Raw genomic sequence first — 57671 nt, forward strand, 5'->3', positions numbered from 1 at the left:
TCGTGAAGCAGTACACCGAGCAGCAGAACCGTCCCGGTTAAGGCACTGCTCGGGCCTGGCGGCCCTCCCAGCGCGGGCCTTCACCCCCGGCCTGAAGGCCGGAGCACTGGCCCGCATCCCGGTAGCAGCACACCGGCGAGTCCGGCGCTCTTGATCCTCATAGCGGTCAATCATCGCTGATCGGTGCAGTGAACTTCGAATTCAAAGCATGTACGATCGTGCGGTGAGTGACCCGGAAGCCGGCCTGAGTGCGGAACAACTCGGTGCGTACTTCGCTCTGGTGGAGGTGGGCAGCCTTCTCCAGTACGCGGTGGACGAGCACCTGAGGGCCGACGGCGACCTCAGCTACGTGCAGTTCCAGATCCTGGCCCGCCTGACCGACGCGCCCGACGGCCGGCTGCGGATGACCGATCTGGCGGACGGTGTCGTGTACAGCCGCAGCGGGCTCACCTATCAGGCGGGACTGCTGGTCAACCGTGGCCTGATCACCCGTGCGCCGTCGCCGGACGACGAGCGCAGCGTCATCGTGACCGTCACCGACGCCGGCCGTGCGCTGGTCGCCCATGTTCTCCCCGGGCACGTCGAGCGGGTCCAGCAGTTGTTGTTCGCGCCCCTGTCCGGCGACGACGTCACCGCGTTCGGTGCCGTCCTGGGGCGGATCCGGGAGCACATGCGCGCGGTGCCGCCCCGCTCCGCCAAGCCCCGGGCGGCACGTAGGAAGGCCGGCTGACGGGTGGCGAAATCGGTGGACCGCGCCCTGCTGGCGGATTTCCTCCGGGCCCGCCGGGCGGAGCTGCAGCCGGAGGAGGTCGGACTGCCGCGGGGCTCCCGGCGGCGTACCGGTGGGCTGCGGCGTGAGGAGGTCGCGGTGCTGGCCGGCATGTCGGCCGACTACTACACCCGGCTGGAGCAGAAGCGTGGGCCGATGCCGTCCGAGCAGATGCTGGCCGCGGTGGCCCGCGCGCTGCGGTTGAGCCCGGGGGAGGCGGGGCACCTGTTCGCCCTGGCCGGGCATGCCGCCCCGCGGCGTGCCACGACGGACGACCTGGTCAGCCCGGCCATCCTGCACATCGCCGAACAGCTGACCGACACGCCCGCCATCGTCTTCTCCCGGTTCGGCGAGGCGTTGCTGCAGACCCCGGCGGCGAAGGCGCTGTTCGGCGACTACACCCGGTTCACCGGCATGGACCGCTATCTGGTCTACCGCTGGTTCACCGAGCCGTCCCAGCGGGACATCTACCCCGTCGAAGACCATGGGGTACGCGGCAGAGTCTTCACCGTGGACCTGCGGGCGGCGTACACGGCTGATCCGGTGGGCGTAGCGGGCGAGATCGTCGACGCGCTGCTGGCGGTCAGCCCCGAGTTCGCCGAGGTCTGGCGGTTGCACGAGGTCGACGTGACCCATCATCTGGACCGCAAGCGCTACCTGCATCCGGCGCTGGGGGAGCTGGAGTTGTACAGCCGGCGGCTGGTGGACCCCGACGAGGGGCAGGAGCTGCTGGTCTTCATGGCCGATCCGGGTTCACCGAGCGAGGCGAAGCTCCGTCGGCTGATCTGACGTCAGCCATGGTCCGTCATGCCATGGATGACGGCGACATTCCTTCGCGTCGCGGCTCGCGCCAGGCTGACGTGGTGAATCGGGAACAGCAGAACCGGGTCGGTCCGGTCATGAGGCTCGTCGTCGAGCGTCTGCCGCACTGTCCCGCGACGGTGTTCTCCCGTGGCGGCGAGGTGCTGCTGCGGAACCGTCTGGCGATCGTCCTGTTCGGCCGGCACGGGGTGACCGTCTGGCGGTACCGGCACGTTCTGCTGGGCGAGCTGGTTCTGCATCGTCAGGCCCTGGTGGATCCGGTGGACCGCCAGCTGCTGGTGGTCCTCGCGGCCGTCCCAGGCTCGCCCACCGACGTCACGCTCCGTTCGCTGTAACCCGGCTCACAACACATCAACATTGCTTCGAACTCGAAGCATGCTACGTTTTACGAGTGCTTCGAGTTCGAAGCAACTTACGAGAAGAGGCAGTCATGAAGGCAGTGCGTTTCCACGAGTACGGCACCCCGGACGTCCTGCGTTACGAGGACGTCGAGCTGCCCGTCCCGGCCGCCGGTGAGGTGCGGATCCGGGTGGCGGCGACGTCGTTCAACCCGGTCGAGGGCAACATCCGGGCCGGCCGCATGCAGGGCCCGATCCCGGTGGTCCTGCCGCACACCCCGGGCATCGACATCGCCGGCACGGTCGACGCGCTCGGCGACGGCGTCGAGGGCCTCACGGTCGGCGACCAGGTCATCGGCGCCCTGCCGCTGACCAGCCCCGGAGCTGCCGCCGAGTTCGTCATCGCCCCGGCCGCGATCCTGACCGCCGCGCCCACCGGCATCCCGCTGACCGACGCCGCCGCACTCCCGGTCGTCGGCCTCACCGCCTGGCAGGCGCTGTTCGACCACGCCGGGCTGACCGCGGGGCAGCGCATCCTCATCAACGGCGCGGGCGGCGTCGTCGGCGGCTACGCCGTCCAGCTCGCCAAGAACACCGGCGCGTACGTGATCGCCACCGCCGGCCCGCGCAGCGCCGACCAGGCCAAGGCCGCCGGCGCCGACGAGGTGCACGCCCCCGGCCTGCCCACCCTGGACGAGCCGGTCGACGTGGTCCTCAACCTCGCGCCGGTCGACCCGGAGCAACTGGCCGCCACCGCCGCCCTGATCCGCGACGGCGGTGTCTCGGTCAACACCACGGTCTGGATGCCCGCCCCGGCCGACGAGGCCCGTGGTGTCCGCGGCATCAACCTCTTCTTCCGCCCCGACTCCGAGCAACTCGCCCGCCTGGTCGCCCTGATCGACGCCGGTGACCTGCGGGTCGACGTCGCCCGCCGGGTCCCGCTCGCCGACCTGGCCTCGGTGCACGCCGAAACCCTCCACGGCGCGATCGCCGGCAAGATCGTCGTCCTTCCCTGACCTTCTGTCTCACAAGAAAGCGAACTCCGATGACTCTCTGGACCCCCACCACCGTCGGCGCGATCGACCTGCCGCACCGGCTCGCGATGGCACCGATGACCCGCGACCGCTCCCGCGCCGACGGTGTGCCCACCGACCTCAACCGTGAGTACTACGCCCAGCGTGCGTCGATGGCGCTGATCGTCACCGAGGGCACCCAGCCCTCCGCGGACGGCCAGGGCTACCTGCTCACCCCCGGCATCCACACCGCCGACCAGATCGACGGGTGGCGGGAGGTCACCGACGCGGTGCACGCCGCCGGCGGCCGGATCGTCGTGCAGCTCATGCACACCGGGCGGATCGCCCACCCGGACAACACCCCGCATCACCGGCAGCCGGTCGCCCCTTCGGCGGTACGCCCCGCGGGTGTCATGTTCACCGCGACCGGACCGCAGGAGATGCCCGTCCCGCGGGCCCTGGAGTCCGGCGAGATCGCGGGCGTGGTCGACGAGTTCCGGCACGCGGCCGCGTCCGCCGTCGCGGCCGGGTTCGACGGCGTCGAGATCCACGGCGCCAACGGCTACCTGATCCACCAGTTCCTCGCGGCCAACGCCAACCGGCGCACCGACGCGTACGGCGGAAGCGTCGCCAACCGCATCCGCTTCGCGGTCGAGGTCGCCACCGCGGTGGCCGGGGAGATCGGGGCCGACCGCACCGGGCTGCGGCTCTCGCCCGGCAACCCGTACAACGACATCACCGAGACCGACACCCACGAGCTGTACCCGGCACTGATCGACGCGGTGGCGCCGCTGAACCTCGCCTACCTGCACCTGATCCACGCCGGTGACGACGAACTGCTCGGGAGACTGCGATCGGGCTGGCCGACCGCGCTGCTGCTCAACCGGGCCGGCACACCCCTGGAAACCCGGATCGCCGACCTCGACGCGGGCCTGGCCGACGTCATCACCGTCGGCGCGGCCGCCCTGGCCAACCCGGACCTGCCCGCCCGGATCCGGGCCGGTGCCCCGCTCAACGACCCCGACCCGGGCACTTTCTACGGCGGCGACCACCGCGGCTACACCGACTATCCGGTCCTGGCCACCGCGGCGTCGTGAACCACCGCCGGCGTTCTCCGGGCGGGACGAGACCCACCCGGAGAACGTGGCGGCACGCAGGTCAGGGGTAGTTCACCACGTTGCGCGGGACGGTGTTGCCGGCCGGGTTCGGGACGGCGCCGCCGGTGTCGTTGACGACGTTGGCGATCGTGCCGACGTCACCGAGGGACACGGTGAGGATGCTGTGCAGCCGCACGCCGGACCGGACCGGCACCTCGAACGCCCGGTCCACCCGGACACTCGGGTTGACGTTGAAGAAGCTGTACGAGCCGCCGCCCCACAGTTCGTGGTCGGTGACGCTGTCGGCGACCTTGTAGGCGGCGTAGCCGTTCCCCCGCGGACCGATCCAGGCAGCCTGGTTCGGCACGTCGTACGGCTTCTCGTTCTGGAAGAAGATCGTCCGGCCGCGGTTGCCGTTCCAGATCACCTCGTACTTCTGGTAGTGCTCGACGAACAGGCCGGTGGCGAGCACGTCGTCACCGTTGACCACCAGGCCGGTGTCGCCGGTGTTGACCGTCCAGCCGGTCGGCGCGCCACCGTGGTCGGCCCGCCAGGCCCAGATGTGGTCGATCAGGGTGTCGTCGGCGTGCACGGCGAGGGTGGTGGTCGCCTTGCCCTGGACGCTGCTGCCGATCCGGAAGAAGACGTCCTGCAGGCTGATCGGGTTCGCGGCGTGGTCGGTGTGCACACCGGCCTGGCCGACGCTCATCAGGGTCGGGCTGTTGGTGGTGCCCGCGTCGAAGGTCAGGCCGCTCACCTTGACACCGTCGACGTCGGCGACGTTCAGGGCCTCGACCCCGTTGTTCGGGATCAGAGTCGGGAACCCGATGCCGGTGACCACCGTGTTCGCCCGGGTGACCCGAATCGTCTGGTCGAGCGAGTACGTGCCGGGGGTGAAGAACAGGTTCAGCCCCTGGGCGAGCGCCGAGTTGATCCGGGCGGCGCTGTCACCGGGCTTGGCGACGTAGAACTCCCGCATCGGGATCGAGGTGCCGGCCGCGTTGGGCCAGCTCGCGCCCGCGGAGTTGCGGCGCACGGCGGGCACGAAGACGCGGTAGAGGCCGGCGCTGTCCACGTACAGATAGGGCTTCTCCCGCGTGACGGGCGTGGTGGCGAGGGTGGTGTGCGGCGGGTTGGGGAACGCGTTCGCCGGGGCGCCCTGCACTCCGGAGTAGACCATGTTCCAGACGCCACCCTCCCAGCTGCCGATCCTGCTGTCCCGGGTGTACCACTGCTGCTGCGAACCGGACGAGACCACGCCGTCGACCACCGAGTCGGCCAGGTAGCCGCCGCTGGAGTAGCCCTGCCCGTTGTCCTGGTTCGACGGCGCCAGCGTCAGGTTGCCGCGGATGTGCACCCGGCGCATCGGGGCGGCCTGCGAGACGGCCCACCGGTTGACGCCGCCCTCCGGCACGATCGACAGGTTCTCCATGCTGCGCCAGAAGTTCTGGGTCGCGTTCGCCTCGTCGCCGTAGTTCCACCCGGAGTCGACGTTGACCGCACCGTTGATCGTCACGTCGTCGGGGTTCAGTCCGAGACCGGCCAGGGTGGTGTAGAAGCCGACGTTGGCCCACACCCGCCCGTAGGTGCCGGGCTTGAACAGGAACACCTGACGCTGGGTGCCGAACTGCGCGGTCGGGCTGCGCAGCTGGGCGTTGAAGGTGTTGTCCACCGCGGTCTGGATGGTCGACGCCGGGGTGGACGGGTCGAAGATCCGCACGTTCGGCCCGAAGTCCGGGGTGTCCGAGGTGGGCAGTGTCGTCCCGCCGTTGGTGGTGAAGACCTGGAATTCCCAGAGCGAGTAGCCGTACGGGGTGGCGCGGGTGGTGCCGCTCATCCGCACATAACGGCCGTTGCCGGAGACGTTCAGATTCTGTACGCCGACCTGCCCGGCCGTCACCGGAGTGATGTTCGTCCAGGTGGCGGCGTCGGTGGAGGTCTGGATGGTGAAGGCCGACGCGTACGCGGCCTCCCAGTTCAGCACCACCTGGTTGATCGACTGGGTGCTGCCCAGGTCGACCTGCAGCCACTGCGGGTCGGCGAACGTGCTGGACCAGCGGGTGCCGGCGTCCCCGTCGACCGCGGCGGCCGCGGTGAAGCCGGCTTCGACGGAGGAGGCGGTGGCGGGCCTACCTTGCGACGCCGGGATGTCCGCGGCGGCGGCCGGGCCGGGGACCGACGCGACGGCGGTGATGCCGAGGGTCGCGGCGAGGACGGCGGCCCTCCCGCGTCGGCTGCGCTCAAACAACGATGGGGATGTCATAAGTCCTGCCTGTCAGAGGGGGGACGGGCTGACAGCGCCTTAGAGAGCGCTCTCCCAGCGATTCTCAACGCGTACTTGTGCATACGTCAATATCCCGGCAGGCGACTCTCACGGTGCCGGGGTCAGTCGAAACACCGGCCAGCCGATCTCGGTACGCCACGCCTGAGGCTCCGCGGTGTCCCGCGGACCGACCGCGTACGTCTCGTGCACCGGGCCGGCGACGCCGAGAGCGTGCGAAGCGACCCACGCGCCGAGCAGTCCATAGGTGACGTCGATGTCGTCGTGCGGGCCCACATGGACGGCCACCGCCAGATCGACCGCGGGGGACTCCAGCACCTCGATCCGGCCCTCCGCCCGAGGATGACGGACCGGCCGGAAGACGGTCATCGCACCACGTCCCCCGGTGAGCAGTTCGTTGGCGTAGACCCCGCCCGGCGCCCCGATGCGTTCCGCGGGCGGGAAAGCCGCGTCCAACTCGTCCATCGCGGTGTCGAACCAGTCCAGCGACTCGTCCAACCGGACGGCCGGTGCGCTGATCGCCGCCACCGTGCGGGCGGGCAGCGTACCCAAGTAGGCCTTGATCGGTGTGGGGCCGGGACGCAGAAGCCGGCGCAGCGACGTGATCGCGGCCTGCGTCCGGTCGAGTTCCTCCTCCAACCGCCGCAGGTGACCGGCGACCAGGTCGGCACGCTGGTGCGGATCCTCGGCGGCGAGGATCGACCGGACCTCCGCCAACGGCACGTCCAGCTGCCGGAGCCGATGGATGACCTGCGCGGTGCCGATCTGCGCGGACTGGTAGTAGCGGTAATTCGTGAACGGGTCCACCGTTGCCGGTTCCAGCAGCCCGGACTCGTGATAGCGGCGCAGGGTCCGCACGCTGAGGCGGCTGAGCGCCGCGAATTCCCCGATGGTCAAGCCGTCTCGCATCCGGACAGTGTCGCGTTTGACCCTCCCCCGAGGGGAGGGCCTCCACTGAAGCAATGGAGATCAAAACCTGGTTCATCACCGGCGGCACACCCGGCGGTTTCGGCATGGCGTACGCCGAGGCGGCGCTGGCGAACGGCGACCGGGTGGCGCTGACCGCCCGGCGGCCCGGCCAACTCGACGCGTGGGCCCGCCCCTTCGGCGACCGCGTCCTGGTCCTGCGGTTGGACGTCACCGACCCGAAATGCGTCGACGAGGCGGTACACGCCGCCGAGCAGCACTTCGGCGGTATCGACGTCCTGGTCAACAACGCGGGCCGCGGCTGGTTCGGGTCGGTCGAGGCAATGGCGGACGACGACGTACGCAACCTCTTCGAGTTGAACTTCTTCGCCGTTCTGACGGTGCTGCGCGCGGTGCTGCCCGGCATGCGGGCCCGGCGAAGCGGCTGGATCATCAACATGTCGTCGGTGGCCGGACTCCGTGGCATCGAGGGATTCGGCTATTACAGCGCCGCCAAGCACGCCCTCGAAGCCGTCACCGCCGTGCTGCGCGACGAGGTGGCCCCCTGCGGCATTCAGGTGCTGGCGGTCGAGCCGGGCGCTTTCCGCACCCGCGCCTACGCCGGTTTCGCCACCGAAACCGTCGACGAGAGCATTCCGGAATACCGGCCGGCCCTGGAGAGGATCCGCACCGCCATGATCGCCCAGAACGGCAACCAACCGGGAGACCCCGACCGAGGGGTACGCGCGGTGCTCGCCGCCATGGCCGCCGAGACCCCACCCCACCGCCTGGTCCTCGGAAGCGGCGGCTACGACGCGGTAGTGACCACCCTGAACGCCACACTTCGCGACCTCCAGGCGTCCGAGGCGCTCTCCCGCGGAGCCGACTTCCCCTCCTGATCGTCGCCGGGTCAGCCGGCCGTCCCCGGCGGTCGACCGCAAGATCGCCGGCCGGTCGCGCCGAGGTTCTCCGGTGACGTTCAGCGGCGGCGGGGGAAGATAGCGGGTCGACGTCTGAAGGAGGTGGCCTGATGCGGGTTCTCGTCGTGGACGACGAACAGCGGCTGGCCCGGTCGTTGCGGCTCGGGCTCGAGGCCCAGGGGTTCGCCGTCGACGTGGCCCACAACGGTGTGGACGGGTTGTGGCTGGCCCGGGAGAACAGGTACGACGCGATCCTGCTCGACCTCATGCTGCCAGGCCTCAACGGCTATCAGGTCTGTGCCACGCTGCGCAAGGAAGAGGACTGGACGCCGATCCTCATGCTCACCGCCAAGGACGGTGAGTGGGATCAGGTGGAGGGGCTCGACACCGGCGCCGACGACTACCTGACCAAGCCGTGCCCGTTCCCGGTGCTGGTGGCGCGGCTGCGGGCGGTGACCCGGCGCGGCGCCCGGGAACGGCCGACCGAACTGGCCGTGGGGGAGCTGCGGCTCGACCCGGCGGCCCGGCGGGTGTGGCGCGACGGGAGCGAGGTGGAGCTGACCGCCCGCGAGTTCTCGATGCTGTACTTCCTGGCCCGGCACCCGGGTGACGTGCTCTCCAAACGGCAGATCCTGGACGGCGTGTGGGACGGCGACTTCGAGGGTGATCCCAACATCGTCGAGGTCTACATCGGCCATCTCCGGAACAAGATCGGACGAAATGCCATCGAGACGGTACGCGGCGCGGGCTACCGACTGGCGCATGACGGTGGCTGACGTCCGGTTGCGGACGACCGCCGCCGCCGTCCTCGTGGTGGCGGCTGCCCTGGTCGTCGGCTCGGTCGCCCTCGTCGTGCTGATGCGGGCCTCGCTGCGGGACGGCCTGGAGGCCACCGCGGAGCAGCGCGCGGCCGCCCTGCTGCAACAGGCGGATACGGTACGGGCGCCGGACGACGACGATGAGGACGACGACATCCGGTGGCAGCTGACCGCCCCGGACGGCACGGTCGTCCGGTCCGGTGAGCCCCCGTCCGGCGATGCCGGCGACGAACTCGTCGTCACCGACGAGAGCGACGGCTATCAGGTGTCGGTCGCGATCTCGCTCGACGACGTCGACGACTCGACCGAAGCGCTGATGACGCCACTGCTTTTCGGCGTACCCCTGCTGGTGTTGCTTGTCGGCGGAACCACCTGGACGGTGGTGTCGCGGGCGCTGGCCCCGGTCGAACGGATCCGGCGCGAGGTGGAGGTGATCACCGGGGACCGGCTGGACCGCCGCGTGCCCGAGCCGGCGACACGTGACGAGATCGGCCGGCTGGCCCGCACCATGAACCGGATGCTCGACCGTCTGCAGGACTCCCGCGACCGGCAGCGCGAGTTCGTAGCCGACGCCTCACACGAACTGCGGTCCCCGGTCGCGAGCATCCGTCAGGTGGCCGAGGTCGCGCAGAGCCATCCGGGCGCGCTGCCCGACGGCGAACTGGCCACCACCGTCCTCGAGGAGTCGGCCCGCCTGCAACGCCTGGTCGAGCAGCTGCTCCTGCTCACCCGGGCCGACGACGGCGGTGCCGGGCGCGCCTTCCGCGACGTCGACCTCGACGATCTGGCCCTCGCAGAAGCCCACCGCATCGCGCGTACGGGGCTGACGGTCGACACGAGCAGCGTCGGCGCGGGCCGGATCCGCGGCGACGCCACCGCGCTCGCCCAGGTCCTGCGGAACCTGACCGACAACGCGGCCCGGCACGCCGCGGCCCGGATCACGATCGGTGTCCGCGAGAACCCGTCAGCCGTCGAGATCACGATCGACGACGACGGCCCCGGCATCCCACCCGACCAGCACGAACGGGTCTTCGAACGGTTCGTGCGCCTGGACGAGGCCCGGGCCCGCGACGACGGCGGCAGCGGCCTCGGCCTGGCGATCGTCCGCACTCTCGTGGCCGGTCACGGCGGGACGGTCGCGGTCTCCCCGTCGGCGCTGGGCGGCGCCTGTTTCGTCGTGCGGTTTCCGCGTTCAGGTGAGATTCAGGAACGATCCCGCATGGTGTGAGTACCTAGTTGACCAACGGGAAAGGCCAGGCACTCATGAACACCGCCAAGCTCCGCAGCAAGCGCGTCATCGTCACCTCCGCGGCCGTCGCCGCCCTCGCCGTCGGCGGCGGGGTGTGGGCCACCGCCGCGAACGCCGGCACCGACGTGACCGGCGCCGACCGGGACCGCGTCGGCAACGCCGCGGTACAGGCGGTGGGCGGCGGCACCGTCGTCGACGTGGAGAGCAGCGACGACCCGGGCGAGGCGTACGAGGTCGAGGTCCGCAAGGCCGACGGCTCCGAGGTGGACGTCGTACTCGACAAGGATCTGAAGGTTCTGAGCCAGCAGGCCGAGACGCCGGACACCGACGGCGCCGCCGAACCGGCCCTGACCGACGTCCAGCGCGGCGACGCCGAGAAGGCCGTGCTCGCGGCGTTCCCGGGCGGCACGGTCCTCGACGTCGAGGCGGGCGACGACCAGGGTGTCGCCTACGAGGCCGAGGTGCGCGACGCCGCCGGCAAGGAGTGGGACGTCGACCTCGACGCCGCCTTCACGGTCCTCACCAAGACCGAGGACGACTGATCGTTCCGTTCAGAGGGACACCGACTTCCGGAACCGGGCCGGTGGCAGGTGCCGCTCGCGGCGGAAGGCGCGGCTGAACGCGTACACCGAGGTGTATCCGACCTTCTCCGCGACGGCCTCGAGCGTCGCGTCGGTGTCGCGCAGGTGTTTGGCCGCGAGCGTCATGCGCCACCGTGTGAGGTACGCGCCCGGGGTCTCACCGGTGGCCGCGAGGAACCGCCGGTTCAAGGTGCTGGCGGACACGGCGGCCTCGCGGGCCAGGGAAGCGGTGGTCCAGTCCCGGGCGGGTTCCTCGTGGATGCGGGTGACCGCCTGGTGCAGCAGCGGATCGCGCAGGACTCCCCACCAGGAGATGTCGGGGCTGGTGCCGGAGTCGAGCCAGGCGCGCAGGACCTGGATGAGCAGGACGTCGACGAGCCGGTCCAGCAGGACCGCCGTCGCGGCGCGGGGCCGGGCCAGCTCGCGGCCCAGCAGCCGGACCGTGTCGGCGAGGTCCGGGTCGGCGGCGCTGGCCCGGATGTGGATGACGTCCGGCAGCAGGGTCAGCACCGGGACCGACGTCACCGCGTCGTGCGAGTAGCCGGCCCCCAGGATCTGGGTGTGCGCCTCGCCGTCACCGAACCGCAGCAGGCCTCCGTCGCGGCGGGCCTGCAGCGCCGCCCGGGTGTCACAGGCGTGCACCTCGACGCCCGGCTCACTGGAGAGCACGTGCGGGACGCCGGTGGGCAGCAGCACGACATCGCCGGGGGTGAGCAGCCGCTCCGGCTCACCGTCGGGGGTCAGGTAGGCGGTGCCGGCGGTCACCGCGTACAACGCGGCGTCCTGGTCGGCGGACCAGGCGACACCCCAGCTGCCGCAGGCGCCGATGCGGGCGCCGGCTGAACCGCGCACCCCGGAGATGGCGAGCACGTCCGAGAGAACATCCATGGGCGCAGCGTACGTGAACGTTTTGGATATTTTCTTGGCTCTTTCTGTCATGGAACCTCTCTCCGGTGGCTCATAGGGTTCTCGTTGACGGCCGGCGCACCACGTCCGGCCCGGCGAAAGGAACACCACAATGAGCACCACCGAAGACACCGTTCCCGACGGCCTGCTGCCCGCCGACGTGCTGGCCTCGACCACCCCGGTCGCCGTCTACGGATACGCCCGGGCCACACCCGGCCGCGAGCAGGACCTGGCAGACCTGATCTCATCGATCATCCCGCTGGTCCGTCAGGAGCAGGGCTACGAGCAGTACTCGGTGCACACGACCGCCGCGGAGCCGGGCGCGTTCGCGTTCTACGAGCGCTGGTCCACCGGCGCGGACCTGCTGCGCCACGTCCAGCAGCCGTTCATGCAGGACTACTTCGGGAAGCTGCCCGAACTGGTCAGCGGCGACCTCGAGGCCACCTGGCTCAAGCCGCTGGAGGCCTGACATCCTGGCGCCGAGCTGCGCGAGTCGGTCCACTCCCTGATGTCGATCGCCTCTCCTGCGGCTCGGCGACTCGTCAGGGTATGTCCGCGGCCCGTCGTCCTCCGGAGGACGACTTCGGTGACCTGGTCCTCGCGGCGGAGCATCGATCGGCGTTCACGTTCTCTCCAGCCGTACGGGTGATGAGCAGCGCGACGCCGATCAGCCAGGCCACGGCGATCAGGAGCACCAGGCGTTCCACGACGGCGCCGACCGGTGCTCGCCCCACGATCAGCATGGTCCCCGCCAGCAGGGCCCCGAGCGGCACCATCAGCAGGACCGCGGTGCCCGCGAGCCACCGGACGGCCCGGTCCGCGGCCGACAGCCACATCGTCGCCATCGCGGCGGCCAGCACCACCATGCCGACGACACTCGCCGCCGCGTGGACGACATCGGCGACGGTCGTCGGTTCGTAGGGTGGCAGCGGGCACTCGTGGCTGCACGGCACCGCTCCCGACACCGCGGCGAGGACGGCGGCGACGGCGAGGGCCCACACCGTCGCCGTGCCGTCGAGCAGCCACTTTCGGGCGTACGGAATCCTCGTGAGCCGGAGCCGCATCTCGGCAGGCGGCGCGGAACGGCCCGGTGCCGCAGCCCAGGTCGCGCTCAGTGACGCGACGCCGAGGGCCAGCGTGATCAGTCCCCAGCGATAGGGGAGCGCGTAGGGCTGACCGGCGGTGCCGGATTCGCTGACATAGCCCTGCCACCAGGGTTCGGGCCCGGCGGCCAGCGTGAACATCATCGTGCCGGCGCCGCCCGCCACCGCGCACGCGGCGGCGACGGCCGTGAGCCGGATCCGCGTCGTCATGTCTGTTCCGCGGTGCGGCCCCGGTGGGACGCGCCGTCGAGTGCGTTGTCGACGAGGGCGATCGCGTAGTCCTCGGTCAGCGGGGCGTCCGGGATGAGCAGGCGGTTGTAGCAGGCCCCCCAGAGCTGGTCGACGAGGATGCCGAGGTCGATGTCGTCGCGGAGTTGCCCACGGTCGCGGGCCTTCTCGAACGCGGCCAGGGCGAGCGCGCGCCGTGGGGCGGAGTAGCGCTCGGAGAACGCCGCGGACAGTTCCGGATCGGTCTGGGCCATGCCGATCAGCCCGGCGATGGCCGGACCGGTGTTCGCGTGGTTGAGCAGGCGGACGAACGCGCACAACTGCGCGACGAGGTCCCTGCGGATGTCGCCGGTGTCGGGGAACTCGAGCTGGTGCTCGCTGTGGGCGAAGTACGCCTCGGCGGCGAGTGCGCCCGTCGACGGCCACCACTTGTAGAGGGTCATCTTGCTGGATCCGGCCGCGGCGGCCACCCGGTCGAAGGTGACGGCCCTGATCCCCTCCTGGAGCAGCAGGTCGGCGGCGGCGCGCAGGACTCCCGCTCGTACCTCGTCGGCTGGTCGCCGGCCACGTCCGCGCCGCGGGGCGGCCTTGTCAGTCATGGATCCCAGTTTAGTGGACACGTTGTCTTTATAGTGCTACCTATATATGGACAGCTGGTCCACATCTTTGGAGGGTCTTCTCATGTCCGTGGTTCTCATCACCGGATCCAGCACCGGCATCGGCCGCCTCACCGCCCTGACCCTCGCCGGTCAAGGACATCAGGTGTACGCGAGCATGCGTTCCCTGACCAGCCCGGACGGCGCCGCCACCGTGGCGGGGTTCGCCGCCGTCGACAACCTGCACGTCGTGGAACTCGACGTCACCTCACAGGAATCCGCGAACGCCGCCGTGCGTACCGTGGTCGAGCAGGCCGGCCACCTCGACGTCGTGATCAACAACGCCGGGCATCTGTACGTCGGCTACGTCGAGGCGTTCACCGACGACGACCTGACACACCTCATCGACGTCAACGCGGTCGGCGCCCACCGCGTCAACCGGGCAGCCCTGCCCTACCTGCGGGAACAGCGCTCCGGCACCCTGCTGTACGTCGGCAGCACCATCATCGTCACCACGCCGCCGTTCCTCGGACCGTATGTCGCCTCCAAGGCCGCCTTCGACGCGCTCGCCGTGGTCACGTCGTACGAGGCGTCCCAGTTCGGCATCGAGACCAGCATCGTGATGCCGGGCGCCATCACTCAGGGCACCGCGCACTTCCCGAACGCGAGCCGCGCCTCCGACGCCGAGGTCACCGCCGCGTACGCGATGCTCGACGAACTCGTCGCCCGCAACGAGGCGGCCACCGCGAGCCTGGTCCGCCCGGGCATCGACCCGAACCCGCAGCGGGTCGCCGACGAGATCGCCCGGGTGCTCGCCCTGCCGCGCGGCACGAAACCCTTCCGTACGGTCGTCGACTTCACCGAGGCCGGTGTCGACCACGTGATGGCGTTCGCGGACCTCACCCGGGAGACCTTCGTGCACCGCCTCGGCTTCGGCCGGACCCTCCAGCTTCAGAGCTGACCCGCCCGGGGCGGCGGACACTCTTGCGTCACCCCGGCGGCGAGGCGACACGTCCGCCGCCCCGCCCCTGAGTGCTGCGGCGCGTCAGGTCGACGAGGAGCACCCCACCACGATGGTCGACGGGCTCGGCCGCCGACCGTCCCTTCGTGAAGCCGGCCTACGCGACCAGGTCGGCCGACCCGCCGTGACGATCGGGCGGGCCGCGTCGTCTCACCGTTCAGAGCGGCGATTCCGCCGTTGGCTGTCGCCGCTGTTCACGCCGGGTGGGCCGGCGCACGATCAGGACGGGGCAGTCGGCGTGGTGCAGCAGTTGCAGCCCGGTGGAGCCGAGCAGCGTTCCGGTGATCACGCCGTGGCCGTGGCTGCCGACGATCACCAGTTGGGCGCCGTGCGAGACGCCGGTGAGGACGGCTGCGGCGCTGTCGTGCGAGATGAGGATCTCGACCGGGACGTCGGTGTACTTCGTGCGCCACGGTGCGAGCTGCTCGATCACCTTGGCGCGTTCGGCCTCGTCCTGGTCCGGGGTGCGGACCTCCGTGACGGGCAAGCGGCCCAGGTAGACCGGCAGGTACGAGCGGACCGCCACCAGGCCGGTGCCGTGCCGGCGGGCGGCGGTGAACGCCGTCTCCAGCACGTGGTCGGCGTGGGGGGAGTCGTCCACGCCCACCGCGATCGGGCCGGTCGGTTCGCCGGGGCGGCCGCGGACCACGACGACCGGGGAGTGGGTGTGGACGGCCACTCGCTGGCTGACCGAGCCGAGTCGTAGCCCGGCGAAGCCGCCCGCGCCGCGGTGGCCGAGGACCAGCAGTTCGGCGTGTTCCGAGGCGATGATGATCTGGGCCGCCGGGTTGCCGATCACCACCTCGGTGTAGACCGTGATGTCCGGGACCGCCTCGCGGGCCTCCCGCGCCGCGGCGGCGGCGACGCCCTCGGCGAGGCGGCGGGCCGTCTCGAACCGGTTGCCGCCGAAGTCGTACCGGGAGGTGGACCAGTCCCAGTCGAGCACGTGGACGACGGTCAGGGGCAGGTTGGTGCGGTGTGCCTCGGCGGCGGCCCAGAGGACGGCCGCACGGCCGGGCTCGGTGCCGTCGGCGGCGACGACGATCGTCGGAGTGTGCATGGCCCCTCCCTAGTCGTTCCCCCTGATTTTGATCAGCATCGATGGATGCGGGAAGGGCCGAAGGTCCCGCCGTCGGACACGTTCAGTGGTCAGCGTCCGTGTGGTGACTCGGGGCCCGTAGCGCGGCCGCACTCACCACGCCCCACCACCCGCGTGGTGATGTGGGGTGCCCAGCGCGTCTGAAGTCACTACGCGGACGGGCTTCGCACCCTGACCACGGAACGTTTTCAGCGGCCGGGTGGCACCGGAACCGACCAGACGAGTTCCGTGCCGGGTCCCTCCTCCGCCGGGCGGACCTCGAAGGAGCCGTTGCGGTCCCGGGCGCGGTGGGCCAGATTGACCAGACCGCCCCGGGCCGCCCCGGGGTCGGTGCCGACACCGTCGTCGCGAATGATCAGAAGCACCCGGCGGCCGTCGGCATGCACCGTCACCGTGACCCGTCCGGCCCGCGCATGCCGAGCCACGTTGGCCAGCGCTTCCCGCACCACGGCCAGCACGTCGGCGGCGAGCTCGCCGGGCACCGCACTGTCGACCGGCCCGGACGTCTCCACCGTCGGTGCGAACCCCAGCGTGACGGTGGCCGCCTCGGCCTCCCGCCGCAGATCGGCACGCAGCGACGAGCCGAGCGGCGCGCGCAGCGCGAAGATGGACTGCCGGATGTCGCGGATCGTGGCGTCCAGCTCGTCGATGGCCGCGTTGATCCGGGCAGCGGTCTGCGGGCTGCCGGCCTGCGGGGCGGCGCCCTGCAACTGCAGCCCGGTGGCGAACAGCCGTTGGATCACCACGTCATGCAGGTCGCGGGCGATGCGTTCACGGTCGGAGAGCACCGCGAACTGCTCGCGCTCGGCCTGTGCCTGGGCGCGGTCCAGGGCGAGCGCGGCCTGTCCGGCGAAGGTGGACAACTGGACCACGTCCTCGTCGCTGGGCGGCCGGCCCTCCGGATGGCTGACGATCAGGACACCCTGCAACTCGTCGGAGGCGGTCAGTGGGACTGCCAGGGCCGGCCCGTCCGGCACCCGGCCCGGCCACGCGGCGGCGGTGCGCAGGTTCGTGATCGTACGGATCCGCTCCCGGCTGAACCGTCCGGCGTCCGCGGCATCGGCGGGCAGGTGACAGCCGGCCATCGCGGCATCATCCGGGTCGGCGCCGTCGGCGACCTCGATCGTCCACCGCCCGGCCGCCGCGTCGTAGAGCAGGATCAGAGCCAGCTCGGCGCCGGTCATCTCGCGTACCCGGGTGGTGATCAGGCGTAGCGCCTCGGCCCGGCGCACCGTGCCCAGCAGCACGCCGGTGATCTCGGCGGTCGCCTCCAGCCACCGCTGCCGGCGCCGGGCGAGCTCGAACAGACGGGCGTTGTCGATGGCGACACCGGCCGCGGCGGCCAGCGCCACCACGATCTCCTCGTCGTCGTCGCCGAACTCCTTGGCGCCCTGCTTCTCCGCCAGATAGAGATTTCCGAAGACCTGATCATGGGTACGCACCGGAACGCCGAGGAAACTGTGCATCGGAGGATGCTCGGCGGGGAACCCGAACGAGTCCGGATGCTGGGTGATGTCCGGCAACCGAACCGGTTCGGGGTCGGTGATCAGCAAGCCGAGCACGCCCCGTCCGTGGGGGAGGTCCCCGATCGTCGCGTGTGTCGCCGGGTCGATTCCGTAGGTGATGAAGTCCGACAGGCTGTCGTTGGCCGGTGCCAGGACGCCCAGCGCGCCGTACCGGGCGCCGGCCAGCGCGCAGGCCGCCTCGACGATGCGTTCCAGGGTGCTGCGCAGGTCGAGGTCGCTGCCGATGCCGACCACCGCGTCCAGCAGGGCGCGCAGCCGTTCCCGGCTGGCCACGATGTCACCGACTCGGTTCTGCATCTCGTGCAACAGCTCGTCGAGACGGATGCGCGACAGCGGGCGAAGGCCGAGGGACGGCGGAATCTGCTCCGGCACGCGCTCAGGCTAACCGCGACCCGGGGCCCGGCACATCCTCCTGTCGTGCAGCCGTCGCCGAGGGTGACCGGCTCGCCGGCCGTCACCGTCCGACGACCAGGCGACGAGCGCGCAGCAGACGTGCCCACCATGGCCGGTCGCCGGCGCGAGCGGCCCGCAGGGCGGGGGCGTCGCCGTGCCGCACACTCACCCAGCCGCCGTGCCCCATGGTCACGGCACCGACAGCGGGCCGTCGGCGGAGGGCCAGGCCGGCGGCCGTGACCACGGCGATCACCGTGACCGCGGTGGTGGACGCGACGACGATCGCGGTCACGTCCACCACCGGGACGAACACGGGGCCGCCGGGGCCGGTGGCGTACGCCCCGACCTCGCGTCGGCCGACCAGGACCGGGCGTACGGCCTGCCGCTCGTCGAACATCTCGCGCATCACCCGCTCCTACCGGCTGTCGGAGACCGGACCGTCGCCGACCGCGGCGCGGCCCGCCTCCAACCGGGCGACCGGCACCCGGAAGGGAGAGCAGGACACGTAGTTCAGGCCGGCATCGTGGAAGAACCGCACCGAGTCCGGGTCGCCGCCGTGTTCACCGCAGACGCCGGCGACAAGGTCCGGCCGGACGGAACGGCCCCTGTGCACCGCCGTGCGCACCAGCTCGCCGACCCCCGCCACGTCGATCGTCTCGAACGGCGAGGTGGCGAAGACGCCCAGTTCCCGGTAACGCCCGAAGAACGCGCCCTCCACGTCGTCGCGGGAGAAGCCCCAGGCCATCTGAGTCAGGTCGTTGGTGCCGAAGGAGAAGAAGTCGGCGGCGGGCGCGATCTCGCCGGCGGTCAGCGCGGCTCGCGGCACCTCGATCATCGTGCCGATCCGGATCGGCGGTACACCCTCCACCGCGGACAGGACCTGTGAGGCCTCCGCACGTACCAGCTCCAGCTCCCGGACCGAGGCGACCAGCGGAACCATGATCTCCGGCCGGGGGTCGCCGCCCGCGGCGGCCCGGGCCGCGGCCGCCTGTGCCACTGCCCGCACCTGCATCGCGAACAGGCCGGGGACCATCAGTCCCAGGCGTACGCCGCGCAGGCCGAGCATCGGGTTCTGTTCGTGGATGCGGCGCACCGCGACCAGCAGCCGCCCGTCGTGTCCGGGATCCTCGCCGCGGGCCTGCGCCCGGGCGACCCGGTCGGTCAGCTCCTCCAACGACGGCAGGAATTCGTGCAGCGGCGGGTCGATCAACCGGATGGTGACAGGCAGGCCGTCCATCGCGGCGAGCACCGCGGTGAAGTCGTCGCGCTGCAGCGGCAGCAGTTCGGCCAGCGCGGATTGGCGCTCCTCGTCACCGGTCGCCAGGATCAGACGTTCCACCAGCTCCCGGCGTTCGCCGAGGAACATGTGCTCGGTGCGGCACAGCCCGATCCCGGCGGCCCCGAAGCGGCGGGCCCGCTCGGCGTCCGCGGCGGTGTCGGCGTTGGCGTGCACCGCCAGCTTCGCCACCGTGTCCGCGTGCCCGGTCAGCCGCTCGACCGCGGTCAGCAGCGGATCACCGGTGGACGGCAGCTCACCCTCGAACCAGCGCACCACCGCGCTCGGGCGGACGGGGAGCTCACCCGGGTAGACCCGGCCGGTGGTGCCGTCGATCGAGATCACGTCCCCCTCGGACACCACGGTGTCGCCGACCCGGAACGAGGACGGTCCGACCTCCAGGTCCTCGGCGCCGCAGACACAGGTCTTGCCCATACCCCGGGCGACCACGGCGGCGTGCGAGGTCTTGCCACCGCGGCTGGTCAGGATGCCCTGGGCGGCGATCATGCCGGGCAGGTCGTCCGGGTTCGTCTCGTGCCGGACCAGGATCACCGGGCCGGTCGCTGCGGCGGCCGCCGCCGAGTCGAAGACGACCGTGCCGGAGGCGGCGCCCGGCGAGGCGGGCACACCGATGGCCAGCGGTGCCGGGGCGTTCGTGGTGTCGAAGGCCGGGAACATCAGGTGCGCCAGTTGGCCGCCGGTGACCCGTAGCAGCGCCTCGTCGTCGGTGATCAGCCCCTCGCCGGCCAGCTGGGCGGCGATCACGAAGGCGGCAGCCGGGGTCCGCTTGCCGACCCGGGTCTGCAGCATCCACAGTTTGCCGTCCTCGATGGTGAACTCGATGTCGCACAGGTCGCGGTAGCGGAGCTCCAGCTTCTCCATGATCGACAACAGGCGGGCGTGGCTGGCCGGGTCCATCCGGGCGAGCTCGTCCAAACCGACGGTGTTACGGATCCCGGCCACCACGTCCTCGCCCTGGGCGTTGGGCAGGTAGTCGCCGTACACGCCGCGCCGGCCGGTCGCCGGATCCCGGGTGAACGCCACGCCGGTGCCGGAGTTCGTTCCATGGTTGCCGAAGACCATCGCCATCACGTTCACCGCGGTCCCGAGATCCCCCGGGATGTGTTCCTGGCGGCGGTAGAGTACGGCCCGTTCGGTGTTCCAGGAGGCGAAGACCGCGGTGATCGCCGAGTAGAGTTGCTCGTGCGGGGCCTGCGGAAAATCACGTCCGGCGTACGCGAAGAAGCGTTTCTGATAGGCCGCGACCAGTTCCCGCAGCGCCGCCGTGCCGAGTTCCGCGTCGGTGGCGACGCCCGCAGCCTCCCGCGCCGCGGCCAGCTCGGCATCGAATTGCTCACCCGGCACCCCGAACACGGTCTTGCCGAACATCTGGATCAGCCGGCGGTAGGAGTCCCAGGCGAACCGTTCGTCGCCGCTGCGCCGGGCCAGCCCGAGCACGGTGGTGTCGTTGAGCCCGATGTCCAGGATGGTCTCCATCATGCCGGGCATGGAGAACCGGCCACCGGAGCGCACCGACAGCAACAGCGGGTCGGCCGAGTCGCCGAGACGGCGCCCGAGCCGGGCCTCGATCAGCCGCAGATGGTCCTCCACCTCCTGGAACAGCCCGTCCGGCAGGGCGCCTGTCCGCAGATAGGCGCGGCACGCATCGGTGGTGACGGTGAAACCGGGCGGCACCGGCAAGCCCATCCGGGTCATCTCCGCGAGGTTGGCGCCCTTGCCGCCGAGCAGGTCCTGAAGTTCCTTGTTGCCGTCGTTGAAATCGAAGACGTAGCGGGACATCGTCGTACCTCGCCCTCATCCGATCCGATGGCGGGCAGTCCCGCCCTCACTCACCGTGTTATCGCGATGACTGTCATTCGGGGCAGGGCCGGAGGTCCCGGTCCAGGGGTGACCCATGCCGGATCGGGCGGTGCGGCAGCCCCGGCGTGCCGGCGGGCGCCTCCCCCCGGCAACCGCTCAGTGACATCGATGCCCTTCGACCCTTCCGGATGGGGTCCGCCTGATGCACGCTCGCGGCAACTGTTCCTTCCAGGACGAAGGAGACGATCGTGAAAGCACTGGTCTACCAGGGAACGGGAGAACGTTCCTGGACCGAGGTCCCGGACCCGGCCGTGCGGCATCCACGCGACGCGATCATCCGGATCGACGCGGTCACCATCTGCGACACCGACTTGCACATCCTGGCCGGACACCTCCACGACGTACGGCCCGGCCGGATCCTGGGCCACGAAGCGGTCGGCACCGTCGTCGCCACCGGCGACGCGGTCACCGGACTGTCGGCCGGCGACCGGGTGCTGGCGTCCTGCATCTCCGCCTGCGGTCTGTGCCGCTTCTGCCGCGAGGGTGTCTACGGCCAATGCCGCAACGGCGGCGGCTGGGCACTCGGCCACCGTATCGACGGTGTCCAGGCCGAGTACGCGCGGATACCGTATGCCGACCTGTCCACCTACCGGCTTCCTGAAGGGCTCGCCGGCGACTCGGCGCTGCTGCTGGCGGACACTCTGCCCACGGCTTACGAGGTCGGGGTCCGGCGGGGGCGTGTGCGTCCCGGCGACACCGTGGTGATCGTCGGCGCCGGCCCGATCGGTCTGGCGGCGGTCGTCACCGCACGGTTGTACTCCCCGGCCCACGTGGTCGTCGTGGACGTCGTGGAGGCCCGGCTGCAGGCGGCGAAGAACCTCGGCGCCGACGTGACGCTGGCCCCGGACCGAGTGCCGATCGGGACGATCCGGGCGCTCACCGGCGGTCTCGGCGCCGACGTCGTCATCGAGGCTGTCGGCACGCCGGAGGCCTTTGAGCTGTGCACCACCCTGGTACGCCCGGGCGGCCGGATCGCCACCGTCGGCGTGCACGGGGCCCCGGCCATGCTGCACCTGGAACATCTGTGGGCGCACAACATCACCGTCACCACAGGCCTGGTGGACACCTCATCGACAACGCGGCTGCTCGGCATGGTGGCCGGCGGCCAGATCGACCTGTCACCGATCATCACCCACCGGATGGCCCTGGACGACATCATGACCGGCTACGACCTCTTCGCCGAGCCGTCCAGAACCGGAGCGCTCAAGGTCGTTCTCAGCCGCTGACGGAGTGCCGTTGCGGACGGCGGCCTCGGAGCCGGGCGAGCCGGCGAAGGACCGGCATCGCGCATTCATCGGCACCGGCCGGATCGGCGGCGCCCTCGTGCGCCGTCCTGGCCCGTGGCCGGGGAGGTGGCGGACGTCGTCCGCGAAGAGTGACAGCACCCGGTCGACGTCCGGCTGTGCGTCGTTGAAGGCGGCCACGAACGCGTCGATGGTGCGTTGCCGCCGGAAGTCCCGGCCGCCACCGGACCGCATAGAATTGATCGCGTGACAACCGACCCCGACCCCGACCCCGGTCCCGGTCGGCGCCGGGGCCCGCGAACCGATCTCGACGTCCGCGCCCGGCTGGTGGCGGTGGCCGAGCGGATGTTCGGCGAACAGGGCCTGGACCCGGTGTCGGCACGGGCCGTGGCCCGGGAGGCGGGAGTGGCGCCGGGGGCACTCGCATACCACTTCCCCGCAGGAAAGACCGCCTTGGTCGCCGCGGTCATCGACCGCCGCATGACCCTCGTCGGCGCTGACATGAGCCGCCACCTCAGCGCGCTGCTGGAGCGCGACGGCGAGGTCACGCCGCGGGAGCTGATCGAGGCGGTGCTGATGCCGGCCGTCGCCCTGATCCAGGCCGATCCGGTGGGCGGCCTGCGCTGGATGCGCATCATCGCCCGACTGCAACTGGCGGAGGATCCCTCGTGGGCGGCCGCGGTCAACGGCGGGCCGAGATTGGACGAACTGCTAGCTGCGGTGTCGGCACGGGTGCTGCCGGAACGTGACCGGCATGAGGTGGGCAGCCGGGTCGGCATCGCGGTCTTCTCCGTCCTCGCGCTACTGGTGAGCCCCGAGCAGGTCGGCGGGACGCGTGGAGCCGCGGGCGCCGGGCTCGACCCCGGCTTCGTGGAGCGGCTGGCCGACTTCGCCGCCGCCGGAATCGAGGGAAGCTGGGCTGCGGCCGGGCGACGGCCGTAAGGCATCGCCCGCTCGCACCCCTCCGGAAGCGCTGGTGCCCGGGACGTCGACGTCTGATAATTTGCACACGTGACTAAATTCTTCGACGCTGCCCGTTCCGCATCCCTTCGCCGAGAACGCCTGTTCGCGGCGGCCCTGAGGGTGTCCGCCGGGCTGATGCTGCTCCTGGCGGGCATCTCCCATCTCACTGTCGCGCGCATCGAGTTCCAGGCTCAGGTGCCGCCGTGGTTCCCCGCCGACCCCGACGCGGTGGTGCTGGTCTCCGGAGTGCTGGAGATCCTCATCGGCGGCGCCGTCGTCGTCTTACGCCGCTGGCGCGCACTGGCCGGCCTGGTGATGACGGCGTTCCTCATCGCGGTCTTCCCGGGCAACATCGCCCAGTACCTGGGTCACGTCGACGGTTTCGGCCTCAACACCGACCAGGCACGTTTGATGCGTCTGATCTACGAGCCGTTTCTGTGGGCATGGGCGTTCCTCCCCACAAACGCGTGGCGCCTGGTGCTGGAACTGGTGCGGCCGGCACCGGTCCGTGAACAGCAGTGATCCTGGCGGTGCGATCTCTGGCCGCCGACCGTACCGACCTGTGCGTCTCGCCGAACAATCCGCACAAGGGCCTTCCCCTTGATCTTGGACACTTGAACCTTGGATCGTGAGGTCCGGGTAGATCAGGAGTCCTGGAGCACGATGGCGAACAAGCACTATCCCGCACAGTTCAAGGCCGACGCGGTGGCGTTGTACCGGTCTCGGCCGGGCGCCACGATTGCGGTGATCGCCGACGATCTCGGGATCAATCGGGAGACGCTGCGTAGCTGGGTCCGTGCCGATGACCAGCGCCGTGGCGGCGGGTCCGGGCGGCCGGCGGCAGCGACGGTGAAGCCGGAGCCGGGTTCGGTGGAGGCGGAGAACGCCGAGCTGCGCCGGCGGGTCCGGGAGCTGGAAGAGGAACGCGACATTCTGCGGAAGGCGGCCCGGTATTTCGCCGGGGAGACGCGCTGGTGAACCGCTTCCAGTTCGTCGCCGACCACCATGAGCGCTACGGCGTGAAGCGGTTGTGTCCGGTCCTGGGTGTGGCCCGGTCGAGTTACTACTACTGGACGTCGACCGTTGAGGCGCGGGTGGCCCGGCAGGCCGCCGACACCGTCCTGGCCGGGCAGATCGGCAAGATCCATGCGGTCGGCAACACCTACGGGGTGCCGCGGATCACCGCCGGGCTGCGCGACAACGGCACCGTGGTCAACCACAAGCGCGTCGAGCGGGTGATGCGCGGTATCGGTGTGCGGGGGCTGCGGCTGCGCCGCCGGACCAGGACGACGATCGGCGATCCGGCCGCGGTCAAGGCGCCGGACCTGATCGGCCGGGATTTCACCGCACCCGCGGTCAACCAGCGCTACGTCGGTGACATCACCTACCTGCCGGTCGGTGAGCGCGGCTTCCTCTACCTGGCCACCGTCATCGACCTGCACTCGCGCCGCCTGGCGGGCTGGGCGATCGCCGACCACATGCGCACCGGCCTGGTCATCGACGCCCTGAACGCCGCGCAGCGGACCCGGGGCAGCCTGGCCGGCGCGATCTTCCATTCCGATCACGGAGCGCAGTACACATCGAAGGCCTTCGCCGCCGTCTGCGCGGCGGCCGGCGTCCGGCAGTCGATGAGCAAAATCGGGAGCTCGGCCGACAACGCCCTGGCCGAGTCGTTCAACGCGACCTTCAAACGCGAAACCCTGCAGGGCCGCCGCGCGTTCACCGACGAACGCGACGCCCGGCTCAACAGTTTCCGCTGGCTGCACCGCTACAACACCGTCCGCCGCCACTCCCGGCTCGGACAGCAGTCCCCGATCACCTATGAGCGGTTCCAAGAAAGATCAGCTACCATCACACAAGCCGCATAAACCCCGTGTCCAAGTTCCGGGGGTAAGGCCGATGCCAGGGGTTGTCACGGTCAGTACGGAGATCAGAGATGATGCCGTCGGCGGGTGGAGTCCTTGGTGGTCGTACAGCGTGAAGAACTCCATGATCACCTTGAGGGCTTCACCCGCTCCATCCGCCTCCATATAGGCCGATCAATCGACATCATCCCAGCTCAGAGCGTCCGCCCGCGAGAACGCAACGGCCCTGGCCGTTACCGGGCGACCTTCGCCGACGGCGGCGACCCCGCACTGATCGCCGACTGGACCCAGCGAGACCACCGAGATCAAGAAAACCGCACAGGCCCGACTCCGGACTCACCGAGGCGCCGCCCCAACGGATGACCACCGATCAGATCGGCACCATCGCCGACGCGTTCCACGACCTGCTCCGGCTACTCCGCGACGCCGACCCGCGAGACAATGCCGAGTTGTACAGCCGTATCGGCCCGCGGATGACCTACCGACGTGGGCCAGAAACACTGATCGCCGAGGTTTGCACCCCGGCGACTTCTCGTGTCTTCGATTGGTGTCCGAGGCCCAACACGGCAGACATGCACACGGTGATCGCATATAGAAGCTGCCTCACCTGGGATGATCAATCGTATTAAACGCCTACCACCTGGTGTTGTCCTTCGGGAAGAGCAAGTTCTGGCTTCAGCAGATCGAGTTTGTCTAATGTGGCCAAGTCGACGTTAGCCTTCACGATTGCGGCTGTCTGGGACGCAGTGCAGAGAAGCATGCCTGAGACCGCTATGGTGCGCCTACATTCGATCGACACGATCGGCGCCGCTATTGGGTTGCCATCCCGAACCTATTGTGGTTCGAAGTAGATGTGCATCTCAAAGACAGAATGTCCAGGGCTGCGCTGATGTAGAAGGCGTCTCCACTGCAGTGCCTGTATTTCTACCGATCCATCATGCTTAGCGATCCATTGAGCTGCTCGATTGAATACCTCCGCTTCGCTATCTCCGTCTATGTATACTGCCGCTACGCTATCATCGCGAGGCGCTTCTTTATCCACAAGCTGCTCCAGGTGCGAACGTTAAGCGCCGAACCGTGCCGATAGATGTGCATGCAATCAGCGGCGCCTGGTGGCTATGAAGTGATTCCAATTAAGGCCTCGCGGCGCTCGAAAGGTCAGCTAATAGATTGTCGGCAACAATTGCCGTATTGCCAACCGGGGTGACTCACTAGATCTACTTGCCGATACGTCCCTTAAAGCCGGTGAGCGATCCGCCCCGATCAACATTTTTGGCTCGCTGTGATATAGCAACCGTGCCATCTGAAAGTTCGGATTCTGCACCTACGACTTTTCCCGAGACGCTGTCCAGTATTTGTTGGACATTAACGCTTGCTCCTGTCGGTTCACGTTCCTCGCCGGCGAAGGTGAGCCGATAGCCATAGGCTGCTTCGAGCAGCGCACGAAGGTCGCCTGCATGTTGGGCAAGCTTTTCGTCTGTTAAATCGACGTCAGCTAGATCAGCGGCGTAAGGGTGCAAAGCACCGACAGCAGCTATCAGCTTCTGATTTTCGGCAGTAATCACGTCCATATCGACGATCGATTCAGCCGGGGTTTCATCGAGGCAGGCCGAATCAATAAAGGGAACACTAACCTCTTGACTTCCCCTGCCGCGCTCCCGCCATGCCGTGAGTACTTCCGATGCCTGACCATATAGGAATTTGATTCCCTCGGTTGCTGCCACCGCGCCAAGAACCGTTAGTGTCAAAGGATCAGCCATACTCAATACTTTGCTCTCCCGAAGGTCTCGACGTCAAGAAGTGTCTCGAATAAGACACGATGATCTGGCCGAAATTAAGCGCTACCTGCTTATATAGCAATCTCGGTCACCTAAGAGAGGAACTTCGACTAGGCTCGAGGGCCGTTGGGGAACGATCCTTTTGAGTGGTTTATCTCTTCAGCGAGAGCAGTCTGACCGTATTCGATGAATATTTTGGCAAGCTGGTCGACGAGCCGATCGCGTCGCGGCTCCGACAACTGTTCGACGAACTTTTGTAAAAGCTGGGCGACCACGACCCAGCGGTTGTCGGGCGTCCAAAGGCTGGCTTGGTGTACCAAGTCATCAAGAAGAGCCTTTGACGCTGAGTAATCCTGGATTCCTTGGTACTCGGCGAGCCAGAATATTCGCGCGGCGGCTGGGTCTTTAAGTGCTTCATTCCTAAGAAACTCCATCCGTTTCCGAAGTCGATTCCGCTCAAGATTTTCGATTGCAATCTCTTGTCGCTCGCGTTCGAGTCTGCTGGCAGCTTCGGCAGTCTCAGGTTTCACCGCAAAGTCGGCTCGGGCGCTATGGAAAACAATCCCGCCTGAAGATTTTTTGATAAGAGCAGATAAAGCGAAGTTTACGTCCTGCTCCGTTGCTGAGGCGCGGAGTATGCTCGACTTGCAGGCGACATCCTTAACTATTTCTCGGACCTTCTTTGCCGCGACAAAGCTGGAGTCTTGAGGGCGCACAGACGATCCATCGAGCGACCAGGATAAGCGAGTTGACACAGAGAAGTGAAAACTGGAATCCTCGCTTTCTACTTCGTCCTGGAAGTGGAGTGACCAGCGCATCGGAGGGGAATCTTGTTCTGTCCTTTTGGGTTTAAAAATCTTCAATCCCGCTTTTCCTCGTAGACTGATTTAAAGATAGCTAGGCCATGCGGCGTTAGAGCATCCGTGAGATCATGGCGTACGTCATCTCGAAGTTTCTCCTTACCATCACCCGGATTCCAGATATACGCAAGGTCAATAAGTGAGTGGTGTAGCGGGAAGCCAGCGCTAGACAGTTTCGATACTGCCTGCTGAAATACTTCAATCAGCGACTTTCTTGCGTTTGGGAAGAGAAGAGCGGCATCGAACCATCGTGCGCTTACATCGACTGCCTCAACCGAAACGTTTGGAGAATCGAGTATAAAATACCAGCCGGTTGCCACTTGAGATAGGCGGTGACGAAGGTCCTCGTCGGAGGCCTGCTCATCCAAAATAAGTAGATCTGGCCAGGCTGGCTCATGCTCGTAAGGGATGTCCGCTAAAGTTGTAAAGGCACGCCTGCCAGCTGCGCGCTTCGTTTCCTTGTCGGCGCTGCACCATTTTAAAACTTCAGTAAGGACCGTTCCCCGTAGCGAATGGTCTTCCCAAAGGGTTTTCAGCGCCTTGCGTGCTGCCTTTATTACGTCTTTGTCTTCGGATTCGCCGATGTGAGACAGGCGCACGAGCGCCTTGCCTGGATACGCACGTCCGAATTCTCCGCTACATACCTCAGCTACAGCTTCCCGGAGTACCGAGTTTTGCTGTCCCGACCAGTTGAGTAGCAGTGCATGTGTATCTCTGCCGATAGTATCGTCAAAGCACGCCCTATTGAGCGCCTCAACGGCCGCCAACCAGAGGTTGTCTTGCCCGTGCCATGCCATAACGATGCCGCTGAGATATTCGGGGCGTTTCTGTCGCGATGCCCAGCGAAGAACAAATGAGGCCATTCGCTGCGCTCGTTTCCTTCCGTCAGCGGCCGACGTAGGGGTGCCGATGGCAAGCGCTTCTTTTGGAATTTCTATTGGTGCAGAAGACAGCCAACTTAAGAACTTCTGCCGGCTGTCGGGACGGTCAATCCAAAAGTATTGCAGGACCGCATTCTCCCAGCCCGGACGGGGAAATTCTAGGATGTCGTCTTTTCCTACCAATTCAGCCTCGACCAAGTCAGCGAGATGGATTACTCCTGGACCCTGCTGGCCAAGGCCAGGAGGTTCTTCGCCTAGTTTTCTGGTGAGCGTCCTTGCGGCAATATGTACTTCGCTTACAGGCGTATCGGGCAAGGTTGCAGCCGCTAGCAGGAAGTTTCTTTCGAAGCTCGTGCGCGTCGGCTGCTTGTGCCATTCAAGGAGCTGAGGGCGCCAGCTCGCTCTTGCGGCGATGACACTTGCGATCCGCCGCCTAGAGTCCAAATCCTTTTCTCTTCGTGGGCCGGTCGGAACTCGGTCAATTTCTCTCTGCTCGAGCTCCGGTAACCTTTCGGGCAGCGCTAGACCGGCACTCAGGATTAGCGTCACGATTTCCATCACGCCTCGCGGCGTCTTCTCCGCATCGAGGATCTCTCCGATCTCGGGGCCTTTAACCCAATCCTCTGCGGCGACCTCCGGAGCATCCAGCTCTATCCAGGAATATGCCATCTTCCTTTTTGGCAAAGACTCCACAGCGATTGGCTGAACGGGTGATCCGATTCCAATTCGACGCCATTGCTCATCCGAAGTCACGACTACGAGATGAGAATACAGTTGTTGCAGCAATGCCTGAGTTTCCCGAAGGGTTACACCAAAATCCGAGCCGACCATGAACTCGGCATCGTCTGTGGGAAGCTCCAGCAGGAATCCGCTTCTTGATGCTTGTGGAAATCTAGTAAGATCAAATTTACTCGATGCTCCATAGCCTACGGTAAGAACATTGACTCCTGCCCTTTTGCGCAGCAGAGCTAACATCGCGAGCGCGGTAATCGTACGGCCGCTACCACTTCTGCCGCTAATAACTACGATCGATCCAGGAGCGAAGAAACTTTCGGCCACGTCGTCGAAATCCCGCTTAATTCCTTCCTTTAGTAGAACCGGCTTTTGGAAGACCTGGCTGATCGTCATAAGCGTTTCATCTGTCAGCGGTTGCGGCTCTAGCATCCGACCGAACTGAGCAGTGATCTGGATTCCAATCACTGTTCCGGCATTATCTTCGACGTCGATATCGACGGTGGCCGCCTTTACCGACTCGCGAATAGCTTCTAGATCTGGCGGGTCAAACCAACTAGTGGTCCGGCGTGCCACTTCATTCTCATTCAGGTGGACGGACGATGGCTCAGGAGTCCTGCTTGAGTCTGCCGGTTTGAGCTCCGTATCCGTGTTTGCCATGCCATCCAATGAAAAATCGCTGAGGGCTGGCTCCTCGCCTACAGACTCCGCGGGTGAGGGGTCCTCGTTGGTGAACTGTGCCGCGCGTTTTTCGTCTGGAACACCGTGCGGCTCCAGCGAATGAGAATAGTCCTGGCTCCGCTTTTCTTGATCCTCATACAAATTCTCTTCAAGTTCAATAGCGTCAGAAATATCAACATCGACTTGATCTGATGTCAGAGCTTGGTTGGCGTCCGATTCAGCCGAACCCGCGAATTCGTTCCTAGAATCGTTTACCACACTAGGCGGGGTCAGATTTCTCTCAAGTGAAGTGACGTACCTATGAGGCTGATCGAGTTCTGCAGATGGAACTTCTGGCCTGTCGTTCGGGTAAGCAGGAATATTACTCCTGCTTGATTCTTCCAGTGCTTCGTTGAGTTCGACTGGGCGGCGCCTGAATACGTCTCTTGCTCTCTCTGCAAAACCCTTTCCGGGCTCGTCTTGGCCTTCTTTGGCATTCTCACTAAGTCGATCCATGCAGGCGACGCTCCACTGTCCATTACCCCGATGGAGGGCAAGGTCAAAAGTCTTTTAAGGGCGTGATCTCCAGGACATTGACATTATCAATTGCGTTGCAGTAGAAACTGTCCGATATGTGATAGTCCGAAATGGGTCGCTACTACTCACTCGTTCTACAGGCCTTGAGCAGGACTTGGGGCTCAACATGCCCACGTGAGGCGCGGCCGTGCAACGTACATATGTGGTCGAATGGCCGGTTTGGATAGTCCCGTCTATTCTGGCGGAATCTGGCAAGCGGATCCTTCCGATGATCATTCTAGTGTCCAGCTGATTGGCAGAAAAGGGTCGCATCTTCGCAAATATGATTGTTCTGTCGGCGCGTTGTCAGCGCCTCTATGCGGTGTGTCGCGCTTCTTCGTCTGCGTCGGCGCAGCTCATGACGTCTAGAAGTTTCAGGACGTCCCGCCCGCTGAGGTTCGTACGGGTCTTACTCTCTGGAAGCCTTCTGACTGCCGGAAGCCATAAGTGCTGGAGCCTGGGGCTGCCGGTGTCAATATGCCCCGTCCGTCCGCGACTTGCTCCGGACGGCTGGGTTCACCGAGGCTGAGGGCGGGCGAAGGACATGGGATTACTACAGGCAGGTGCACGGCTGGAGAGGTTGGGGCTGGCTGATTTCGTTGGTACGGCTGAGATTCAGAAGATCGTGAAAGTTAGTCGGCAGCGGGTCTATCAGCTCACCAGGCGGAGTAGTTTTCCGGAGCCGGCTGCTGTTCTTGCTTCCGGGACAGTTTGGGTCACGGCGGAGGTCATAGCCTGGATCCGAGTCCATCGACCTGCGGATCTTCCGTGAGCGCGGGTCTCTATCTTGCTCAGGCTGCGCTGGACCGGCTGGCGGTGGCGGATGCCCATCTGAATCGGCACTTGTCGGGGACGCCGGGCGGGCTCTGTGCTGTGTGTCTGGAGCCGGAGCCGTGTCGGGCTCGGTATGAAGCGCTCAGGGTGTTTGATCAGTATGGGGTGCTTCCGCGTCGGCGGCCTGGGACTGCTGGTGTTCCTGGTCGGGGTCAGAGCTTTGACGGTTTTGCCGAGCCCCAGACTCGTTCGAACGATTTTGTGTGAGTGGCGACCATGCCGGCGTCGCTGGTGCTCTTGAGGTGGAGTACTGGGGCATGGGCTGCTGGGCGGCCGTAGATGTGGGAGTTGACCAACATCTCGTCGTCTGAGCGGCACAGCGAGTTGTAGAGGACCGTGTCGTGCAGGCGCACCTCTATGCCCGGCGTCGTTGTGAGCGGCTGGAGACTGACCAGGGCCGTTCGGATACGGACGCTCATGCCGGCGCCTACGCGTTCCTCGTCTCCACGATTGGCGATGTGTTCGCCGGTGGGGTCGCCCAAGGCGATTCGGACGCGTACGCCGCTGTGTGCCTTGTCTTGGAGCAGGGCGGGGATCGTGGCGTCCTCGGCGAGGAACAGGGCGCTGTAGGCCAGGACGTCGATCTCATGTTCGGCGCGGTGTAGTAGGCGTGCCCATACGTCGGTGGGGACGGCTGATCGGTGTGGGTAGACGATGCGGACCTCGTCGGACATGGCCGGCTGCTCGGTGGGGCGCGGCAGGGTGGGCCATAGGTCGTGGGCCTGCCAGCCGGTGATTCTGACGAGGGCGTCGCGGTGGCGGGGGTAGGGCATGCGGCCGGTCATCCAGCGTTGGACGGTCTTTGGGTCGACGGCGAGGCGTGCTGCTATGTCGATGATGTCTATCCCGGCGCTTCTGAGGGCTCGGGCGAGTGGATTGTTCACGCAACGACTCCCATCGCTGGCTACAGGCGTCATCGTAGTCAAGAAGTCCCTAGACGTCCTAGTCCTGTGGTTCACGTTGGGTCACTCGATCGGCAGACTCGGTATCGACGAAACGCCAGTTGAGCGGATGGGCTGCGATGCCGACGGACAAGCAAGCCGAGCATGAAACGGCACGTGAGGCTACTGATCGGCTGGCGCTCGTTCTTGAAGATGCCGGGTTCGACGTCGGTCAGGACTTCCCCGGACTGCACGATGCTATCGATCGTCGGGGCACTGTGGTCGTGCGGCTGGGCGATGTGACGCCGAGCGTGGCAGACCAGCTCGCCGAACTACTTTCCGGGGCTCGCCCATAGGAGGACGTACAAGCGACGAGGGGCACGGCCACATGGTGGCGGGCGCTAATCTGCCGGTGTGGCTGAGATTGAGCGTGCCCTCGAGTTGACGCGGCTGGTGCTTGCCGAGTCGATTCCGCGTCGCTGGGCGCACAGCCAAGGCGTCGGCCGTAAGGCCGAGGCGGTTGCTCACCTCGTCGGCGATGACGCGTCCGCGCTGGTGTGTGCGGCCTGGTTGCACGACGTCGGCTATGCGCCTGACCTGGTCGTCACTGGTATGCATCAGCTGGACGGCGCCCGCTACCTCCGTGACGTCGCTGGCATGGACGATCTGGTCTGCCGGCTGGTTGCGCACCACTCGTGTGCGTTCATCGAGGGTCGTAACCGAGGGCTGTCCGACGAACTCGCAAGGGAGTTCCCGCCGGTGGAGGGGTTGGCGTCGCATGCGATCACCTATGCCGACATGACGACCACTCCCGACGGTGAGCCGGTGGAGGTGGAGCGGCGGCTTGCGGAGATTCTTTCGCGGTACGGCGATGGCCACCTCGTCGCCGAGTCGATCCGTGAGGCAAGTCCGCTGATCATCGACTCGGTGCGGGTGATCGACGCGGCACTTGCCGAGCGGTGAGGTCATTCCGAGCGGGACAGGGTTCCCTGTTCGTCGCGGCTCCAGCGGCGGCCGGCGCTGTCCAGGAACTCGATCTGTACCGGTTCCGGTTCGACGTACGTCCGTAGCCATTCGGTCGGGGCGGGGCGTTGGATGGTTTGGCCGGGTGGGACCAGGCCGACGAACTCGACGTGCGGTTCCTCGTCGCCCCGTGCCGGGAGAGGTAGCTCAACCTCGTAGATCGGCATGGGGCTGGCGTTGTGGATGTGGAACGTCAGGTCGCGGGTGCCGTCGCGCTTGTTGATCAGTTCGATCCAGGCGCTGATCCGTTCGGCCTGAGCGCGTCGTTCTTCTTCGGCGCGGTCGGCTTCGCGGCGGTGCTCGCGGCGTAGGAGACGGAAGCCGACCAGGAACGCTCCGATGGTGCCGAGGGCGGAGAACGAGTCGGCTACGGCGCCGAGTGCGTCGCTATCCAAGGTGCACGTCCTGCGGCCGTGTGAGGAAGTGCTCGATCCGTCGGCGCATGGAGGGGTCCATCGGCAGTGAGCGGCACTCGGCTTCGGATACCCATCGGACCTCGGTGGTCTCGTCGCTGGGCGTCGGAGTTCCGCCGATCGGTTGGGCGGTGAAGACGATGGAGAACTCCTGTCGTACTTCGCCGTTGCTGGTGTAGAGGATGACGTGCCGCGGGTCGGTGAAGATCCCGACCAGGCCGGTGACCTCGACGTCGATACCGGTTTCCTCGGCTGTCTCCCGGACCGCTGTCTGAGGTAGGGACTCGCCGAGGTCCATCGCTCCGCCGGGGAGTGCCCAGTTGCCGTTGTCGGAACGGCGGATCAGCAGGATCTCGCCGCTGTCGTTGACCACGAGGGCGTTCGCCGACGGGACCAGCGCCGTTGGAGCGGGTGCGTCGGGGTCGTCGAAGTAGTCGATGCGTTGTCCCATCCGGCATTCACTCCAACGGTGTCGCGTGATCCCATACGTGCTCGAAGCTTTCCAGGTACGTCGTCACCATGCCCCCACCGGCGGCCCGCCGAAGATGCAGGACCGGGGCCTGAGCTGCGGTGAAGCTGTAGATGTGCGTGTTGACGAGTACCTGATCATCGGCGCGGTAGATCGAGTTGTAGAGCACCGTCCGGTGGAGCCGGAACTCGATGCCCTCGATGTCGCGTAGCGGCCGGTACATCACCAGGGCGTTGCGGATCTTCGCGGCCTGGACGTCGTCGACACCCTCGTCGGCTCCACGCTGCGCGACTGCATCGCTTTCCGGGTCGCCGAGCAGGATGCGTACCCGCGCTCCTGCCTCTGCCTTCTCCTTGAAGATTTTCTGGGTTCCGGCGTCTTCGGAGACGAACAGGCCGCTGTAGACCAGGACGCCGATCTCTTCCTCGGCGCTGGCGAAGACGTTGCGCCACAGGTCGGACGGGACCGTCCACCGGTGCGGATAGATCGAGATGATCTCGCTTTCGCTGGCGTTCGCGAGTTGATCGGGGCTAAGCGCGTCCGGCCACAGGTAGACCTCGTCGACGCCGAGGCGGGCGGCGACCGCGTACCGATGTCTGCGATAGGGCGTGCGCCCGCTGATCCAACGTTCGACGCTTTTAGGATCGACTTTCAGTGATGTCGCCAGGTCGGCTGGCGTGATCCCGTTCTCTAACAATGCGGTGCGTAGTCGCTCGTTCGGCATCGGCTTCCCGTCAAGACGTCCGGCGGCCTGACAAGGCTAGAGGAGACGTCTTCGATACGTCCAGCCATGACCTGATTACGTCCCGTCGATTGATCGCACTCTGATGGCACGCCGATGCAGCCCCGCATCGCCGGTCCGAGAGGAGATCAACCATGAACATCCACATCACGCGGGATCTGACCCCGACCTGCCCGTGCGGCGCCCAGCTCGCCGCCGGACACCCTGTCCTCTGCCGCAAGTGCACCAATCGACTTCGCTGGAACCGCCGGCACCAGCCGCGTGGCGGCCACGTCGGCACCGACCGGGGCCTCCGCTCCCGCCGCAATCGCAACGGCCGTCGTGGCGGTGACGCGTGACGATCGCCGTCTCCGCCGTCCTGCTACTCGGCGTCCTCGTCTACCTGCTGTGGCGGTATGCACGACTTCCGTTGTGGCAGGCCGCCGTCTGCGCAGCGTTCGGCTACTTCCTGGCCTCGTCGTCCATCGGCCCAGAGATCGGCAACGGGCTGCACACCCTGGCCCGGTTCGTCGCCGGACTGAGCCTCTAACCGTGAACATCCACCGACCGGAAGGAGACCCGAACCCGCACATGACCAACGACCAGCACATCCCACGCCCGACCATCGACCAGGAGGCTGTCCGCTCCCACCTGCACGCCGTCCGTCTGCGTCCTACGCCCGTCACTGTCTGGACTGTCATCGGGGACGTCCCGGTCCTGCTCGCCGAGGTCGACCGGCTCGCGCGGCTGGTCACCCGCACTCGGTGGGACTTCGCCGACCTGCTAGCCGCCGCTCGCGCCACTCTCTCCGCCGACCACGACGGCGAGTCCGAGCCGCTGACCTACCTACGTGATGCGGTCGCCGAGCACCAGGTATGTATGCCGCCTGAACAGGGTGAACTCGCCGAATGAGGGCCTACGGGCGGCGGCACCGGCGTTGGAGCCGCCGCAACCCACAACCGCTGCTGCTCGTACCCGATGAGCCTCTGACTCTCGTCGTTCTCGCTGCCATCGGTCGGGCTCTGTTCCGTTACCGATCGGAACTCGCGCCCGTCTTCCTCGCCCTGGTCCTGGTCGTCCTCGGGTCGGTCCTGCACCACAGCCGTCCCGGAGCGTGGCCGCTGGTCGCCGTCGTGACCGTGCTGGCGGCAAACGGCCGTGGCAGTGCGCGGGTGGCCCTGGGGGCTCACCCGTACCGCCGAGCGCGGCTACGCCACCACAACAACCGCCCTCACCGGCGGATGGCTCGCTGCCGCAACCGCACTCGGGCCGACCCGATCGCCTCTACCGACGCTCCTGATCCTGGCCGCGGTTGCGCTCGGCGTGCCGTGGTGGGCACATCGACGTCGCCGAGCCCGTGTGCGAGTGGACCGGGTCATCAACGCGTGGCCCAACCTGGCCGAGCAGATCGGCCTGGCCGGCTCGCGCATCATGTCGGCCGTCGTCGACACCTGGGGATGGCGTGCCCGCATCAAGCTGCGACCAGGTCAGAGCGTCGCCGATGTCATCGCCCGCTTGCCGGCCATCGAATCGGCCCTCGGCACGCGACCCGGTTCGGTTCGCGTCGAGCAGGACCCGGCGCACGCCGGCCGCTGCACCATGCGCGTACTCGCCACGGACCCGCACGCCGGCGCAATCCCATGGCCCGGCCCCACTTCCCGCTCACTCGCCGACCCGATCGAGCTGGGTGTCTTCGAGGACGCGACACCCGTACGCGTCGCACTACTGCGCCGGCACGCACTCATCGGCGGAACTACGGACTCCGGCAAGAGCGGCGTGCTCAACGTGGTCCTCGGAAACCTCGCCGCCTGCACCGACGTCGTCCTATGGGGCATCGACCTCAAGGGCGGCATGGAACTACGGCCGTGGGCGCCATGCCTGGACAGACTCGCCACCACCCCCGACGAGGCAACCGAACTGCTCGCTGACGCGGTTGCCGTGCTCGACGCCCGCGCACACGCCTCCGGGCGGGACAACACCCGCGTCTGGAAGCCCACACCGACCGCCCCTGCGCTGGTCATCGTGATCGACGAGTGCGCCGAGCTCGCCGACACCGCCCCGGACGCCGTTGGGCACGCCGAGTCGATCGCTCGGCGCGGGCGTGCCGTCGCCGTCGACCTGCTCGCCGCGACGCAGCGCCCGACCCAGAAGGCCATGCCCACCCGCCGGTGCTCTATCTCCGCGAAGACACCATCACCGACCCCGTTGACCGGTTCCTGCGTGAGGAACTCACCGGCGACACCCTCACCGCGACCCTGCGCGGCCTTGCGGACGCCCACTACCGCGCCGAACTCGCCCGACACCAGGGCGCGGACCAGACCCGTCGCTTGCGGCAGACGATCGAAGACTGCGACACCAAGATCAAGCGCTACCGGGCCGCACTCGATGCCGGAGGTGACCCCGTGCTCATCGCGTCCTGGATCAGCGAGACTCAACCGAACGAGACAACGCGACCGCCGCATTGCGCCTGAGCGGGGCGCCACCGCAACGGCTCAACGACGGGCAGATCACTGCGATAGTCGACGGCCTCGGCAGCCTGCTGACCGTGCTGCGTGACGCCGATCCCCGTGACAAGGCGGAACTCTACAGCCGCATCGGCCTGCGGATGACCTACCGACCTGGCCTAGAAACACTGAAGGCCGAGGTCGTCTCTGACGACTTCGGCCGTGTGCTTAACGTGTGTCCGAGGGGGGACTTGAACCCCCACGCCCGATAAAGGGCACTAGCACCTCAAGCTAGCGCGTCTGCCATTCCGCCACCCGGACTTGCCTGTACAACTTTACATGTCGCCTTCGCGGGCCTTGGACCAGGGTGGCAGGTCGGCGACCGCGGCTGTGAACGGGCGAGTGGCGCCCGGAGCGCGGGGCCGGTTCGGTGACGGTGCCATTCGGTCAGGGGCCGCAGCCTTGGTTTGTCCGGATGCTGACGCGGCGCCTCCACGGTGAAAACGGGCGTCATCTTGATCACTGAGCGTAGTTACAGTGGCGGGCATGGATGACGCGGATGGGGTGCTGCGGGGAGCGGTCCGTGTCTGGGCGGCCGGCGCTGCCTCGGAAGGGCCGGCCTACGAGCGGTGGTCTGAGCCGGGCGGATACACGCTGCGCGGCGGGACTCTCGGGTTCGCCGGGGCCGAGTTCGTCGTCTGGGTGGCCGTCGCGGCGGGTTCCGGAGTGGTGGGGAACGTCGCGTACGACGCCCTCCGGGAACTTGTCGGTGCCGTGCGGGAGCGGCACCGGGCAGAGCGGGTGCTCGGGGAGGCGGAGGCCGTCTTCCTGGCTCGGCTCGCGGTGCGGGTCACCCTGATCCATGAGGGGCTCGGGGCTGACCGGGATGTCGAGGTGCTCGGCGTTTCGTGGGACGGCGAGTGGCGGGTGCGGGCCCGCTGCGGGGCACACGAGTTCGACTTGGCGGTGACCGATCAGGCGCCGGAGGACGCCATGGTCTTCGGCGCGCATGTCGGCTGACAGGCGGTGGTTCATCGGTGCGGCCACGGCCCGCTACACCGAGGCTTCCGGGCTGGCCGAGCGGCCCGGGCTCGTCGACGAGGTCGCCCGGTTCGCGGGGCTGTTCGGCGAGCTCGGCTATGTGACGGTTCCGGGGTTCGGGCACGACCACACCGTGAGCGGGTTCAGCATGAACCTGCGCCGGTTCCTCATCGATCCTCAGCGGACCGCCGACGACGTCGTCGTTCTCTACTACACCGGGCATGCGCTGGTGGAGAACGGCGAACTGTTGCTGCCGATGGCCGACACCGACGGCGACCTGTCCTTTACCAGCATGCGCGCGGGGGACCTCACCACGCGGTTCCTGGCGGGCGGCGTACGCGTGCGGCAGATGCTGTTGATCCTGGACACGTGTCATGCGGCGATCGGTGGGGCGAGTGCCGCGCGGGGTGCGATCGACGTGGTGAACCGGCTGAACCGGCTCGACGAGAATCCCAGCATCGCGGTGGTGGTGGCCGCCCGCCCGGCTGAACGGGCGGTCGAGTCGGCGTTCGGGACGGCGTTCGTGGCGGCCGTGCACGATCCGGCCAGCGGTGGGGTGAACTCCGATTTCCTGCCGCTCGACGGGCTGGTCGACCTCACCAACCGGAACACGCCGCCGTGGCAGCACGCCCGGCACTTTCTGGCCGGTGACCGGATCACGCCGTTCGTGCCGAACCCGCGGTCCGACCCGTGGTTGCGGGACCTGGATGTGCGTACCGGGGAAGGGCTGCGGCAGAAGGACGCCCGCCGGGCGGAACGGCTCGCCCATGTCCTGCCGGCGGCCCGGGGTCTGCGCCCCACCGACGACGTCGACGCCTGGCTGTTCACCGGGCGTGAGCATGCATTGCGTGACCTGGTGCGGTGGTTGAGCACCGGATCACCGGCCACGATGGTCGTCACGGGTGATCCGGGTTCGGGCAAGTCGGCGGTGCTCGCCCGGCTGTTCGTGCTCGCCGACCGGCGGCTGCGCGGGCAGGTGCCGCAGGTGCACCGCCTGGCGGCCGACACGATGCCGGCGGCCGGTGCGATCCGCGAGTTCGTGCACGCGCGGGGCAAGACCGCGCGGGGGCTGCTCGCCGCGCTCGCCGACGCCTGCGCGGTGGAGCGGGTGGCCAGCCCGGGGGAGCTGTTGCAGGCGATCCGCGGCAGGGAACCGATCGTCGTGGTGGTCGACGGCGTCGACGAGGCGATCACCGAGGCGGCCGACGAGAACGCGGAGCGTTCACCCCGGTCGATCTGGTGCTGGCGCCGCTGGCCCGGGCCACGCACCGGACGCCGCTGCGGCTGCTGATCGGGGTACGCCGCCATCTCGTCGCGCGGTTCGAGGATTCCGGCGTCGTCGATCTGGACCGGGAGGCGTACGCCGATCCGGACGCCATCGTGAAGTACACCCGATCGTGTCTGGTCACGCTCGGTGCGAGTTCGCCGTACCGCGGGCTGGATCACCGCCGGGTGCTGCGGGTGGCCCGGGCGATCGCGGCCGCCGCCGGACGGTCGTTCCTGGTCGCCCTGATCACGGCGCGCAGTCATGCGCTGCGGGACGACATCGTCGACCCGGGTGACGAGACGTGGCGGCGTGGTCTGCCCCGGGTCGCGTCCGAGTCGATCGACGACGATCTCCGCAGCCGGCTGGGCGACCGGATCGGCGCCGCCCGAGATCTGCTGTTGCCGTTGGCGTACGCGAACGGTCCGGGTCTTCCCTGGGAGGACGTGTGGGCCCGCCTCGCCTCGGCGCTGTCCGGCCGGAACTACTCGAACGCGCAGGTCAACTGGCTGATGAACGTTGCCGGTTACTTCGTGACCGAGAGCACCGAGGGCAACCGTTCGCTCTATCGGCTCTATCACCAGAACCTCGCCGACCACCTGCGCAGTGACCGTGACGAGGCGAGTGACCAGGCGATCATCGTGGACACCCTGATCGACGGGTACGTGGAACGCACCGACCACGGACGCTGGGACTGGGCGCGGGCGCACCCGTACATCACCACTCATCTCGCGGCGCACGCGGCGCGGACCGACCGTTTCGACGATCTGGTCACCGATCCGCGGTTCCTGCTGGCCGCCGATCCGGCGGTGCTGCTCAACGTGCTGCCCGCCGCCCGGAGCCGCGCCGCCCGGCTGGCCGCCGACGCGTACCGGCGGGCGGAGAGCCGGCTGCGGGCCGGTGACGTGGCGCAGCGGGCCGCCTGTCTGCAGCTTGCGGCGCGGTGCGGGCGGGCGCCGGAGCTGGCCGCGGCGGTCGACGATGCCGGGCTTGCGCCGGCCTGGTCGACGCCGTGGGCGGTGTGGCGGCTCCGGCCCCCGCACCGGGCTTTCCGCGGGCACGCCGGCAAGGTGTGGGCCGCGGCGATCCGGCGGATCAACGGTCAGGTACTGGTGGTGTCCGGGGGCATCGACCGGACCGTCCGGCGGTGGGACGCGACGACCGGCGACGCCTACGGTCCGGTCTTGACCGGTCACGAGGACGGCGTCTGGTCGGTGACGACGGGCGTGGTCGACGGCCGGGTGGTCATCGTGTCGGGCAGCGGTGACGGCACGGTGCGTCTCTGGGACGCGGCCACCGGCGTACCGATCGGTGCGCCGCTCACCGGGCACGGTAGGAACGTCTGGGCGGTCGCGGCCGGTGACACCGACGCCGGACCGATGATCGTCTCGGGTGGGGACGACGGCACGGTACGCCGGTGGCACGCTGCCGGTGGCGAGCCGGCCGGCCGGCCGGTGCGGGCGCATGCCGGTGGTGTGAACTCGGTGGCGATCGGCCGGGCCGGGCACCGCGCCGTGATCGTGTCCGGGGGCGCGGACGGGCTGGTCCGGATCTGGGACGCCGCCACCGGCGCGGCGGTCGGCGGTCCCCTGGCCGGGCACCACGGCATGGTGTGGGCGGTCGCGATCGGCGGTGACGGGGACCGCACCCTGGTCGCCTCCGGGGGTGTCGACGGAGCGGTGCGTCTCTGGGATGCCGGGACCGGGGCCCTGATGCGGACCTGCACCGGCCACCGCGACGGGGTGAGCAGTGTGGCCGTCGCCGTGATGGACGGCCGGTGCGTGATCGTGTCGGGTGGTGAGGACGGCACGGTCCGGGTCTGGGACACCGACAGCGGGACCATGGCCGGAGTGCCGTTCACCGGGCATGTCGACGGGATCCGCTCGGTCGCTGTCGGCGAGGTCGAGGGCCGTGCGATGGTGCTGTCCAGCGGGGACGACGGGACGGTCCGGCTGTGGGACATGGCGGCCGGTGTGCCGGTGAGTGACCCGTTCACCGGGCACACCGACGAGGTCCGGTCGGTGGCGTTCGGCGAGTTCGGCGGTCGCGGCATCCTCGTCTCGGGGGCGGATGACGCGACGGTGCGGCTGTGGGACGCCGCCACGGGGGAGGCGCTGGCCGAGCCGCTGACCCGGCATACGGGGCCGGTCAACACGGTGGCACTGCACCGGGGGCACGCGGTCTCCGGGGGAGCGGACGGTGCCGCGTACCTCTGGGATCTGTCCGGCCTGGCGGCCGGCCCGGTGCGTCTCCCCGGGCACGCCGGCGGTGTCTGGTCGGTGGCCGCGGGCTTCGTGGACGGAAGGGAGGTGGTGGCCTCCGGCGGCGCCGACGGCAAGATCAACCTCTGGTCGGTACGCGAGAGCGAAGCGCTCGGGGAGCCGCTGCGGGGACACACTGGTGGGGTGAACGCGGTCGCGGTCGGCGCCGTGAACGGCCGGAGCATCGTGGTGTCGGGTGGCGCCGACCGGACGATCCGGATCTGGGATCCCCGGACCGGCCGCACCGAACGGATCATCCGGAGTGGCGCGGCGGTCCGGTCGGTGGCGCTGTGCGAATCGCCCACCGGCGACGTGGTGCTGCTGCTGGTCTCCGGCGACGACGACCGGGTCGTGCGGCTGTGGGACGTCCGGTCCGGTGAGCCGGTGATCGAGCCGTTCCGTGGGCACGCCGGCCGGATCTGGTCGGTGGCCGCCGGGCGGGTCGGCACGCGCCTGCTCATCGTCTCCGCCTCGGCCGACCACACGGTCCGGCTCTGGGACGGCGAGACCGGTGAGGCGGTACGCGTGCTGACCCGGCACACACCGGGCATGACCTCGGTGGCGATCGCCCGGGCCGACGGCCGCGACATGATCGCGGCGGGGACCGCGGATCACACCATCGGGGTGTGGGACGCCGTCACGGGTTCGCCTGGAGCCCGGTTCACCGTGCACCTCGGCCGGGTCCTCGCCCTGGCCGCCGCGGTGGTGGACGGGCGGTCCGTGCTGGTGACCGGCGGCGACGACCACGTCCTGTACCGATGGAGCGAGGAGACCGGCGTACCCCGGGGCGATCCGCTGATCGGGCACAGTGGCCGGATCCGGGCGCTGGCCGCCGGGACGTCGCGGGGCCGGGCCGTGGTGGTGTCCGGGAGCGACGACGGCAGCGCCCGGGTCTGGGATCTCGCCACCGGTGAGCAGGCCGGGGTGTCCCTCGAGCACCGCCACACGGTCTCCGCTGTGGCGCTCGCAACCGACGGCGGCCCGCCGTTGCTCGCCACCGGTGGTTGGGACAACCTGATCCGGCTGTGGGATCCGGGCAGCGGCCGGCTCCTGCGGGTACTGACCGGTCACCGGGGGCGGGTCCGGTCGCTGGCGTTCGGCGAGGTGGACGGCCACCGGGTGGTCGTCTCCGGGGCCGCTGCCGACGGCACGGTCCGGGTGTGGGACGCCGAGCACGGGTCCGCGGTCGTCCTGCGCGGGCACCTCGACGGGGTGAACGCGGTGGCGGCCGGGCCGGACGGTCTGGTGATCTCGGGCGGCGACGACGGCACCGTACGGCTGTGGGATCCCGTGGGTGTCACGCCGGGCCTGCCGCCGTTGAGCGGCCACCGGGGCCGTGTCCTGTGCGTGGCCGCCGGCAGTGGCGAATACGAGGATCACATTCTTTCCGGCGGTGAGGACGGCACTCTCCGAATATGGCACAGGGGATCATCGAAGGCATATCTGATCATTGATCTGGCTGCTCCGGTGGCCGCTGTGGTGCCGAATGCCCTCGGCTGTTCCGTGGCGACCGAGCTGGGGTTGCTGCGCGTTCAGTTTCCACAGTGGCGTGAGGTCGCAAGGCCGGTTTAGCAGGGGATCTGCGATACTCTAGCCATGCCTTCGCTGGTCGGTCCCGCATTGACGGAGAACAAATTCCTAGCCGTATCGCAGCCGCGAATCACCATCGATGACCAATGGGTGCTGCGTCCGTGGCGCCCCGACGACGCCCCTTTGGTCGTCGAGGCGTTCGCGGATTCGGATATCCAGCGATGGAACATGCATCGGATGGATGATCCGGGAGAGGCCCGCGAGTGGATCGAGCAATGGAGCACGGGGTGGAAGGCAGGGGACGACGCGGGGTGGGCGGTGGCGCACGCCTCCGACGACACCGCCGCCGGGCACATCGCGTTGCGGGCCATCCGGCTGCGGCACGCCCGGGCCGAGCTGTCCGGCTGGGGTGTCCCGTCGGCGCGCGGGATGAGCATGGGGGCGAAGGCCACCGAGGCGCTGTCCCGGTGGGCGTTCGACGAGCTGGGGCTGCACCGGCTGTTCCTGCTCCACTCGGTGAAGAACCCGGCGTCCTGCCGGGTCGCGATCAACGGCGGGTATCGCCTGGAGGGCACGATCCGCGGCTATCTGCTGCACGCCGACGGCTGGCACGACATGCACATGCACGCCCGGCTGAGCAACGACACGGCCTGAGCGCGGCCCGGGGGTGGGGTTAACCCCACCCCCGGGAGGAGAGTCTCCACCATCGATGGACGAGCGCGGCGTCCGTAGCGTCGGGGCATGGATGTGCTGATGCCACTGATCTCCTCGCCGTGGCTGTTCGTGGTCGTGGTCGTGGTGGTGGCGCTGGACGGGTTCGTCCCGGTGGTGCCGTCCGAGGCGATGGTGATCGGGCTGGGTGCGGTGTCGGTGAGCGGCTCGCCGAACCTGCTCGCGCTGTTCGCGGCGGTGGTGGCGGGTGGCGTGGCCGGCGACCGGATCGCCTACCTGATCGGGAGCCGGGCCGGCGGGTGGTTCGCCACGGGCCGGCTCGCCCCGGCCCGGGAGAAGGCCGCGCGGGCGCTGCTGCGGCACGGCGGGGCGGCGATCATCGTCGGGCGTTTCCTGCCGTACGGCCGGACGGCCACCACCGTGATGTCCGGGGCGGCCGCGTTGCCGATGGGGCGCTTCCACCTGTTCACGGCGGTGTCGAGTGTCGCCTGGGCGGTGTACGTGATCGGGCTGGGACGGCTGGGTGGCGCGGCTTTCGCCGACGCGCCGCTGTGGGGTGCGGCCCTCGGTGTGGCGTTCGGCATGGTGCTGGCGACCCTCTGGGCGGTGGGGGAGAAGCGCCGCAGCGTCGCGGAAGCGCCCTGCTAGCGAGCTATACACACGGTTTATAAACCGTGTGTATAGTGGCCGGCATGTCAGTCAGCTTCGCTCTGCTGGGCCTGTTGGAGAACGGCCCACGCCACGGCTACGACCTCAAGCGCACCTATGACGACACCTTCGGCCGGGACCGCGAGTTGCACTACGGGCAGGTCTACTCGACCATGGCCCGGCTGCTCAAGAACGGCCTCGTCGAGGTGGAGGCGGAGCCCGGCGTCGGGCCCGACCGCAAGCGCTACGCGATCACCGACGCCGGCGTCACCGACGTGGCGGAGTGGATCGGCCGGGCGGAGAAACCCGAGCCCTACCTGCAGAGCACCCTCTACACCAAGGTCGTCCTCGCGCTGATGACCGGCCGGGACGCCACCGACGTGCTCGACGCGCAGCGCACCGAACACCTGCGGCTGATGCGGGAGCTGACCCGTCGCAAGTCCGGCGGCGACATCGCCGACGAACTGATCTGCGACCACGCCCTGTTCCACCTCGAGGCCGACCTGCGCTGGCTGGAGCTCACCGCGGCCCGGCTCGACCGCCTCGCCTCCCGGATCCGTTCCTGATTCCCTCACCCCAGGAAGTCCCCCATGACTGAACAACCACTGCTGACCGCCGAGGATCTGCGTCTGAGCTTCGGTGAGACCAAGGCCCTCGACGGCGCCTCCCTGCACGTCTGGGCCGGCGAGGTGGTCGCCCTGATGGGATCCTCCGGCTCCGGCAAGTCGACGCTGCTGCACTGTCTGGCCGGCATCCTGACACCGGAGTCGGGCCGGGTCGGCTACGCCGGGCGCGACCTGTCGGCGATGTCCGACACCGAGCGCAGCGCGCTGCGCCGGGGCGAGTTCGGGTTCGTGTTCCAGTTCGGTCAGTTGGTCCCCGAGCTGACCTGCCGGGAGAACGTCGCCCTGCCGCTGCGCCTGACCGGCACCGGCCGCCGCGAGGCGCACCGCACGGCCACCGAGTGGCTGGAGCGTCTCGAGGTCGCCGACGTCGCCGACAAACGGCCCGGTCAGGCCTCCGGCGGGCAGGGGCAGCGGGTCGCCGTCGCCCGGGCACTGGTCGGCCGTCCCCGGGTCGTCTTCGCCGACGAGCCCACCGGGGCGCTCGACTCGCTCAACGGCGAACTGGTGATGAAACTGTTCATCGCCGCCGCCAAGGAGACCGGGGCCGCGGTGGTGCTGGTCACCCACGAGGCGCGCGTCGCGGCGTATTCCGACCGTGAGGCCATCGTCCGTGACGGTGTCGTCCGCGAACAGGAGTACGTCCGATGACCCGCCTGCGGACCTGGGCCTTCGAGATCGGGCTGGGCGCGCGGATGAGCGTCGCCGGCGGCCGGGCCGGCTGGACGCGGCTCGCCCTGATCGCGACCGGGGTGGGCATCGGCGTCGCCGTCCTGCTGGCGGTCGCGACCCTGCCCACCGCGCTGGCCGCGAGCAATGCCCGCACCGAGGCCCGGACCGAGAACATCGCCGCGAGCACCGACCTGCCCCGCGGCGACGACACGATGCTGATCGGCATCGCGACCATGATGTTCCGGGGCGACTCCGTGCACGGGCGGATGCTGCAGGCGGAGGGCTCCCGGCCGCCGGTGCCGCCGGGCGTGACGACCCTGCCCGGCCCCGGCGAGATGCTGGTCTCGCCCGCCCTGGCCGACCTGATGGCCGACGAGCCGCTGCTGGCCCAGCGCTGGGGCGCCCGTGTCGTCGGCACCATCGCCGAGGAGGGGCTGTCCGGTCCGGCCGACCTCGCGTTCTACCTGGGCACCGACACGCTCACCGAGGAGACCGGCCACCGCATCGCCGGTTTCGGCTACGCCGGTGTCGAGGACGAGGGCGGCGTCTCCCCGGTCATGCTGCTGCTCTCCGCGGTCGGCATGGTGGTGCTGCTGATGCCGGTGATGGTCTTCATGGCCAGCGCGGTCCGGTTCGGCGGGGAAGCCCGCGACCGGCGGCTCGCCGCCCTGCGGCTTGTCGGCGCCGACGCCGCGATGACCCGGCGCATCGCGGCGGGCGAGACACTGGCCGGGGCACTGCTCGGGCTCGTCGTCGGTGCGGTGCTCGCGGTGGGTGCCGGTCTGCTGGTCAACCGTTATGCGTCCGGCGCGATGAGCTTCTACCTCACCGACATGCGTCCCGTTCCCGCCCTGGTCGCCCTGATCGCGGTGGGCGTGCCGGCGGTGGCGGTCCTGGTCACCCTGTCCGCGATGCGGCAGGTCGTGGTGCAGCCGCTCGGCGTGGTGCGCCTCAGCGGGACCACCCGCCGCCGTCTGTGGTGGCGCCTGATCCTGCCGGTGCTCGGCGTCGCGCTGCTCTGGCCGCTCAAGGACGGACTCGGCGGGAGTTCCGGTGTCGAGCTGCAGGCGGCCGCCGGGGTGGCACTGCTGCTGATCGGTCTGGCGCTGCTGCTGCCGTGGTGGGTCGAGGCGACCGTGCACCGGCTCGGCGGCGGCAGCGTGGCGTGGGAACTGGCGATCCGCCGCCTCCAACTCGACAGCGGCACCGCGGTCCGGGCCGTCTCCGGCATCGCGGTCTCGGTGGCCGGCGTGATCGCCCTGCAGGGCCTGGTCAGCGGCGTCGAGAGCACGATCGGTGGTGAGGGGGGCAGTGACGCCCGCCCGTTCCAGCACGAGATCCTGCCCCGCGCCGACCTGCCCGACCAGACCTGGATCACCGCCCTGGAGAAGACGCCGGGCGTGCGGGAGGTCCAGACCGTCCGCAGCGTCTACGGCGCCCAGGACGGCACCTCGGTCCGGATCCGGATCGGCGACTGCGCGGTGCTGGCGGCATTCGCCGAGACGGCCGGATGCGCCGACGGTGACGTCTACGCCGTCGACGTTCCGGCCGGCCCCGCCACCTACGAGCTGAGCGACGACACCACGTGGACCCCGCCGACCGCGAACCACGAGGTCGCCGCCACCCCGAGCTACGAGATCTACGGGCCGGCGCTGCTGATCACCCCGGGCGCGCTGCGGGGCATGAAGGTGCCGTCCGCCGAGACCAACTTCGCGCTGAACCTCGACACCGCCGACCCGGACGCGGTGGAGCACCTGCGCAACACCGTCGCGACGCTGGACCCGCAGACGCTGGTCTCCGAACCGGGCAACGCCACCGTCGCCGCCACCATGCGGACCATCCGGCAGAGCCTGCTCGTCGGTACGGTCGTGCTGCTCCTGCTGATCGGCGCGAGCCTGGTCGTCAACGTCGCCGAACAACTCCGCGAACGCCGCAAGGTCCTCGCGGTGCTGGTCGCCTTCGGCACCCGCCGGCGCACGCTGACCGGTTCGGTCCTGGCGCAGGCCGCGGTCCCGGTCCTGATCGGCATGACCCTGGCCGTCGGCTTCGGCAGCGCGCTGGCGGCGGCACTGATGGCGATGGTCGAGGCCCCGGTGACGGTCGACTGGTTCGGCATCGGCACGACGTCGGGCGTCGCCGCGCTGGTGGTGCTCGGCACGACGGCGGCGACCCTGCCCACCCTGATGCGCCTGACCCGCCCCGGCAACCTTCGCAGCGAGTAAGCCGCATCGGGAAGCCTTGGCCGCCGACGCCTCGTCACGGTGCCCTGCTACGGCCGGGAAACCTGTGGAGCGAGTCTCGGTGCCGGACTGGCGAGGTCGATGCGGGAGTGCCGCCGCACCGGCCTCGCCGGCCTCGTGCCTGCCCATGGTGTTGGTGAGGTCCGGCAGGTCAGCAGTCGTCCATCGGGTGGTCGACCAGCTTGATGCGGGCGGCGCGCTGCCCGGCGGAGTCCCCGTCGGCGGTGTAGGCGCGGCCAGGGCACCCGTGCGAGACCGTTTGCGGCGACGTGAACTGAGACCGAGCAGGTTGCCCGGGCGGCGGCTCAAGGACGGCGTGGGAATGCCGATCGGATGGCGTGGGGCCTGACACGCCGGAAGACGTACTGCACGACAGCGACCGGACCCATGTCGCGCGGGTTCGTGCGGCCGACGGCACCTGGCTGGTGTGTAAACGGCCGCTCGGGCCGCGCGCGGGGGAGCGTCTGCGCAACGAGCTGGCGGCGTTGCGCCGGCTGCAGGGACTTCCCGGCGTTCCGGTGCTCGCCCCGGGCGTCGACGACGGAGAAGGCGAAGCCGGGGTCGTTGCGGTCGTGGACTCGGTGGGGACCCCGCTGGGGGAGTTGCCCGCGCCCTGGCCGGTGGGTGGGCTCATCGAGTTGGCGCACCGGCTCGCCGGCGTGCTCGCCGGGGTTCACCGGCGTGGGGTGGTGCACCGGGACATCAGCCCGGCGAACATCCTGGTCGGGGTGGACCATCTGCCCGTGGTCATCGACTTCGAGCTGGCGGTGCTGCCCGCCCAGGACCGCAGCGTGCCGGTGCCCGACGAGGGGATGGCGGGCACCCTGCCGTACCTCGCTCCGGAGCAGACCGGGCGGACCGGCCGGCCCATCGATCACCGGGCCGACCTGTACGCGCTGGGGGCCACCCTCTACGAGCTGGCCACCGGGGCGCCGCCGTTCGGGCGGGACCACGATCCGCTCCAACTGATCCACGACCATCTGGCGCGGCTGCCGGACGCTCCGCACCAGGTCGACCCGCATCTGCCCAAGGGGCTGTCGGAGATCCTGATGCGGCTGCTGCACAAGGAACCCGACCGGCGGTATCAGAGCGCTGAGGGGCTCGCGTACGACCTGGCACTCCTCCACGACCGGTGGGAGCGCGGCAACCCGGACGGTTTCCGGCTCGGGGCGCGGGATTTCCCGATCCGGCTGGTGCCTCCGGCCCGGCTGATCGGGCGGGACCCGCAGATCGCCGCCCTGCACGGGCTGCTGGCCGAGGCGAGCGCCGGGCACAGCGTTTTCGCCCTGCTCACCGGGCCGCCGGGGATCGGTAAGACGGTGCTGGTCGAGCGGCTGCGCCCGGCTGTGGCCGCGGTCGGCGGGCGGATGGTCTCCGGGAAGTTCGACCAGTTCCAGAAGGGCCACGGCGGTGACGCGGTGCGGGAGGCGTTCGCCCGTCTGGGTGCCATGCTGCTGGCCGAGCCGGACGACGTGGTCGCCGGTCTGCGGGAGCGCCTGCGGGCCGCGCTCGGCCCGGAATCGTTGCGGGCTATCGCGGCGATCCAGCCGTCTTTCCGCGCACTCCTCGCCGCGGAGGAGCCGGACACCGAAGGGGTCGCGGAGTTCGTTCATGTCCGGGCGGCAGGGACGGCCATTCTGCGGACCGTCGCGAGCGCCGAGAATCCGGTTGTCCTCTTCGTCGACGATCTGCAGTGGGCCACGTCCGGCGCCCTGCAGTTCCTGGACGAGATGCTGGGCGAGGACGGCATTCCCGGATTGTTGGTTCTGGGCGCCTACCGTGTGGAGGAGATCGACGAGACTCACCCGTTGAGCGCGTTGCGGGCCCGTCTGCGCCGGGATCGGGGAAACGCCGCCGAGGTGTTGCTCGAGCCGCTGGGAGCGGAGGATCTGACCACCCTGGTCGCGGAGATGCTGCGCCTTTCCCGTGCCGATGCGGGGCCTCTCGCCGCGGTTCTCGCGGAGCGGACGGGAGGTAATCCGTTCGACACGGTGGAACTGCTCGACGCGTTGCGGCGTGAGGGCGAACTGGTGCCGGAGGGCGACGGCTGGACCTGGGACGGCGCGTCGTTGCGGCGTTTCGTCGGGTCCGGGGACGTGGTGGACCTGCTCGGTGCGCGGATCGCCGCCCTGCCGCCGCGTACCCGGGAGATGGTCGAGGTGATGGCCTGTCTCGGCGCGGAGGCCGACCGGGAGACGGTGCGGATCGCGAGCGGCCGGGACCCGCTGGATCTGGGACCGGCCGTCGACGACGGTCTGCTGGTTCTGCACGACGATGTGGCGCGTTTCCGGCACGACCGGGTGCAGGAGGCGGCTTCCGCGGGCATCGATCCGGGGGCGCGTGCCGCGCTCCATCTCACGATCGCCCGTCGGCTGACCGGGGCGGCCGTACCGGAGCTGTCGGCGGCGCCACACTATCTCGCCGGAATGAGTGCTCTGGCCGTACACGAGGAGGAGAAGGGCGCACACGAGGAAGAGAAAGGCGCACACGACGAAGAGAAAGCGTCGGTGGCGGGTCTTTTCCGGCGTGCCGCGGCAGCGGCCCGGCGGCTCGCGAACTATGCGGGCGCCGAGCTTTATCTCGCGGCCGCGCTGCGTCTTCGGGAGAAGACCGATGCGGAGTACGCCGAAACGACCGTCGACTGGCATGCCGCGCTGTGTGCGCTGGGCCGGTTCGACGAGGCCGACCGTCTTTTCGAGGAGATCGCGGCGACCGAGCCGGATCCGATCCGGTTGGCGAATCCGGCCGCCGAGCAGATCAGTGCCCTGTTGCGGCGGCGGATGATGGACGAGGTTTTCACGCTGGGGTTCGGGATGCTGGGGCGGCTCGGTGTCGATGTGCCCGGCAGGGAGCGGATGGGGCCGATCGGCCGGGCCGGTCTGGCCGATTTCTATCAGTGGCTGGACGCTCACGACGCCGATGCCCCGTTGCCGGAGCTGACCGATTGCCGGCTGCTGACCGCGTCCGTGGTGATCAGCCGGATGGCCCTGGCCGCGCTCTTCGTCGACCCCGAGATCACGACATGGCTGGTCGCCACCGCCGCGGGCATCTGGTCCGGTGACGGCGTCTGCGAACCGTTGGTGGCGGCGCTCGGGCACATCGGCTGGGTCACGATCGGCGGTGGCGGCGCATACCGGGACGCCTATGACGCGGCGCGGCACGTGATGGCCGTCTGCGAGGCCCGGGGCTGGGAACACGGTGCGCTGCACGCCAGGTTCATGCACGCGATCGCGACCGGGTCGTGGTTCGAGCCGCTGTCGCGGTCGGTGGCGCTGGCGCAGAGTTCGCGGGAGGGGATGCTGCGGGTGGGGGACCCGCACAACGCGTTCTACACGTTCTACACCTCGTTGACGCAGATGGTGGACTGTGCCGATCTGGACGCCCTGGAGCACGAGGTGACGGCGGCGCTGGCGATGGCCGATCGTCTGGGTGCGGCTCGGGAACGTCTCACGTTTGCTGTTCCCGGACGGTTCGCGCAGGCGATGCGGACCGGAACCGATCAGCCGCCGGAGGGCTTCGACGAGGAGGCGCACCTCGCGGCTCTGGCCGGTGACGACATGGCCGTCCTGATCTATCTGACGATTCGCGGGCTGTCCGCCGCGATCCTCGGCGAGGACGCCGTTCTGGCAGCGCACAGCGCCCGGGCGGTGCCGCTGGTGTCCTCGGCGCCCGGCACCTCGTTGACCGTCACCACGCATCTTCTCGGTGTTCTCGGCGCGCAGGTCCGGGCGGATGAGGCCGGGGCGGCCGAGGACCGGGACCGCTGCGTCGGATTCCTGGCCGCCCGTGCCGCTGACCATCCGCCGAACTTCCGGTACCTGCTGCGGTTCGCCGAGGCGGTTCGGGCCGAGACCGTCGGTGACCCGGACGGTGCGGCGGCGGCCTACGACGACGCGATGGCGGTGTCCGGGGACGTCGGCACGGCCTGGCAGCGACCGCTGATCTTCGAGCGGGCCGCCCGGTTCTATCTGCGCCGGGGCTACCAGCAGGTCGGACTCCGGCTGATGGCCGAGGCGATGGACGGGTACGCGCGCTGGGGCGCGACCGGCAAGGTGCGCCGGCTGCGGCGGGAGGAGCCGGGGCTGGCCGAGTTCTCCCGGGCGCCCGGCGGCCGGAGTGTGTCGAGCAGTCACAGCGTGGACCTGTCCGTCGAGGACATCGACCTGATCGCGGTGCTCGACGCCGCCCGGGCGCTGAGTTCGGAGACCTCCCTGGACCGGCTTCAGGGCCGGGTCCGGCACGTGCTGAGTCAGCTCACCGGCGCCACCACGGTCCACATGATCCTCGCGGTGGGGGAGGGCTGGGTGTTGCCGGCCCTCGACGACCGCGCCGAGATGCCGGTGGAGGAGGCGGCGTTCCAGGGGCTGCTGCCGTTGAGTGCGGTGCGCTACGCCGAACGGACCGGGGAGCCGTTGCTGGTCGACGACGCCGCCCGGGACGAGCGGGTCGGGCGGGACCCCTGTCTGGCCGGGCTGGAGCACTGTTCGCTGCTGGTCGTCCCGGTGTTCAACCACGGGCGGCCCGCGGCGATGCTGGTGCTGGAGAACCGGCTCAGCCGGCGCGCGTTCTCGGTCAGCCGGCTGGACGCGGTCCGCCTGATCGCCGGCCAGCTGACCGTCTCGCTGGAGAACGCCCGCCTGTACGCGTCCCTGGAACGCAAGGTCGCCGAGCGGACCGAGGAGTTGGCCGAGGCGAACCACCGCCTGGAGCTGATGACCGTCACCGACCCGCTCACCGGGCTGGCCAACCGCCGCAAGCTCGACGCGGTGCTCGCCGACGAGTGGGTCCGTTCGCGGCGGACCGGCGCCCCGATCAGCGTCGTGATGATCGACATCGACCACTTCAAGCGGTATAACGACCACTATGGTCATCAGGGTGGCGACGAGTGCCTGCGGGTGGTCGCCGAGGCGCTGCGAGACAGTGTGCGCGGCACCGACCTGGTGGCGCGGTACGGCGGTGAGGAGTTCTGCGTCGTGATGCCCGGTACCACCGGCGACATCGCGCTGCGGGCCGGTGGCCGGCTGGTTCGCGCGGTGGCCGAGCTGGCCGTCCCGCACGTCCTGGCCGACGCGGGCATCGTGACGATCAGTGCCGGTGTCGCCACCGACGCGGCCGGTTTCGCCGACGAGCCGGAGCGGCTCACCAAACTCGCCGACGCCGCCCTGTACGAGGCGAAGCGGGCCGGCCGTAATCGGGTGGCGCCGGTGTGAGGTGATTTCAAAACTTGATTCACTCCAGAAAAGTCCGCTAGGTTCTTCGCATGACGTCCGACTTCGCGGCTCAGCTGCGGGCGGCCTCGTTGCGCGTCACCCGTCCTCGTCTGGCGGTGCTCGCCGCGCTCCACGACCGCCCGCACGCCGACACCGACACGGTGATCGCCCTCGTGCGGGCCAGCCAGCCCACGGTCTCCCACCAGGCGGTCTACGACGTGCTGCGCGCGTTGACCGACGCCGGTCTGGTGCGGCGCATCCAGCCCGCCGGCGCGACCGCGCGGTACGAGACCCGGGTTGCCGACAACCATCACCACATCGTGTGCCGCTCGTGCGGCACGATCGCCGACGTCGACTGTGCCGTCGGACGGACCCCCTGTCTCACCGTCTCGGACGACCACGGTTTCGCGGTCGATGAGGCGGAGGTCGTCTTCTGGGGTGTATGCCCCGAATGCCTCACCAAGAACGCCGGCTCGGAAGGACAGCAATGACCGACAACCAGGACATCGCGGGCAAATGCCCGGTCGCTCACGGCAGCGGCAGCGAGAGCGAGAACCCGGCGATCGACGCGCCGACCCCGCAGACCGGTGGCCGCCCGCGCACCAACCGTGACTGGTGGCCCAACCAGCTCGACCTGGCGCCGCTGCACACCCACTCGCCGAAGGTCAACCCGCTGGCGCCCGACTTCGACTACGCCGAGGAGTTCGCCAAGCTCGACGTCGACGCGCTCAAGGCCGACATCACCGAGGTCCTCACCACCTCGCAGGAGTGGTGGCCGGCCGACTTCGGCCACTACGGCGGTCTGATGATCCGCCTGAGCTGGCACGCGGCGGGCACCTACCGGATCCACGACGGCCGCGGTGGCGCCGGTGACGGCGGTCAGCGGTTCGCCCCGCTCAACAGCTGGCCGGACAACGCGAACCTGGACAAGGCCCGCCGCCTGCTCTGGCCGGTCAAGCAGAAGTACGGCCAGAAGATCTCCTGGGCCGACCTGCTGGTGCTGGCCGGCAACGTGGCCCTGGAGTCGATGGGCTTCAAGACCTTCGGCTTCGGGTTCGGCCGGGTGGACGTCTGGGAGCCCGAGGAGATCCTGTGGGGCCAGGAGGACACCTGGCTCGGTGACTCGCGCTACGTCGGCGACAAGGAGATGGCGCCGAACGTCGGCGCCGCCGAGATGGGCCTCATCTACGTCAACCCGGAGGGTCCGCGGGGCAGCGCCGACCCGCTCGAGTCGGCCTGGTTCATCCGCGAGACCTTCCGCCGGATGGCGATGAACGACGAGGAGACCGTCGCCCTCATCGCGGGCGGTCACACCTTCGGCAAGACCCACGGCGCGGCCCCGGCCGACGGTGTGGTCGGCGCCGAGCCCGAGGGCGCCCCGATCGAGGCCCAGGGCCTCGGCTGGCTGAGCACGCACGCCAGCGGCAAGGGCGGCGACACCATCACCTCCGGCCTCGAGGTGACCTGGACCGACAAGCCCACCCAGTGGAGCAACCGGTTCTTCGAGATCCTCTTCGGGTACGAGTGGGAGCTCACCACCAGCCCCGCCGGAGCGAAGCAGTGGGTCGCCAAGGACGCCGAGGAGATCATCCCGGACGCCCACGACTCGTCGAAGAAGCACCGTCCGACGATGCTGACGACCGACCTGTCGCTGCGCGTCGACCCGGCGTACGAGAAGATCTCCCGCCGGTTCCTGGCGAACCCGGACGAGTTCGCGCTGGCGTTCGCCAAGGCCTGGTACAAACTGCTGCACCGTGACATGGGACCGGTCAGCCGTTTCCTCGGCCCGTGGGTGCCCGAGGCGCAGCTCTGGCAGGACCCGGTTCCGGCCGTCGAGGGCGCCCTGGTCGGCGACGCGGACATCGCCGCCCTCAAGGAGAAGGTCCTGGGTTCCGGCCTGACGATCGCCCAGCTGGTCTCCACCGCCTGGGCGTCGGCCGCCAGCTTCCGGTTCACCGACAAGCGTGGTGGCGCGAACGGCGCCCGCCTGCGCCTGGAGCCGCAGCGCAGCTGGGAGGTCAACGCGGCCACCGGTGACGTGCTGGCCAAGCTCGAGCAGATCCAGGGCGAGTTCAACGCCGCCGGTGGCGCGCAGATCTCGCTGGCCGACCTGATCGTGCTGGCCGGTTCGGCCGCGGTCGAGAAGGCGGCCGCCGACGCCGGCGTCCCGGTCACCGTGCCGTTCCACGCGGGACGTACCGACGCGACCCAGGAGCAGACCGACGTCGAGTCGTTCGCGGTCCTCGAGCCGCGGGCCGACGCGTTCCGCAACTACCTGCGGGCGGACGAGAAGACCCAGCCCGAGGTGCTGCTCGTCGACCGGGCGTACATGCTGAACCTGACCGGCCCGGAGATGACCGTCCTGCTCGGCGGCCTGCGGACGCTCGACGCGAACGTCGGTGGCGTGGCCCACGGCGTTCTCACCGACAAGCCGGGCGTGCTCACCAACGACTTCTTCGTCAACCTGCTCTCCCCGGGCACGAAGTGGAAGGTGTCGGAGGACAGCGAGAACGTCTACGAGATCCGTGACCTGGCGACCGACCAGGTCAAGTGGACGGCCACCGCGGTCGACCTGATCTTCGGCTCGAACTCGCAGCTGCGCGCGGTCAGCGAGGTCTACGCCAGCGCTGACGCCAAGGAGAAGTTCGTCAAGGACTTCGTCGCGGCCTGGACCAAGGTCATGGAGCTGGACCGCTTCGACATCGCCTGAGTCACGCACTGAGTGAAGGGCCCGGCCTCCCCAGGCCGGGCCCTTCCGCGTCTGCCTACTTCTTGGTGGAGGTGGCGGCGACGTTCGCGGTGATGCCCAGCACCGAGGCGCCCACGGTGGTCTCGGAGCCGCTCAGCTTGACCGAGGCGCCCACCGGCAGGTCCGCCAGCGAGACGCTCTTGCCGTTGATCGTGACGGTGGCCTTCGGGTCGACCTTCAGCGTGAGCGGCTTGGCCGACGGGCCGGTGGAGACCGTGATCGTGCCGGACTTGACGTCCACCGCGGTGACCGCGCCGGAGAGGTTCAGGTCCCAGCGGGACAGGGCGGTCAGGGTCTTGGCCGAGGAGACGCCGTTGGTGGTGACGCCGGTGACCACGACGGTCGCGCCGGACGTCAGCTTGCCCAGCCCGGTGACCTTGCCGTCCAGGGTGATCAGGGCCTTGTCGGCGACCGGGATGACGTCGGTGGCGAACCCGCCGGCGGTGGTGAGGGAGAGCCGCTTGACGGTGACGGTCCGCTTGGCGTCGTCGGCCGAGACCACCGAACCGGCGGTGGCGAACGGCAGGACCGAGGCCGCCGAGACCTTGGTGGCCAGCGAGATCCCGCCGTCGGTGACATTGCCGGAGAGCGTGATGCCGGCGCCGAGCGGCAGCTTCGCCACCACGGTGAGCTTGCCGTCGACGGTGACGAGGGCCTTGGGGGAGACCGAGACCACGGTGCTCTTGCCGGTGGCATCGGTGACGGTCACCGTGCCCTTCGTCGCGTCGACGCCGGAGACGGTGCCCTCGGTGGTGAAGGTCTTCACGTTGCTGCCCGAGCCCGCCTGCACGCTGGAGCCGGCGGTGGCGGCCAGTGCGGGGGTAGCGGTGGCGATGCCGGTCAGGGCGATACCGGCGACGGCGGTGACGACGGCAGCGCGGTGACGGATCTGCATGGGGGTTCCTCCAGGATCGGGCGCCGTTGTCGGCGTTGCACACCACAATCGGTGGCGGCCCGAATACCTGGAGTAAACGTGTGGAGCCGTTCGGTCGCAGACCGGTTAGCGGATGACAACCTGCGCGGGCGTGGCGAGAGTCCGGTACGCGGCGAGAACCGTCCCGTCCGTGCCGGAGACCACCCAGTACTGACCGGCGAAGGTCTGCTGCGTGTACGTCTCTCCGGTGGTCAGGGCGGCGTAGTCCCTGCGCTCCCCGTCGTAGTTGATCCACGACACCATGACGGAGGCGCCGCCGGTGTTCCGGAAGTGGATCCGCGTCTCCGGGCCGGGGTCGGGGGCCGCCACCGCCTCGGACGCCGGCAGCGCCGCGAGCTCCGGCCAGGTGTCCGGGTCGTCGGACACCGGCGCCGCGGTCTTCGTGACAGCAGCCGTTGATGGCGGCTCGGCAGTGGACGCCGACGGGGTGAGCTGCCCGATCACCACGCCGATGCCGACGCAGAGCACGACCGCGAGCGCGACGACCGCCCCGACGAGCGGCCGGTTGCCCCTCTTCTCCAAGACTGATTCCTGCTGGACCGGTTCCGGCTCCGGCGGCGGCGCGGGATCGTGAGCCGTCGGCGGGTCGTACGGAATCTCGGGCAGCGGCGGGTCGTAGGGATCCACCGGCTCGGCGAGGGGCTTGTCGATCACCCGACC

The 57671-nt window shown here is 69.0% G+C and carries 51 protein-coding genes, 1 tRNA gene and 1 pseudogene; 34 read left to right on the forward strand and 19 right to left on the reverse strand.

The window, feature by feature from the left end:
• Window positions 1–223 precede the first annotated feature (223 nt).
• The 5 genes from QSK32_RS39490 (at window position 224) to QSK32_RS39510 (ending at window position 4039) form a co-directional block, all read left to right on the forward strand.
• Window positions 224–730 (forward strand): MarR family winged helix-turn-helix transcriptional regulator, encoded by a 507-nt coding sequence (locus QSK32_RS39490; RefSeq protein WP_045745145.1) that lies wholly within the window; start codon window positions 224–226, stop codon window positions 728–730.
• Between the two features lie 3 nt (window positions 731–733).
• Window positions 734–1558, forward strand: a complete 825-nt coding sequence (locus QSK32_RS39495; protein ID WP_342669806.1) for a helix-turn-helix transcriptional regulator — start codon at window positions 734–736, stop codon at window positions 1556–1558.
• A 110-nt stretch (window positions 1559–1668) separates the two neighbouring features.
• Window positions 1669–1926 (forward strand): hypothetical protein, encoded by a 258-nt coding sequence (locus QSK32_RS39500; RefSeq protein ID WP_157411268.1) that lies wholly within the window; start codon window positions 1669–1671, stop codon window positions 1924–1926.
• 95 nt (window positions 1927–2021) lie between these two features.
• On the forward strand, window positions 2022–2945 hold the full coding sequence (locus tag QSK32_RS39505) for an NADP-dependent oxidoreductase (RefSeq protein ID WP_285474799.1): 924 nt from the start codon (window positions 2022–2024) through the stop codon (window positions 2943–2945).
• A 29-nt stretch (window positions 2946–2974) separates the two neighbouring features.
• Window positions 2975–4039, forward strand: a complete 1065-nt coding sequence (locus tag QSK32_RS39510) for an alkene reductase (protein WP_285474800.1) — start codon at window positions 2975–2977, stop codon at window positions 4037–4039.
• 61 nt (window positions 4040–4100) lie between these two features.
• On the opposite strand, the gene QSK32_RS39515 is transcribed toward QSK32_RS39510, so the two are convergent.
• Window positions 4101–6287, reverse strand: coding sequence for a pectate lyase-like domain-containing protein (locus QSK32_RS39515; protein ID WP_285474801.1), 2187 nt, complete (start codon window positions 6285–6287; stop codon window positions 4101–4103).
• Window positions 6288–6410: 123 nt separating this feature from the next.
• A complete protein-coding gene (locus QSK32_RS39520) occupies window positions 6411–7229 on the reverse strand; it encodes a MerR family transcriptional regulator (protein ID WP_045745124.1) in 819 nt (272 codons plus the stop codon).
• Between the two features lie 53 nt (window positions 7230–7282).
• Between QSK32_RS39520 and QSK32_RS39525 the strand changes: the two genes are divergently transcribed.
• From QSK32_RS39525 to QSK32_RS39540, 4 genes are all read left to right on the forward strand, one after another.
• Window positions 7283–8125, forward strand: a complete 843-nt coding sequence (locus QSK32_RS39525) for an SDR family NAD(P)-dependent oxidoreductase (protein WP_285474802.1) — start codon at window positions 7283–7285, stop codon at window positions 8123–8125.
• A 131-nt stretch (window positions 8126–8256) separates the two neighbouring features.
• Window positions 8257–8922 (forward strand): response regulator transcription factor, encoded by a 666-nt coding sequence (locus QSK32_RS39530; RefSeq protein WP_045745122.1) that lies wholly within the window; start codon window positions 8257–8259, stop codon window positions 8920–8922.
• Window positions 8909–10192 (forward strand): sensor histidine kinase, encoded by a 1284-nt coding sequence (locus tag QSK32_RS39535; protein WP_285474803.1) that lies wholly within the window; start codon window positions 8909–8911, stop codon window positions 10190–10192. The genes QSK32_RS39530 and QSK32_RS39535 overlap by 14 nt, the downstream gene beginning before the upstream one ends.
• An 8-nt stretch (window positions 10193–10200) precedes the next feature.
• Complete coding sequence (locus QSK32_RS39540) at window positions 10201–10755, forward strand: PepSY domain-containing protein (RefSeq protein WP_157411267.1); 555 nt, start codon at window positions 10201–10203, stop codon at window positions 10753–10755.
• A gap of 9 nt (window positions 10756–10764) precedes the next feature.
• On the opposite strand, the gene QSK32_RS39545 is transcribed toward QSK32_RS39540, so the two are convergent.
• On the reverse strand, window positions 10765–11682 hold the full coding sequence (locus QSK32_RS39545) for an AraC family transcriptional regulator (protein ID WP_285474804.1): 918 nt from the start codon (window positions 11680–11682) through the stop codon (window positions 10765–10767).
• Between the two features lie 130 nt (window positions 11683–11812).
• Between QSK32_RS39545 and QSK32_RS39550 the strand changes: the two genes are divergently transcribed.
• Window positions 11813–12169: a putative quinol monooxygenase gene (locus tag QSK32_RS39550; RefSeq protein ID WP_045745119.1), complete on the forward strand. Its 357-nt coding sequence runs from the start codon at window positions 11813–11815 to the stop codon at window positions 12167–12169.
• Window positions 12170–12242: 73 nt separating this feature from the next.
• Here the strand turns inward: QSK32_RS39550 and QSK32_RS39555 are convergent, their stop codons facing one another.
• Both QSK32_RS39555 and QSK32_RS39560 read right to left on the reverse strand, forming a co-directional pair.
• On the reverse strand, window positions 12243–13013 hold the full coding sequence (locus tag QSK32_RS39555) for a DUF998 domain-containing protein (protein ID WP_285474805.1): 771 nt from the start codon (window positions 13011–13013) through the stop codon (window positions 12243–12245).
• Entirely contained in the window at window positions 13010–13630 is a 621-nt protein-coding gene (locus tag QSK32_RS39560; protein WP_045745118.1) for a TetR/AcrR family transcriptional regulator, read from the reverse strand. The genes QSK32_RS39555 and QSK32_RS39560 overlap by 4 nt, the downstream gene beginning before the upstream one ends.
• An 82-nt stretch (window positions 13631–13712) precedes the next feature.
• On the opposite strand from QSK32_RS39560, the gene QSK32_RS39565 reads away from it, so the two are divergent.
• Complete coding sequence (locus tag QSK32_RS39565) at window positions 13713–14588, forward strand: SDR family oxidoreductase (protein ID WP_285474806.1); 876 nt, start codon at window positions 13713–13715, stop codon at window positions 14586–14588.
• Between the two features lie 217 nt (window positions 14589–14805).
• On the opposite strand, the gene QSK32_RS39570 is transcribed toward QSK32_RS39565, so the two are convergent.
• The 4 genes from QSK32_RS39570 to ppdK all read right to left on the reverse strand — a co-directional run bounded on the left by QSK32_RS39570 (window position 14806) and on the right by ppdK (window position 20742).
• Window positions 14806–15708 (reverse strand): universal stress protein, encoded by a 903-nt coding sequence (locus QSK32_RS39570; RefSeq protein ID WP_285474807.1) that lies wholly within the window; start codon window positions 15706–15708, stop codon window positions 14806–14808.
• Window positions 15709–15935: 227 nt separating this feature from the next.
• Entirely contained in the window at window positions 15936–17645 is a 1710-nt protein-coding gene (locus QSK32_RS39575; RefSeq protein ID WP_502872590.1) for a GAF domain-containing sensor histidine kinase, read from the reverse strand.
• Between the two features lie 82 nt (window positions 17646–17727).
• On the reverse strand, window positions 17728–18072 hold the full coding sequence (locus tag QSK32_RS39580) for a hypothetical protein (RefSeq protein ID WP_285474808.1): 345 nt from the start codon (window positions 18070–18072) through the stop codon (window positions 17728–17730).
• Between the two features lie 9 nt (window positions 18073–18081).
• The gene (gene ppdK / locus QSK32_RS39585) at window positions 18082–20742 is read right to left on the reverse strand and encodes a pyruvate, phosphate dikinase (protein ID WP_285474809.1); all 2661 of its coding nucleotides are present in this window, start codon (window positions 20740–20742) and stop codon (window positions 18082–18084) included.
• A gap of 269 nt (window positions 20743–21011) precedes the next feature.
• Between ppdK and QSK32_RS39590 the strand changes: the two genes are divergently transcribed.
• From QSK32_RS39590 to QSK32_RS39605, 4 genes are all read left to right on the forward strand, one after another.
• Window positions 21012–22049: an alcohol dehydrogenase catalytic domain-containing protein gene (locus tag QSK32_RS39590; protein ID WP_045745113.1), complete on the forward strand. Its 1038-nt coding sequence runs from the start codon at window positions 21012–21014 to the stop codon at window positions 22047–22049.
• A gap of 264 nt (window positions 22050–22313) precedes the next feature.
• Window positions 22314–23009 carry a TetR/AcrR family transcriptional regulator gene (locus QSK32_RS39595; protein WP_285474810.1) on the forward strand — a complete coding sequence of 232 codons (696 nt, stop codon included), beginning with the start codon at window positions 22314–22316 and terminating at the stop codon, window positions 23007–23009.
• Between the two features lie 69 nt (window positions 23010–23078).
• The gene (locus QSK32_RS39600; RefSeq protein WP_245674129.1) at window positions 23079–23552 is read left to right on the forward strand and encodes a DoxX family protein; all 474 of its coding nucleotides are present in this window, start codon (window positions 23079–23081) and stop codon (window positions 23550–23552) included.
• 141 nt (window positions 23553–23693) lie between these two features.
• Window positions 23694–24898 (forward strand): IS3 family transposase gene (locus QSK32_RS39605; RefSeq protein ID WP_285474882.1). Its coding sequence is split into 2 segments (ribosomal slippage): window positions 23694–23994 and window positions 23994–24898, totalling 1206 coding nucleotides; the frame shifts between segments, so codons are not numbered across the junction.
• Between the two features lie 1214 nt (window positions 24899–26112).
• On the opposite strand, the gene QSK32_RS39610 is transcribed toward QSK32_RS39605, so the two are convergent.
• The 3 genes from QSK32_RS39610 to QSK32_RS39620 form a co-directional block, all read right to left on the reverse strand.
• A complete protein-coding gene (locus QSK32_RS39610; RefSeq protein WP_285474811.1) occupies window positions 26113–26655 on the reverse strand; it encodes a hypothetical protein in 543 nt (180 codons plus the stop codon).
• 128 nt (window positions 26656–26783) lie between these two features.
• Entirely contained in the window at window positions 26784–27491 is a 708-nt protein-coding gene (locus QSK32_RS39615) for a hypothetical protein (protein ID WP_285474812.1), read from the reverse strand.
• A gap of 41 nt (window positions 27492–27532) precedes the next feature.
• Window positions 27533–30322: a hypothetical protein gene (locus QSK32_RS39620; protein ID WP_285474813.1), complete on the reverse strand. Its 2790-nt coding sequence runs from the start codon at window positions 30320–30322 to the stop codon at window positions 27533–27535.
• Window positions 30323–30926: 604 nt separating this feature from the next.
• Between QSK32_RS39620 and QSK32_RS39625 the strand changes: the two genes are divergently transcribed.
• Window positions 30927–31154: a helix-turn-helix transcriptional regulator gene (locus QSK32_RS39625; protein ID WP_285474814.1), complete on the forward strand. Its 228-nt coding sequence runs from the start codon at window positions 30927–30929 to the stop codon at window positions 31152–31154.
• 214 nt (window positions 31155–31368) lie between these two features.
• Here QSK32_RS39625 and QSK32_RS39630 read toward each other — a convergent pair whose 3' ends face one another.
• A complete protein-coding gene (locus QSK32_RS39630) occupies window positions 31369–32100 on the reverse strand; it encodes an XRE family transcriptional regulator (protein ID WP_285474815.1) in 732 nt (243 codons plus the stop codon).
• 137 nt (window positions 32101–32237) lie between these two features.
• On the opposite strand from QSK32_RS39630, the gene QSK32_RS39635 reads away from it, so the two are divergent.
• Window positions 32238–32453, forward strand: coding sequence for a hypothetical protein (locus tag QSK32_RS39635; RefSeq protein WP_285474816.1), 216 nt, complete (start codon window positions 32238–32240; stop codon window positions 32451–32453).
• A gap of 58 nt (window positions 32454–32511) precedes the next feature.
• Window positions 32512–33060 carry an HD domain-containing protein gene (locus QSK32_RS39640; RefSeq protein WP_285474817.1) on the forward strand — a complete coding sequence of 183 codons (549 nt, stop codon included), beginning with the start codon at window positions 32512–32514 and terminating at the stop codon, window positions 33058–33060.
• 2 nt (window positions 33061–33062) lie between these two features.
• Here QSK32_RS39640 and QSK32_RS39645 read toward each other — a convergent pair whose 3' ends face one another.
• Genes QSK32_RS39645 through QSK32_RS39655 form a run of 3 tightly spaced genes read right to left on the reverse strand, consistent with a single transcriptional unit; the run spans window position 33063 to window position 34726 of the window.
• Window positions 33063–33515: a hypothetical protein gene (locus tag QSK32_RS39645; RefSeq protein WP_285474818.1), complete on the reverse strand. Its 453-nt coding sequence runs from the start codon at window positions 33513–33515 to the stop codon at window positions 33063–33065.
• Window positions 33508–33984: an NUDIX hydrolase gene (locus QSK32_RS39650; RefSeq protein ID WP_285474819.1), complete on the reverse strand. Its 477-nt coding sequence runs from the start codon at window positions 33982–33984 to the stop codon at window positions 33508–33510. The genes QSK32_RS39645 and QSK32_RS39650 overlap by 8 nt, the downstream gene beginning before the upstream one ends.
• Window positions 33985–33991: 7 nt before the next feature.
• A complete protein-coding gene (locus QSK32_RS39655; protein WP_285474820.1) occupies window positions 33992–34726 on the reverse strand; it encodes a DUF5919 domain-containing protein in 735 nt (244 codons plus the stop codon).
• A 152-nt stretch (window positions 34727–34878) separates the two neighbouring features.
• On the opposite strand from QSK32_RS39655, the gene QSK32_RS39660 reads away from it, so the two are divergent.
• The 5 genes and pseudogenes from QSK32_RS39660 to QSK32_RS39675 all read left to right on the forward strand — a co-directional run bounded on the left by QSK32_RS39660 (window position 34879) and on the right by QSK32_RS39675 (window position 37194).
• Window positions 34879–35082 (forward strand): hypothetical protein, encoded by a 204-nt coding sequence (locus QSK32_RS39660; RefSeq protein WP_285474821.1) that lies wholly within the window; start codon window positions 34879–34881, stop codon window positions 35080–35082.
• Window positions 35079–35273, forward strand: coding sequence for a hypothetical protein (locus QSK32_RS39665; protein WP_285474822.1), 195 nt, complete (start codon window positions 35079–35081; stop codon window positions 35271–35273). Before QSK32_RS39660 ends, QSK32_RS39665 begins: the two co-directional genes overlap by 4 nt.
• 41 nt (window positions 35274–35314) lie before the next feature.
• A complete protein-coding gene (locus tag QSK32_RS39670; RefSeq protein WP_285474823.1) occupies window positions 35315–35635 on the forward strand; it encodes a hypothetical protein in 321 nt (106 codons plus the stop codon).
• A gap of 687 nt (window positions 35636–36322) precedes the next feature.
• Window positions 36323–36619: pseudogene (locus QSK32_RS45600) on the forward strand (FtsK/SpoIIIE domain-containing protein); the annotation flags it as partial.
• A 272-nt stretch (window positions 36620–36891) separates the two neighbouring features.
• A complete protein-coding gene (locus QSK32_RS39675) occupies window positions 36892–37194 on the forward strand; it encodes a hypothetical protein (protein WP_285474824.1) in 303 nt (100 codons plus the stop codon).
• Between the two features lie 209 nt (window positions 37195–37403).
• Here the strand turns inward: QSK32_RS39675 and QSK32_RS39680 are convergent.
• A tRNA-Leu gene (locus QSK32_RS39680) sits at window positions 37404–37488 on the reverse strand.
• Window positions 37489–37713: 225 nt separating this feature from the next.
• On the opposite strand from QSK32_RS39680, the gene QSK32_RS39685 reads away from it, so the two are divergent.
• The 11 genes from QSK32_RS39685 to katG all read left to right on the forward strand — a co-directional run bounded on the left by QSK32_RS39685 (window position 37714) and on the right by katG (window position 56038).
• Entirely contained in the window at window positions 37714–38187 is a 474-nt protein-coding gene (locus QSK32_RS39685) for a hypothetical protein (protein ID WP_285474825.1), read from the forward strand.
• On the forward strand, window positions 38177–39499 hold the full coding sequence (locus QSK32_RS39690) for an AAA family ATPase (protein WP_285474826.1): 1323 nt from the start codon (window positions 38177–38179) through the stop codon (window positions 39497–39499). Before QSK32_RS39685 ends, QSK32_RS39690 begins: the two co-directional genes overlap by 11 nt.
• Window positions 39448–43305, forward strand: coding sequence for a WD40 repeat domain-containing protein (locus tag QSK32_RS39695; protein ID WP_285474827.1), 3858 nt, complete (start codon window positions 39448–39450; stop codon window positions 43303–43305). Before QSK32_RS39690 ends, QSK32_RS39695 begins: the two co-directional genes overlap by 52 nt.
• A gap of 24 nt (window positions 43306–43329) precedes the next feature.
• Window positions 43330–43917, forward strand: a complete 588-nt coding sequence (locus QSK32_RS39700; RefSeq protein ID WP_285474828.1) for a GNAT family N-acetyltransferase — start codon at window positions 43330–43332, stop codon at window positions 43915–43917.
• Window positions 43918–44004: 87 nt separating this feature from the next.
• The gene (locus QSK32_RS39705; RefSeq protein WP_285474829.1) at window positions 44005–44583 is read left to right on the forward strand and encodes a DedA family protein; all 579 of its coding nucleotides are present in this window, start codon (window positions 44005–44007) and stop codon (window positions 44581–44583) included.
• Window positions 44584–44627: 44 nt separating this feature from the next.
• On the forward strand, window positions 44628–45149 hold the full coding sequence (locus QSK32_RS39710) for a PadR family transcriptional regulator (protein ID WP_045745137.1): 522 nt from the start codon (window positions 44628–44630) through the stop codon (window positions 45147–45149).
• 24 nt (window positions 45150–45173) lie between these two features.
• The gene (locus QSK32_RS39715; protein ID WP_045745108.1) at window positions 45174–45857 is read left to right on the forward strand and encodes an ABC transporter ATP-binding protein; all 684 of its coding nucleotides are present in this window, start codon (window positions 45174–45176) and stop codon (window positions 45855–45857) included.
• The gene (locus QSK32_RS39720) at window positions 45854–48100 is read left to right on the forward strand and encodes an ABC transporter permease (protein ID WP_285474830.1); all 2247 of its coding nucleotides are present in this window, start codon (window positions 45854–45856) and stop codon (window positions 48098–48100) included. Before QSK32_RS39715 ends, QSK32_RS39720 begins: the two co-directional genes overlap by 4 nt.
• Before the next feature lie 356 nt (window positions 48101–48456).
• Window positions 48457–53328: a diguanylate cyclase gene (locus QSK32_RS39725; RefSeq protein ID WP_285474831.1), complete on the forward strand. Its 4872-nt coding sequence runs from the start codon at window positions 48457–48459 to the stop codon at window positions 53326–53328.
• A gap of 50 nt (window positions 53329–53378) precedes the next feature.
• Window positions 53379–53819: a Fur family transcriptional regulator gene (locus QSK32_RS39730; protein WP_285474832.1), complete on the forward strand. Its 441-nt coding sequence runs from the start codon at window positions 53379–53381 to the stop codon at window positions 53817–53819.
• Window positions 53816–56038 (forward strand): catalase/peroxidase HPI, encoded by a 2223-nt coding sequence (katG, locus tag QSK32_RS39735; protein ID WP_285474833.1) that lies wholly within the window; start codon window positions 53816–53818, stop codon window positions 56036–56038. Before QSK32_RS39730 ends, katG begins: the two co-directional genes overlap by 4 nt.
• Window positions 56039–56093: 55 nt before the next feature.
• On the opposite strand, the gene QSK32_RS39740 is transcribed toward katG, so the two are convergent.
• Entirely contained in the window at window positions 56094–56972 is an 879-nt protein-coding gene (locus QSK32_RS39740; protein ID WP_285474834.1) for a hypothetical protein, read from the reverse strand.
• A 105-nt stretch (window positions 56973–57077) separates the two neighbouring features.
• Window positions 57078–57665 carry a VHL beta domain-containing protein gene (locus QSK32_RS39745; protein ID WP_285474835.1) on the reverse strand — a complete coding sequence of 196 codons (588 nt, stop codon included), beginning with the start codon at window positions 57663–57665 and terminating at the stop codon, window positions 57078–57080.
• Window positions 57666–57671 lie beyond the last annotated feature (6 nt).

The sequence above is a fragment of the Actinoplanes sp. NBRC 101535 genome (assembly GCF_030269225.1).
Taxonomy (GTDB): Bacteria; Actinomycetota; Actinomycetes; order Mycobacteriales; family Micromonosporaceae; genus Actinoplanes; species Actinoplanes rectilineatus.

What these genes read in the sequence shown, in the direction of transcription:
- QSK32_RS39580 (WP_285474808.1), bottom strand. Translation starts at nt 18,072, where the DNA reads ATGCGCGAGATGTTCGACGAGCGGCAGGCCGTACGCCCGGTCCTGGTC.
- QSK32_RS39520 (WP_045745124.1), bottom strand. Translation starts at nt 7,229, where the DNA reads ATGCGAGACGGCTTGACCATCGGGGAATTCGCGGCGCTCAGCCGCCTC.
- QSK32_RS39720 (WP_285474830.1), top strand. Translation starts at nt 45,854, where the DNA reads ATGACCCGCCTGCGGACCTGGGCCTTCGAGATCGGGCTGGGCGCGCGG.
- ppdK (WP_285474809.1), bottom strand. Translation starts at nt 20,742, where the DNA reads ATGTCCCGCTACGTCTTCGATTTCAACGACGGCAACAAGGAACTTCAG.
- QSK32_RS39715 (WP_045745108.1), top strand. Translation starts at nt 45,174, where the DNA reads ATGACTGAACAACCACTGCTGACCGCCGAGGATCTGCGTCTGAGCTTC.
- QSK32_RS39530 (WP_045745122.1), top strand. Translation starts at nt 8,257, where the DNA reads ATGCGGGTTCTCGTCGTGGACGACGAACAGCGGCTGGCCCGGTCGTTG.
- QSK32_RS39660 (WP_285474821.1), top strand. Translation starts at nt 34,879, where the DNA reads ATGAACATCCACATCACGCGGGATCTGACCCCGACCTGCCCGTGCGGC.
- QSK32_RS39500 (WP_157411268.1), top strand. Translation starts at nt 1,669, where the DNA reads ATGAGGCTCGTCGTCGAGCGTCTGCCGCACTGTCCCGCGACGGTGTTC.
- QSK32_RS39545 (WP_285474804.1), bottom strand. Translation starts at nt 11,682, where the DNA reads ATGGATGTTCTCTCGGACGTGCTCGCCATCTCCGGGGTGCGCGGTTCA.
- QSK32_RS39560 (WP_045745118.1), bottom strand. Translation starts at nt 13,630, where the DNA reads ATGACTGACAAGGCCGCCCCGCGGCGCGGACGTGGCCGGCGACCAGCC.
- QSK32_RS39555 (WP_285474805.1), bottom strand. Translation starts at nt 13,013, where the DNA reads ATGACGACGCGGATCCGGCTCACGGCCGTCGCCGCCGCGTGCGCGGTG.
- QSK32_RS39700 (WP_285474828.1), top strand. Translation starts at nt 43,330, where the DNA reads ATGCCTTCGCTGGTCGGTCCCGCATTGACGGAGAACAAATTCCTAGCC.
- QSK32_RS39705 (WP_285474829.1), top strand. Translation starts at nt 44,005, where the DNA reads ATGGATGTGCTGATGCCACTGATCTCCTCGCCGTGGCTGTTCGTGGTC.
- QSK32_RS39525 (WP_285474802.1), top strand. Translation starts at nt 7,283, where the DNA reads ATGGAGATCAAAACCTGGTTCATCACCGGCGGCACACCCGGCGGTTTC.
- QSK32_RS39535 (WP_285474803.1), top strand. Translation starts at nt 8,909, where the DNA reads ATGACGGTGGCTGACGTCCGGTTGCGGACGACCGCCGCCGCCGTCCTC.
- QSK32_RS39550 (WP_045745119.1), top strand. Translation starts at nt 11,813, where the DNA reads ATGAGCACCACCGAAGACACCGTTCCCGACGGCCTGCTGCCCGCCGAC.
- QSK32_RS39740 (WP_285474834.1), bottom strand. Translation starts at nt 56,972, where the DNA reads ATGCAGATCCGTCACCGCGCTGCCGTCGTCACCGCCGTCGCCGGTATC.
- QSK32_RS39655 (WP_285474820.1), bottom strand. Translation starts at nt 34,726, where the DNA reads ATGCCGAACGAGCGACTACGCACCGCATTGTTAGAGAACGGGATCACG.
- katG (WP_285474833.1), top strand. Translation starts at nt 53,816, where the DNA reads ATGACCGACAACCAGGACATCGCGGGCAAATGCCCGGTCGCTCACGGC.
- QSK32_RS39615 (WP_285474812.1), bottom strand. Translation starts at nt 27,491, where the DNA reads ATGCGCTGGTCACTCCACTTCCAGGACGAAGTAGAAAGCGAGGATTCC.
- QSK32_RS39650 (WP_285474819.1), bottom strand. Translation starts at nt 33,984, where the DNA reads ATGGGACAACGCATCGACTACTTCGACGACCCCGACGCACCCGCTCCA.
- QSK32_RS39565 (WP_285474806.1), top strand. Translation starts at nt 13,713, where the DNA reads ATGTCCGTGGTTCTCATCACCGGATCCAGCACCGGCATCGGCCGCCTC.
- QSK32_RS39635 (WP_285474816.1), top strand. Translation starts at nt 32,238, where the DNA reads ATGCCGACGGACAAGCAAGCCGAGCATGAAACGGCACGTGAGGCTACT.
- QSK32_RS39710 (WP_045745137.1), top strand. Translation starts at nt 44,628, where the DNA reads ATGTCAGTCAGCTTCGCTCTGCTGGGCCTGTTGGAGAACGGCCCACGC.
- QSK32_RS39570 (WP_285474807.1), bottom strand. Translation starts at nt 15,708, where the DNA reads ATGCACACTCCGACGATCGTCGTCGCCGCCGACGGCACCGAGCCCGGC.
- QSK32_RS39505 (WP_285474799.1), top strand. Translation starts at nt 2,022, where the DNA reads ATGAAGGCAGTGCGTTTCCACGAGTACGGCACCCCGGACGTCCTGCGT.
- QSK32_RS39625 (WP_285474814.1), top strand. Translation starts at nt 30,927, where the DNA reads ATGGGATTACTACAGGCAGGTGCACGGCTGGAGAGGTTGGGGCTGGCT.
- QSK32_RS39610 (WP_285474811.1), bottom strand. Translation starts at nt 26,655, where the DNA reads ATGGCTGATCCTTTGACACTAACGGTTCTTGGCGCGGTGGCAGCAACC.
- QSK32_RS39685 (WP_285474825.1), top strand. Translation starts at nt 37,714, where the DNA reads ATGGATGACGCGGATGGGGTGCTGCGGGGAGCGGTCCGTGTCTGGGCG.
- QSK32_RS39730 (WP_285474832.1), top strand. Translation starts at nt 53,379, where the DNA reads ATGACGTCCGACTTCGCGGCTCAGCTGCGGGCGGCCTCGTTGCGCGTC.
- QSK32_RS39510 (WP_285474800.1), top strand. Translation starts at nt 2,975, where the DNA reads ATGACTCTCTGGACCCCCACCACCGTCGGCGCGATCGACCTGCCGCAC.
- QSK32_RS39620 (WP_285474813.1), bottom strand. Translation starts at nt 30,322, where the DNA reads ATGGATCGACTTAGTGAGAATGCCAAAGAAGGCCAAGACGAGCCCGGA.
- QSK32_RS39670 (WP_285474823.1), top strand. Translation starts at nt 35,315, where the DNA reads ATGACCAACGACCAGCACATCCCACGCCCGACCATCGACCAGGAGGCT.
- QSK32_RS39690 (WP_285474826.1), top strand. Translation starts at nt 38,177, where the DNA reads ATGTCGGCTGACAGGCGGTGGTTCATCGGTGCGGCCACGGCCCGCTAC.